General features: G+C 64.0%; 51 protein-coding genes (2 of these 51 running past the window's edge). 29 read left to right on the forward strand and 22 right to left on the reverse strand.

Annotation, left to right across the window (positions count from 1 at the left end; all coding sequences use genetic code 11):
* A protein-coding gene (locus XH80_RS37630) for a dihydrofolate reductase (protein ID WP_271602984.1) crosses the window boundary here: on the forward strand, positions 1–416 show its 3' portion. The gene continues 136 nt to the left of window position 1, outside the view; 416 of the gene's 552 nt are visible here — the last part of the coding sequence; the start codon falls outside the window, past its left edge; the stop codon is at positions 414–416.
* Positions 417–420: 4 nt separating this feature from the next.
* Here the strand turns inward: XH80_RS37630 and XH80_RS37635 are convergent, their stop codons facing one another.
* Both XH80_RS37635 and XH80_RS37640 read right to left on the reverse strand, forming a co-directional pair.
* Positions 421–873: a DoxX family protein gene (locus XH80_RS37635; protein WP_057757810.1), complete on the reverse strand. Its 453-nt coding sequence runs from the start codon at positions 871–873 to the stop codon at positions 421–423.
* A 287-nt stretch (positions 874–1,160) separates the two neighbouring features.
* Complete coding sequence (locus XH80_RS37640; RefSeq protein WP_057759009.1) at positions 1,161–3,473, reverse strand: NADP-dependent malic enzyme; 2,313 nt, start codon at positions 3,471–3,473, stop codon at positions 1,161–1,163.
* A 247-nt stretch (positions 3,474–3,720) separates the two neighbouring features.
* Between XH80_RS37640 and XH80_RS37645 the strand changes: the two genes are divergently transcribed.
* Entirely contained in the window at positions 3,721–5,694 is a 1,974-nt protein-coding gene (locus XH80_RS37645; RefSeq protein WP_271602985.1) for a hypothetical protein, read from the forward strand.
* Between the two features lie 159 nt (positions 5,695–5,853).
* Here the strand turns inward: XH80_RS37645 and aspS are convergent, their stop codons facing one another.
* A complete protein-coding gene (gene aspS / locus XH80_RS37650; RefSeq protein ID WP_057757812.1) occupies positions 5,854–7,626 on the reverse strand; it encodes an aspartate--tRNA ligase in 1,773 nt (590 codons plus the stop codon).
* A gap of 196 nt (positions 7,627–7,822) precedes the next feature.
* Between aspS and XH80_RS37655 the strand changes: the two genes are divergently transcribed.
* Entirely contained in the window at positions 7,823–9,295 is a 1,473-nt protein-coding gene (locus tag XH80_RS37655; protein WP_271602986.1) for a protein adenylyltransferase SelO, read from the forward strand.
* A gap of 257 nt (positions 9,296–9,552) precedes the next feature.
* Here the strand turns inward: XH80_RS37655 and XH80_RS37660 are convergent, their stop codons facing one another.
* Complete coding sequence (locus XH80_RS37660; protein WP_271602987.1) at positions 9,553–10,086, reverse strand: REP-associated tyrosine transposase; 534 nt, start codon at positions 10,084–10,086, stop codon at positions 9,553–9,555.
* A 283-nt stretch (positions 10,087–10,369) separates the two neighbouring features.
* On the opposite strand from XH80_RS37660, the gene XH80_RS37665 reads away from it, so the two are divergent.
* From XH80_RS37665 to rnd, 5 genes are all read left to right on the forward strand, one after another.
* Positions 10,370–11,221 carry a phosphodiesterase gene (locus tag XH80_RS37665; RefSeq protein ID WP_271602988.1) on the forward strand — a complete coding sequence of 284 codons (852 nt, stop codon included), beginning with the start codon at positions 10,370–10,372 and terminating at the stop codon, positions 11,219–11,221.
* A 1-nt stretch (position 11,222) separates the two neighbouring features.
* Positions 11,223–12,173, forward strand: a complete 951-nt coding sequence (locus XH80_RS37670; RefSeq protein WP_271602989.1) for a carbohydrate ABC transporter permease — start codon at positions 11,223–11,225, stop codon at positions 12,171–12,173.
* Positions 12,170–13,039 carry a carbohydrate ABC transporter permease gene (locus XH80_RS37675; protein ID WP_057757823.1) on the forward strand — a complete coding sequence of 290 codons (870 nt, stop codon included), beginning with the start codon at positions 12,170–12,172 and terminating at the stop codon, positions 13,037–13,039. Before XH80_RS37670 ends, XH80_RS37675 begins: the two co-directional genes overlap by 4 nt.
* Positions 13,040–13,050: 11 nt before the next feature.
* A complete protein-coding gene (locus XH80_RS37680; RefSeq protein WP_271602990.1) occupies positions 13,051–14,385 on the forward strand; it encodes an ABC transporter substrate-binding protein in 1,335 nt (444 codons plus the stop codon).
* A gap of 414 nt (positions 14,386–14,799) precedes the next feature.
* A complete protein-coding gene (gene rnd / locus XH80_RS37685; RefSeq protein WP_271602991.1) occupies positions 14,800–15,948 on the forward strand; it encodes a ribonuclease D in 1,149 nt (382 codons plus the stop codon).
* A gap of 202 nt (positions 15,949–16,150) precedes the next feature.
* Here the strand turns inward: rnd and XH80_RS37690 are convergent, their stop codons facing one another.
* A complete protein-coding gene (locus tag XH80_RS37690; protein WP_271602992.1) occupies positions 16,151–17,533 on the reverse strand; it encodes an aspartate aminotransferase family protein in 1,383 nt (460 codons plus the stop codon).
* Between the two features lie 201 nt (positions 17,534–17,734).
* Positions 17,735–19,066, reverse strand: a complete 1,332-nt coding sequence (locus tag XH80_RS37695) for an MFS transporter (protein WP_271602993.1) — start codon at positions 19,064–19,066, stop codon at positions 17,735–17,737.
* 153 nt (positions 19,067–19,219) lie between these two features.
* Between XH80_RS37695 and XH80_RS37700 the strand changes: the two genes are divergently transcribed.
* The gene (locus tag XH80_RS37700) at positions 19,220–19,975 is read left to right on the forward strand and encodes an IclR family transcriptional regulator (protein WP_271602994.1); all 756 of its coding nucleotides are present in this window, start codon (positions 19,220–19,222) and stop codon (positions 19,973–19,975) included.
* A 94-nt stretch (positions 19,976–20,069) separates the two neighbouring features.
* On the forward strand, positions 20,070–21,665 hold the full coding sequence (locus XH80_RS37705) for an FAD-dependent monooxygenase (RefSeq protein WP_271602995.1): 1,596 nt from the start codon (positions 20,070–20,072) through the stop codon (positions 21,663–21,665).
* Positions 21,666–21,696: 31 nt separating this feature from the next.
* Here the strand turns inward: XH80_RS37705 and XH80_RS37710 are convergent, their stop codons facing one another.
* The 4 genes from XH80_RS37710 to XH80_RS37725 all read right to left on the reverse strand — a co-directional run bounded on the left by XH80_RS37710 (position 21,697) and on the right by XH80_RS37725 (position 23,839).
* Entirely contained in the window at positions 21,697–21,864 is a 168-nt protein-coding gene (locus XH80_RS37710) for a hypothetical protein (protein ID WP_271602996.1), read from the reverse strand.
* A 155-nt stretch (positions 21,865–22,019) separates the two neighbouring features.
* Positions 22,020–22,589, reverse strand: a complete 570-nt coding sequence (locus tag XH80_RS37715) for an isochorismatase family protein (RefSeq protein WP_271602997.1) — start codon at positions 22,587–22,589, stop codon at positions 22,020–22,022.
* 25 nt (positions 22,590–22,614) lie between these two features.
* Positions 22,615–23,235, reverse strand: a complete 621-nt coding sequence (locus tag XH80_RS37720) for a GNAT family N-acetyltransferase (RefSeq protein ID WP_057757859.1) — start codon at positions 23,233–23,235, stop codon at positions 22,615–22,617.
* Positions 23,222–23,839 carry a hypothetical protein gene (locus XH80_RS37725; protein ID WP_271602998.1) on the reverse strand — a complete coding sequence of 206 codons (618 nt, stop codon included), beginning with the start codon at positions 23,837–23,839 and terminating at the stop codon, positions 23,222–23,224. The genes XH80_RS37720 and XH80_RS37725 overlap by 14 nt, the downstream gene beginning before the upstream one ends.
* Before the next feature lie 77 nt (positions 23,840–23,916).
* Between XH80_RS37725 and XH80_RS37730 the strand changes: the two genes are divergently transcribed.
* Positions 23,917–24,957 carry a LysR family transcriptional regulator gene (locus tag XH80_RS37730; RefSeq protein WP_271602999.1) on the forward strand — a complete coding sequence of 347 codons (1,041 nt, stop codon included), beginning with the start codon at positions 23,917–23,919 and terminating at the stop codon, positions 24,955–24,957.
* A 19-nt stretch (positions 24,958–24,976) separates the two neighbouring features.
* On the opposite strand, the gene XH80_RS37735 is transcribed toward XH80_RS37730, so the two are convergent.
* Entirely contained in the window at positions 24,977–26,155 is a 1,179-nt protein-coding gene (locus tag XH80_RS37735) for an autotransporter outer membrane beta-barrel domain-containing protein (protein WP_271603000.1), read from the reverse strand.
* A gap of 375 nt (positions 26,156–26,530) precedes the next feature.
* Here XH80_RS37735 and XH80_RS37740 point away from each other — a divergent pair, with 375 nt between their 5' ends.
* Positions 26,531–26,737, forward strand: coding sequence for a cold-shock protein (locus tag XH80_RS37740; protein WP_057757870.1), 207 nt, complete (start codon positions 26,531–26,533; stop codon positions 26,735–26,737).
* Positions 26,738–26,826: 89 nt separating this feature from the next.
* Here XH80_RS37740 and purN read toward each other — a convergent pair whose 3' ends face one another.
* The gene (gene purN / locus XH80_RS37745) at positions 26,827–27,480 is read right to left on the reverse strand and encodes a phosphoribosylglycinamide formyltransferase (protein ID WP_271603001.1); all 654 of its coding nucleotides are present in this window, start codon (positions 27,478–27,480) and stop codon (positions 26,827–26,829) included.
* A gap of 14 nt (positions 27,481–27,494) precedes the next feature.
* On the reverse strand, positions 27,495–28,568 hold the full coding sequence (purM, locus tag XH80_RS37750) for a phosphoribosylformylglycinamidine cyclo-ligase (protein WP_271603002.1): 1,074 nt from the start codon (positions 28,566–28,568) through the stop codon (positions 27,495–27,497).
* Between the two features lie 155 nt (positions 28,569–28,723).
* Here purM and XH80_RS37755 point away from each other — a divergent pair, with 155 nt between their 5' ends.
* The 4 genes from XH80_RS37755 (at position 28,724) to ppx (ending at position 33,880) form a co-directional block, all read left to right on the forward strand.
* On the forward strand, positions 28,724–29,266 hold the full coding sequence (locus XH80_RS37755) for a CDP-alcohol phosphatidyltransferase family protein (RefSeq protein ID WP_057757879.1): 543 nt from the start codon (positions 28,724–28,726) through the stop codon (positions 29,264–29,266).
* A 92-nt stretch (positions 29,267–29,358) separates the two neighbouring features.
* Positions 29,359–30,036, forward strand: coding sequence for a DnaA ATPase domain-containing protein (locus XH80_RS37760; RefSeq protein WP_057757882.1), 678 nt, complete (start codon positions 29,359–29,361; stop codon positions 30,034–30,036).
* 136 nt (positions 30,037–30,172) lie between these two features.
* Complete coding sequence (locus XH80_RS37765; protein ID WP_057757885.1) at positions 30,173–32,362, forward strand: RNA degradosome polyphosphate kinase; 2,190 nt, start codon at positions 30,173–30,175, stop codon at positions 32,360–32,362.
* A gap of 15 nt (positions 32,363–32,377) precedes the next feature.
* Complete coding sequence (ppx, locus tag XH80_RS37770; RefSeq protein WP_271603003.1) at positions 32,378–33,880, forward strand: exopolyphosphatase; 1,503 nt, start codon at positions 32,378–32,380, stop codon at positions 33,878–33,880.
* Positions 33,881–33,903: 23 nt separating this feature from the next.
* On the opposite strand, the gene XH80_RS37775 is transcribed toward ppx, so the two are convergent.
* Both XH80_RS37775 and ndk read right to left on the reverse strand, forming a co-directional pair.
* On the reverse strand, positions 33,904–34,761 hold the full coding sequence (locus XH80_RS37775; protein WP_271603004.1) for a TerC family protein: 858 nt from the start codon (positions 34,759–34,761) through the stop codon (positions 33,904–33,906).
* A 34-nt stretch (positions 34,762–34,795) separates the two neighbouring features.
* On the reverse strand, positions 34,796–35,218 hold the full coding sequence (ndk, locus tag XH80_RS37780; protein ID WP_271603005.1) for a nucleoside-diphosphate kinase: 423 nt from the start codon (positions 35,216–35,218) through the stop codon (positions 34,796–34,798).
* Positions 35,219–35,539: 321 nt separating this feature from the next.
* On the opposite strand from ndk, the gene XH80_RS37785 reads away from it, so the two are divergent.
* The 3 genes from XH80_RS37785 to XH80_RS37795 all read left to right on the forward strand — a co-directional run bounded on the left by XH80_RS37785 (position 35,540) and on the right by XH80_RS37795 (position 38,101).
* Positions 35,540–35,794 (forward strand): sulfur globule protein precursor, encoded by a 255-nt coding sequence (locus XH80_RS37785; RefSeq protein ID WP_220003506.1) that lies wholly within the window; start codon positions 35,540–35,542, stop codon positions 35,792–35,794.
* A gap of 220 nt (positions 35,795–36,014) precedes the next feature.
* A complete protein-coding gene (locus tag XH80_RS37790; protein ID WP_271603006.1) occupies positions 36,015–36,188 on the forward strand; it encodes a hypothetical protein in 174 nt (57 codons plus the stop codon).
* Positions 36,189–36,235: 47 nt separating this feature from the next.
* Complete coding sequence (locus XH80_RS37795; protein WP_271603007.1) at positions 36,236–38,101, forward strand: ABC-F family ATP-binding cassette domain-containing protein; 1,866 nt, start codon at positions 36,236–36,238, stop codon at positions 38,099–38,101.
* A gap of 101 nt (positions 38,102–38,202) precedes the next feature.
* On the opposite strand, the gene XH80_RS37800 is transcribed toward XH80_RS37795, so the two are convergent.
* The 4 genes from XH80_RS37800 to XH80_RS37815 all read right to left on the reverse strand — a co-directional run bounded on the left by XH80_RS37800 (position 38,203) and on the right by XH80_RS37815 (position 42,781).
* Positions 38,203–38,874, reverse strand: coding sequence for a 3'-5' exonuclease (locus tag XH80_RS37800; RefSeq protein ID WP_271603008.1), 672 nt, complete (start codon positions 38,872–38,874; stop codon positions 38,203–38,205).
* A 1-nt stretch (position 38,875) separates the two neighbouring features.
* Positions 38,876–40,678 carry a putative nucleotidyltransferase substrate binding domain-containing protein gene (locus tag XH80_RS37805; RefSeq protein WP_271603009.1) on the reverse strand — a complete coding sequence of 601 codons (1,803 nt, stop codon included), beginning with the start codon at positions 40,676–40,678 and terminating at the stop codon, positions 38,876–38,878.
* Between the two features lie 112 nt (positions 40,679–40,790).
* Entirely contained in the window at positions 40,791–42,440 is a 1,650-nt protein-coding gene (locus XH80_RS37810) for a cation acetate symporter (protein ID WP_442869205.1), read from the reverse strand.
* A gap of 38 nt (positions 42,441–42,478) precedes the next feature.
* Complete coding sequence (locus XH80_RS37815; protein ID WP_220003512.1) at positions 42,479–42,781, reverse strand: DUF485 domain-containing protein; 303 nt, start codon at positions 42,779–42,781, stop codon at positions 42,479–42,481.
* 471 nt (positions 42,782–43,252) lie between these two features.
* Here XH80_RS37815 and XH80_RS37820 point away from each other — a divergent pair, with 471 nt between their 5' ends.
* Together XH80_RS37820 and XH80_RS37825 are read left to right on the forward strand one after the other, a co-directional pair.
* A complete protein-coding gene (locus XH80_RS37820; RefSeq protein ID WP_271603011.1) occupies positions 43,253–44,941 on the forward strand; it encodes an AMP-binding protein in 1,689 nt (562 codons plus the stop codon).
* A 24-nt stretch (positions 44,942–44,965) separates the two neighbouring features.
* Entirely contained in the window at positions 44,966–45,754 is a 789-nt protein-coding gene (locus XH80_RS37825; RefSeq protein ID WP_271603012.1) for a class I SAM-dependent methyltransferase, read from the forward strand.
* 30 nt (positions 45,755–45,784) lie between these two features.
* Here the strand turns inward: XH80_RS37825 and XH80_RS37830 are convergent, their stop codons facing one another.
* From XH80_RS37830 to XH80_RS37840, 3 genes are all read right to left on the reverse strand, one after another.
* The gene (locus tag XH80_RS37830; RefSeq protein WP_271603322.1) at positions 45,785–46,282 is read right to left on the reverse strand and encodes a hypothetical protein; all 498 of its coding nucleotides are present in this window, start codon (positions 46,280–46,282) and stop codon (positions 45,785–45,787) included.
* 166 nt (positions 46,283–46,448) lie between these two features.
* The gene (locus XH80_RS37835; protein ID WP_057757924.1) at positions 46,449–46,901 is read right to left on the reverse strand and encodes a DNA polymerase III subunit chi; all 453 of its coding nucleotides are present in this window, start codon (positions 46,899–46,901) and stop codon (positions 46,449–46,451) included.
* The gene (locus XH80_RS37840) at positions 46,898–48,397 is read right to left on the reverse strand and encodes a leucyl aminopeptidase (RefSeq protein ID WP_271603013.1); all 1,500 of its coding nucleotides are present in this window, start codon (positions 48,395–48,397) and stop codon (positions 46,898–46,900) included. The genes XH80_RS37835 and XH80_RS37840 overlap by 4 nt, the downstream gene beginning before the upstream one ends.
* Before the next feature lie 342 nt (positions 48,398–48,739).
* On the opposite strand from XH80_RS37840, the gene lptF reads away from it, so the two are divergent.
* The 8 genes from lptF to XH80_RS37880 all read left to right on the forward strand — a co-directional run.
* Complete coding sequence (gene lptF, locus XH80_RS37845) at positions 48,740–49,909, forward strand: LPS export ABC transporter permease LptF (protein ID WP_271603014.1); 1,170 nt, start codon at positions 48,740–48,742, stop codon at positions 49,907–49,909.
* The gene (lptG, locus tag XH80_RS37850; RefSeq protein WP_271603015.1) at positions 49,906–51,003 is read left to right on the forward strand and encodes an LPS export ABC transporter permease LptG; all 1,098 of its coding nucleotides are present in this window, start codon (positions 49,906–49,908) and stop codon (positions 51,001–51,003) included. Before lptF ends, lptG begins: the two co-directional genes overlap by 4 nt.
* Before the next feature lie 50 nt (positions 51,004–51,053).
* Positions 51,054–53,489 carry an LPS-assembly protein LptD gene (locus XH80_RS37855; protein ID WP_442868565.1) on the forward strand — a complete coding sequence of 812 codons (2,436 nt, stop codon included), beginning with the start codon at positions 51,054–51,056 and terminating at the stop codon, positions 53,487–53,489.
* 67 nt (positions 53,490–53,556) lie between these two features.
* Positions 53,557–54,501, forward strand: coding sequence for a SurA N-terminal domain-containing protein (locus tag XH80_RS37860; RefSeq protein ID WP_271603017.1), 945 nt, complete (start codon positions 53,557–53,559; stop codon positions 54,499–54,501).
* Positions 54,501–55,511, forward strand: a complete 1,011-nt coding sequence (gene pdxA / locus XH80_RS37865; protein ID WP_271603018.1) for a 4-hydroxythreonine-4-phosphate dehydrogenase PdxA — start codon at positions 54,501–54,503, stop codon at positions 55,509–55,511. Before XH80_RS37860 ends, pdxA begins: the two co-directional genes overlap by 1 nt.
* Positions 55,511–56,365, forward strand: coding sequence for a 16S rRNA (adenine(1518)-N(6)/adenine(1519)-N(6))-dimethyltransferase RsmA (gene rsmA, locus XH80_RS37870; RefSeq protein ID WP_271603019.1), 855 nt, complete (start codon positions 55,511–55,513; stop codon positions 56,363–56,365). The genes pdxA and rsmA overlap by 1 nt, the downstream gene beginning before the upstream one ends.
* Before the next feature lie 25 nt (positions 56,366–56,390).
* Entirely contained in the window at positions 56,391–57,449 is a 1,059-nt protein-coding gene (locus XH80_RS37875) for an alcohol dehydrogenase (RefSeq protein WP_271603020.1), read from the forward strand.
* 51 nt (positions 57,450–57,500) lie between these two features.
* Positions 57,501–57,671, forward strand: partial view of a hypothetical protein gene (locus XH80_RS37880; protein WP_057757952.1) — the 5' portion only. 57 nt of this gene lie beyond the right edge of the window; 171 of the gene's 228 nt are visible here — the first part of the coding sequence; the start codon lies at positions 57,501–57,503; its stop codon lies off the right edge, out of view.

The raw sequence follows: 57,671 nt of genomic DNA on the forward strand, positions 1-57,671 counted from the left end.
TGATCGTGCACGGCCGCAACTCGCACGAGGGGCAGCCGAACTCGCCCAAGCGCAAGCGGCTGATCCTGACCCGCAAGATCAAGGCCCTTACCGTCGATCCCGAGATGCCGAACGCGACGCTGTGGAATCCGGAGCATGCGAGCTTCGCGGAGGCCTGCGCATTTGCCGATGTTACCTCGGGGCGGGTCGCGATCATTGGCGGCCCGGTCGTGTTCGACATGTTCATGGACCGTTACGACACCTTCTGGCTGTCGGAAGCCCCGCATGTGCGGCTGCCCGGCGGCGAAGGCTGCTTCGTCGACGTGCCCCGGCGAACGCCGCACGACGTGCTGACGTCACACGGGCTGACTGCGGGGACACCCTATATGCTCGACGCCGCGCATGACGTCACCGTAACGCCGTGGCGGCGGGGCTAGCGCTTTAGACGTCGCCGTAGGCGGTCTCGACCGAGCGCGTGGCGCGGCCGTAGCCCATGATCATGAACAGCGCGCCTATGATCGAAAGATTCTTCAGCGCGTCGATCACCACCGCGGCGTTCTCAGGCGCGCTCTGATTCCAGAAATCGGAGAACAGGACGGTCGACACAGCGATGTAGATCACCATCAGCATCGCGAAGAAGCGCGCACCGAAGTTCAGCGCGATCATCAATCCCGCCAGAATCTGGAGCCCTCCGAGCGCGATCGCGAGCAGCTGCGGAGTGGTCATCGCAGTCGCGGTCTCCACCTGCTTGGCATAAGGCGCGATCACATCGGGCACCACGATCTTGCCGGCGATGAAGTCGGCAGTCGCCTGGAGGGGGAAGAACTTGGTGGCGCCCGTGTAGATGAACAGCACGGCGAACAGGATTCGCCCGAAAGTCACGAACGCTGGCATGGTCGGCCTCTTGGCAAAACGCAAAGCACGGAATGCGCTGAGAGATTATGAAGAGTCCGATTGCGGTTTACAAACGGGGAAATGGAAAACGGAAAGTTATTCAAGTGTGGTGTGCGGAGCGCGTTGGCGCTCCATAGCGGAATTGAACCGACGGGGACGAATTCGACCACCACCCTCTCGGCGTCATGGCCGGGCTTGACCCGGCCATCCACGACTTGCCTTTGCCGCAAAAAGAACGTGGATGCCCGGGACAAACCCGGGCATGACGAGTTCGTGGAGCACGACCGCTAAGTAAACAGCGTCGGCTGCTGCCGCGCTGCACGCTCCTGCGCTTCCACCACGGCAACTGCCGTCATGTTGAGGATACCGCGCGCGGTGACCGAGGGCGTCAGGATGTGGGCTGTCCGCGCCGGGCCGATCAGGATCGGGCCGACGGGCAGCGCGTCCGCCAGCGACTTGATCATCTGGTAGGCGACGTTGGCGGTATCTAAGCTCGGCATGATCATGATGTTGGCCTCGCCCTCCAGCTTGGAGTGCGGCAGCACCATGCGGCGCGCCGCGGCGGACAACGCGGTGTCGCCCTGCATTTCGCCGTCGGCCTCGATCTCCGGGTGCTTCTCCTTCAAGAGCTGGGTCGCCCGGCGCATCTTGCGCGAGGAGTCGGTGTCGTAGCTGCCGAAATCGGAGTGCGAGACGAAGGCGATCTTCGGCTTGATGTTGAAGCGCTGGACGTGGACCGCGGCAAGCGAGGCGATCTCGGCAAGCTCTTCCGCACTCGGATTGGGCCGCACTTGCGTGTCGGCGATGAAGAACGCGCCCTTGCTGGTGATCAGCAACGCCAATGCCGCGTAGTCGCTGACGCCGGGCGAGAAGCCGACGATCTCGCGGACATGGCGCAGATGGCTCATGTAGCGGCCCTCGACGCCGCAAAGCATCGCATCGGCCTCCCCGCGCGTCACCGCGAGCGCGGCGATCACGGTGTTGTTGGTACGCACCACCGTGCGCGCAGCATCCGGCGTCACGCCGCGACGGCCGGCGACCTCGACATAGGACTGCACGTAAGAGCGATAGCGCGGATCGTCCTCAGGGTTGACGAGATCGAAATCCTTGCCCGCCTTGATCGACAGGCCGAAGCGCTTGATGCGCGCCTCGACCACGGAGGGGCGGCCGACCAGGATCGGCGTCGCCAGCTTCTCCTCCAGCACCACTTGCGTGGCGCGCAGCACGCGCTCGTCCTCGCCTTCGGCGTAGATCACGCGCACCGGTTGAGTCTTGGCCTTGGCGAACATCGGCTTCATGACGAGGCCGGAGCGGAAGGCGAAGCGCTCGAGCAGCGCGCGATATTCGTCGAAATTGGTGATGGGGCGCGTCGCGACGCCGGATTCCATCGCCGCCTTCGCCACCGCCGGCGCAATACGCAGGATCAGTCGTGGGTCGAAGGGGCTGGGGATCAGCGAGCCCGGACCGAAGCCGCCAGCCTCGCCGGTATCGAGGCTGCCCTGGGAGACGGCATCCGACGGCGCCTCGCGGGCGAGTTGCGCGATGGCCTCGACCGCGGCGTGCTTCATCTCTTCGTTGATCGCGCTGGCGCCGACATCGAGCGCGCCGCGGAAGATGAAGGGGAAGCAGAGGACGTTGTTGACCTGGTTCGGATAGTCGGAGCGACCGGTGCAGATCATGGCGTCGGGACGCACTTTTCGCGCCTCTTCCGGCATGATCTCGGGCGTCGGATTGGCCAGCGCCATGATCAGGGGCTTCTCGCCCATGGCCTTGGCCATCTCGGGCTTGAGTACGCCCGGTGCCGACAGGCCGATGAAGATGTCGGCGCCGCCGATGACGTCGCCCAGCGTGCGCTTGTCGGTCTTCTGCGCGTAGACCGCCTTCCAGCGGTCCATCGAGGTGTTGCGGCCCTCATGGACGAGGCCGTCGATGTCGCAGACCCAGATGTTCTTGCGCTGCGCGCCCATCGACACCAGCAGGTTGAGCGTCGCGATCGCCGCCGCCCCTGCCCCCGACGCGACGATCTTGACCTCCGACAGCTTCTTGCCGTTCAGCCTCAGACCGTTGGTGATGGCGGCGGCAACGATGATGGCGGTGCCGTGCTGGTCGTCATGGAAGACCGGGATCTTCATGCGCTCCTTCAGCCGCGCCTCGATCTCGAAGCATTCGGGACCACGGATGTCTTCCAGATTGATGCCGCCGAAGGTCGGTTCGAGCGCGGCCACCGTCTCGACCACGCGGTCGATGGTGTCGGCGGCGATCTCGATGTCGAACACGTCGATTCCGGCGAATTTCTTGAACAGGACCGCCTTGCCCTCCATCACCGGCTTGGAGGCCAGCGGGCCGATATTGCCGAGGCCGAGCACGGCCGTGCCGTTCGAGACCACCGCGACCAGATTGGCGCGGGTGGTCAGGGTCGCGGCTTCCGCCGGGTTCTTGGCGATCTCGGTACAGGCGGCGGCAACGCCCGGAGAATAGGCAAGCGCGAGGTCGCGCTGGTTGGCGAGCGGCTTGCTCGCCTGGATCTCGAGCTTTCCGGGGCGCGGCAGTCGGTGATAGGCCAGCGCCGCCTGGTGGAGATCATCGGAATAGGACGACATGCGGTCTCTTGCCTCGCGTTACCGGCCTCAAAATGCATCATCCGGAGCGATCGTCCAAGCGGACGCTATTTCCGGGTCGTGGAAACCCGGATGAAGCACGGCCGAAGGCCCGGTGGCAACATCCGATTGCGGTCCCATCAACAGGGCCATCAGTCAAATATCTGACAGCGCTAGCTTTCCCTGGACCTTGCGACATTTCCCGAATATGGCAGGTTGCGCAGCGCACAATGAGCAACTGGAGCTGGGAATGAAGCGGATCCTGATCGGCCTGATCGTAGCAGCCGTGCTCGTCGCGGGCGGATGGTTCGGCTTCAACCTCTACGTCCAGCACCGCGTCACCACCGAGATCGAGGCGGCCTTCGAGCAGATCCGCAGCGGTGGCGGCAAGGCGAGCCACGGCAGGATCGGCTTCGACCTGCCGAGCCGGACGCTGACGATCGAGGACATCAATGTCGAGCCGGGGCGCTCGCCCATTGCCGGCTTCAAGGCCGCCCGTATCAAGGCGGCAGGTGTCGGCCAGACCGACGATGCGCATGTCTCGGCCGGCACGATCGAGATCGCCGGCGTGGAGCTGGCGATCTCAGGCGAAGCGGGAGCTGCCGGCCTGAAAGGCAGCTACAAGATCCCGCAAGCCACGTTGACCAATTACTCCGGTCCCACGCGCGTGCACGGTGCGCCCGCGTCCGAGTCGGTTCTTGACGCCTATCGCTTCACGCTTGAGCAATTTGCGGACGTCACCGCCGCCTCGGTCACCGTTCCGAGCTTGAGCGTCGCGATGAATACCGGCACAGGTGTCACCGGGGACGTCGATATCACCTATTCCGGACTGGTGATCCGCAACATCAACCGCGGCAAGATCGACACGGCCAAGTTGGACCACGCCGTATTCGCCATCACCACGCGGCAACCGTCGCGGCCCGACAAGCTGACCGGCGAACTCTCCGACATGATCATCGACGGCTTCGATGCGAATGCGGTGATTGCCGCTCTGGATCCCGCCAAGGCCAATGACGAGACCTACCGCCGCGTCTATCGCCAAGTCACCACCGGAAGCTATGCGCTGACATCGACCCAAGGTGTGCGCGCCCAGGTCGGACGGATCATCGTCGAAGACATCGGCTATCAGCCGTCGAAATTCCGCCCCGGCGAGCTGCTCGCCCTGCTGCCGAAGGATAGCTCGGCGCCTCCGACGCCGGCGCAGAGCCGCGAGCTGATGGAGAAGATCGCTGGTGTTTACGAGGGCCTGCGTGTCGGCAAGGCCGAGATCAGCAATCTGTCGGCCACAACGCCGCAGGGCACTGCGAAGCTCGATGCGATCAAATATGCAGAGGGCGAGTTCGCGGTGGAAGGTCTCGATGCTCCCGCCGCCGCGGGACAATTCAAGATGGATCGCTTCGCGCTCAAATCATTCAGCCTCCCCAGCCTGCTTCGCTGGACGGCAAGCATCGCGACTCCCGGGCGGGCCCCCTCGCCAGATCAGATGCTCGGGCTGTTCGGCGTGCTCGCAGGCGCGGAGCTGAAGGGCGTCGTTGCGCCCTTCAAGAACACCAAGAAGCTGGTCACGGTCGACACCGTGAGCCTGGACTGGGGGCAGCTGATCGGCTCGATTCCGAGCAAAGCGCATGTGGTTGCGAAATTCGTCACGCCAACCGATGCATCCGATCCGAAGCAGCTTCCGTTGCTCGCCGCCGGCATCGACAAGCTCGCGATCGACCTCGAACTAGGCGCCGCCTGGACCCAGCAATCCAACAGCCTCGTGCTCGCGCCGGCGACCCTCGACATTGGAGGCATCGCCAGAGCGCAGGCGCGTCTTGCACTCGCCAACGTGTCCCGCGACATGTTCTCGCTCGATCCGTCGCAGGTGACGGGACAGGCAATGCAGATCGAGACCGGCACGATCGAGCTCTCCCTCCATGACAGCGGCGTCGTCGATCTGGTGGTGGCGCAGTTCGCCCGGATGCAGAACGTCAGTCGCGACGCCGCGCGCAGCGCCATCGTTGAAATGATCCGGGCGCAGGGCGAGAAAGTCGCGGCCTCCAATATCGATGCCAAGCCCGCGGTGGACGCGATCGCGAGCTTCGTCGAGACCTCGGGACAAACGCTCACAATCAAGCTGACACCGCTTGGCAAGGTGCCGGTGCTTCAGCTCATGGACGTCCTAAACAACGAGCCGATCGTCGCGCTGGCGCAGTTCAGGATGGAGGCGTCGACGGGGCTGTAGGAGAGACACAACTCTCTCCCCGTCATTGCGAGCGGAGCGAAGCAATCCAGACTTCCTCCGCAGAAAGATTCTGGATGGCTTCGCTCCGCTCGCAATGACGGTTTGGAGGCAGCTTTCCTCTGCATCCGCCTTGGCGAACGCGGAGGAAACGCAACAGTCTCACTTCTGCGGCAGGTTCACCCGGATGTGCAGCTCGCGGAGCTGCTTGGCCGTGGCTTCCGACGGCGCGCCCATCAGCAGGTCCATCGCCTGCTGGTTCATCGGGAACAGCGAGATCTCGCGCAAATTCGTGGTGCCACAGAGCAGCATGACGATGCGGTCGACGCCCGCGGCCATGCCGCCGTGCGGCGGCGCGCCGTACTGGAAGGCGCGGTACATGCCGCCGAAACGCTCGACCACTTCCTGCTCGCCGTAACCTGCGATCTCGAACGCCTTCACCATGGCTTCCGGCACGTGGTTGCGGATGCCGCCCGAGGCGATCTCGTAGCCGTTGCAGGTGATGTCGTACTGGAACGCCTTGATGGTCAGCGGATCCTGGCTCTTCAGCGCCTCGAGTCCGCCCTGCGGCATCGAGAACGGGTTGTGCGAGAAGTCGACCTTCTTGTCGTCCTCGTTGTACTCGTACATCGGGAAGTCGACGATCCAGGCGAGCTCGAATCGCTCCTTGTCGGTGAGATTCAATTCCTCGCCGACCTTGTTGCGGGCGAGCCCAGAGAACTTCCAGAACTTATCAGGGTCACCGGCGACGAAGAAGGCCGCATCGCCTTCCTTGGTGCCGAGCTGCGCGCGGATCGCGGCGGTGCGCTCCGGCCCGATGTTGTTCGCAAGGGGACCCGCGCCCTCGCCGCCCTCGCGCCACATGATGTAGCCGAGTCCGGGCTGGCCCTCGCCCTGCGCCCACGAGTTCATGCGGTCGCAGAAGGCGCGGCTGCCGCCGCCGGTCGCGGGAATCGCCCAGACCTGGTTCTTGGGGTCCTCGAGCATGCGCGCGAACACCTTGAAGCCTGACCCTCGGAAATGCTCGGAGACGTCCTGCATCTCGATCGGGTTGCGCAGGTCAGGCTTGTCGCTGCCGTATTTGCGCAACGCCTCGGCGAACGGAATGCGGCGCCAGTTCTTCGTCACCGGCTTGCCCTTGGCGAACTCCTCGAACACGCCCGTGATGACAGGCTCCATCGCCGCGAACACGTCTTCCTGCGTGACAAAGCTCATCTCGACGTCGAGCTGGTAGAACTCGCCCGGCAGACGATCGGCGCGCGGGTCTTCGTCGCGGAAGCAGGGCGCGATCTGGAAGTAGCGGTCGAAGCCCGACATCATCAGCAGCTGCTTGTACTGCTGCGGCGCCTGCGGCAGCGCATAGAACTTGCCCGGATGGATGCGCGAGGGCACCAGGAAGTCGCGCGCGCCTTCCGGCGAAGACGCGGTCAGGATCGGCGTGTTGAACTCGAAGAAGCCCTGCCCCTCCATGCGCCGGCGCATCGACTTGATGATCTCGACGCGCGTCATGATGTTCTGATGCAGCTTCTCGCGGCGCAGATCGAGGAAGCGGTACTTCAGGCGGATATCCTCAGGATATTCCTGGTCACCGAACACAGGCAGCGGCAGGTCGCCGGCCGGGCCCAGCACCTCGATCTCGCTGACATAAACCTCGACCTTGCCGGTCGGCAGATCGTCATTGTCGGTGCCTTCGGGGCGGCGGCGGACCTTGCCGTCCATCTTGACCACGAATTCCGAGCGCAGCTTTTCGGCCAGCGAGAACGCCGGCGAGTCCGGGTCGACCACGCACTGGGTCAGGCCGTAATGGTCGCGCAAATCGATGAACAGCACGCCGCCATGGTCGCGCACGCGATGGACCCAGCCCGAGAGCCGGATGGTCTCGCCGATGTTGCTCTCGCGGAGCGCGCCGCATGTATGTGACCGGTAGCGATGCATGGTCGTCCCAAAATCAATGTCGGAGGATACGAATCGGACCGCCTGAAACGACCGGTCCGAAGTTGCGGCAGGGTTTACCCGACGAGGCCCAAAGCAGCAACCAAAGGAACGGCCTGTTTTGGGCTCCGAAGGACCCTTTTTGGGCCATTTGGGCTCAAGCCTTTGCCATCAGGCGTTCCAGCCCTATCTTGAGCCCATGACGGTCCATTTCCCCTTCCAGAACTCCTATTCGGCGCTGCCGGACAGCTTCTTTGCCCGCGTCGCGCCGACCCCGGTATCCGCGCCCCGGCTGATCAAGCTGAACCGGCCGCTGGCGGTCCAGCTCGGGCTCGATCCTGATGTGCTGGAGACCCCCGAGGGAGCCGAGATCCTGGCCGGGAAAACGGTTCCCGCCGGCGCCGATCCCATCGCCATGGCCTATGCCGGACACCAATTCGGGCATTTCGTGCCACAGCTCGGCGACGGCCGCGCCATCCTGCTCGGCGAAGTCATCGACCGGGACGGCGTCCGCCGCGACATCCAGCTCAAGGGCTCTGGCCCCACCCCGTTCTCCCGCCGCGGCGACGGCCGCGCCGCGCTGGGCCCGGTGCTGCGTGAGTACGTCGTCAGCGAAGCCATGTATGCGCTGGGCATTCCGACCACGCGCTCGCTCGCCGCCGTCGTCACCGGCGAGCACGTCATCCGCGAGACCGCGCTGCCCGGCGCGGTGCTGACCCGCGTCGCCTCCAGCCATATCCGCGTCGGCACCTTCCAGTTCTTCGCCGTCCGCCGCGACACTGATGCGATCCGCCAGCTCGCCGATCACGTCATCGCCAGGCACTATCCTGACCTGCGTCACGCCGAGCGGCCCTATCACGCCCTGCTCGCTGGCGTCGTCGCACGCCAGGCTGAGCTCATTGCACGCTGGCTGCTGGTCGGCTTCATCCACGGCGTGATGAACACCGACAACTCTTCCATCTCCGGGGAGACCATCGATTACGGCCCCTGCGCCTTCATGGACGCCTACAACCCGGCGCAAGTATTCTCGTCGATCGACGAGATGGGCCGCTACGCCTACGCCAATCAGCCGCGCATCGGCCTGTGGAATCTGACGCGCCTCGCCGAATGCCTGCTGCCGCTGTTCTCCGACGACCAGGACAAGGCGGTCGCGGAAGCACAGGACATTCTCGGCGCGTTCTCCGATCAGTTCAGCGCGGCCTATCAGGCCGGCCTGCGCCGGAAGGTCGGCCTGTTCACGGAGCGCGACGGCGACGAGGCGCTGATCCAGGACCTGCTCGACGTCATGGCCAAGAACCAGGCCGACTTCACCCTCACCTTCCGCAAGCTCGGCGATGCTGCAGGCGACGACGGCACCGACGTGCGCGCGCAGTTCATGGAGCCCGCAGCCTTCGACGAATGGGCCGGCCGCTGGCGCGCCCGCATCGCGCTGGAGCCGCAGACCGCGGCGGAGCGGCAAGCCGCGATGCACGCCGTCAACCCGATTTTCATCCCGCGCAACCACCGCGTCGAGGCCGTGATCCAGGCTGCCGTCAACAACGACGACTATGCACCGTTCGAGGAACTGGTGAAGGTGCTGGCCAAGCCCTACGAGGACCAGCCGGAGTATGCCGCGTACGCCGATCCGCCGTTGCCGGATCAGCGGGTGCTGCAGACGTTCTGCGGGACGTAGCGACAATCTCGATGCGTAGGGTGGATTAGCCGAAGGCGTAATCCACCACTTCTCTCACCAAACGGAAAGCAAAGAGGTGGATTACGCTTCGCTGATCCACCCTACAGGTCAGCTGCAGACGTTCGCCGGGACGCAGCCCCAAACGCGGCGCGTAGGGTGGATTAGCCGAAGGCGTAATCCACCTCTTCTCGCAGCCAAACGGAAAGCAAAGAGGTGGATTACGCTTCGCTAATCCACCCTACAAGTTATCGTGACATTCACGCCCGTTCGCCAAACGCGCCTGCGATCTTGACATCTCCGCCCCAATCTTCGGGAAACAATCCCGCGCGGACATCTCGGTGAAACGACGAGTACGGCCAGTCGCTCACTTTCGAGACGTGCCCGTGCTTGACGGGGTTGTAATAGCAATACTCGACATGGCGCGCGTAGTCGGCCTCGTCACGGATCAGATGCTCCCAAAATCGGCGTTGCCAGATACCGCGTTCATTCCGTGTGGCACGGACGGCACTCAATCGTTCGGTCGCCGGGAGCGCTTTCGCAAAGCGGGTCTTGATCAACCGCCAGCGCACCGAGAAATCGGAGTCATCCTGCGGCAGCTTCCAGATGGCGTGCAGATGATCCGGCAGGACAACGAACGCGTCGATGACGAACGGATGGTTCTGGCGCGTTGCGGCGACGGCCTCTCGCAAGATTTCGATCTGGTCGGTCAGCAGAGCCTTTCGCCGGTCAAGCAGGTTCACCGTGAAGAACCAACATCCCCCAGGAATGAATGCACGCCGATAACTGGACATCTTCTACAAGATAGCACAACTTTTGGTTGGCTCACAGTGTTCTACGGGACGTGAGGTAAGCCCCTTCTGCGTAGGGTGGATTAGCCGAAGGCGTAATCCACCACTTCTCGCAGCCAAACGGAAAGCAAAGAGGTGGATTACGCTTCGCTAATCCACCCTACGAGGTCGGCGCCTGTGGACGCGGAAACCACTGTCATCAAACTGAAACACACGCGCACTAACGCCCTGCCAGGGCGGTCCTGCCGGAGGCGCCCATCCTCTAGTAGCCCCGACAAAGCGCGCCATGCCCTTCAAATTCATCCACATCACCGACACCCATCTCGCAAACCCCGGCTTGAAGCTCTATGGCCTCGACCCCCGCGCGAGGCTGGATGCGGCTGTCGCCGACATCAACAAGCACCAGGCCGATGCCGCCTTCGCGGTGGTGACCGGCGACCTCACCCATTGGGGCGAGCCTGAATCCTACGCCAATTTCGCCGAGGCGATGTCGGCGCTGAAGATTCCTTACATTGCGATGGTCGGCAATCACGACAAGCGCGTCGCCTGCCTCGACGGGCTGAAGGCCGCGCCGCGCGACCCCAACGGCTTCGTGCAGGGTGCCCGCACCACCGAGCATGGCCTTTTCGTCTTCCTCGACACGCTGGACGAGACCAGCCATGCCGGCGAGATGTGCGCCAGGCGCTTCGAGTGGCTGGCGAAGACGCTTTCCGCCGCACCCGCCGACCAACAGTTCGTCGTGTTCATGCATCACCCGCCCTTCCCGGTCGGCGTCCATGCGATGGACGAGATCGCGCTGAAGCAGAGCGCCGAGTTTGCCGAGGTGATCGCGCCCTATCGCGCGCGTATCCGCCATCTCTTCTTCGGCCATGTGCACCGGCCGATCTTCGGCAGCTATGGCAAGATCCCGTTCTCGACGCTGCGCGGCACCAACCACCAGGTCTGGTTCGAGCTTGATGCCAACGCCGCCGACCATCTCGCCAGCCACGAGCCGCCGGCCTATGGCGTGGTGCTGATCGACGCCGACAATCTCGTCGTGCACAGCCACGACTTCCTCGACACCAGTCTGCGCTTCCCCTTCGACCCACCTGCGGGCGTGGACGGCCGCGACTATGCGCTCAATTTCCCGGCGCGATGACATGAGCCTCGCAGAACCCGCGGCTCTTCCGGTCGTGGCATCAGTGCCGACGCGGCTGCATATCGTGACGCGGTTCATTGCCCGCCTCAAAGCTTCGCTGCCGGCCTATCTGCTGCTGCTGCCCTCGCTGATCTTCCTTGCGCTGTTCACCTATGGCGCAATGGGCCGCGTGGTCATCGATGCGCTCTATCAGCGCGCCACGCCAAAGGCGCCGCTTCGCTTCGTCGGCCTGGACAATATCGCTGCGGTGCTGGCGGACCCCGCCTTCACCGGCGCTGTCGTCAACAATGTGATCTACGCCGTCGGCACAGCGATCCCCAGCATCGGCCTAGCGCTCTTGTTCGCCCTGGCGCTGGCGCGGACCAATGTGGTGACCAGCGCGCTGCGCGCCGCGCTGTTCCTGCCGGTGCTGATCCCGATGGTCGCGGCATCCGCGCTGTTCCTGTTCATCTTCCTCCCCAATGTCGGCCTGCTCGATTACTACATCGGCCGGCTGCTGCCGGTGCTGCCGAACTGGCTCGGCGACCCCGATATCGCGCTCTACGCGATCATGATCATCACGATCTGGAAGAACGCCGGCTATTACATGCTGTTCTTCCTGGCCGGCCTCCAGGCCGTGCCTGAGGATGTCATGGAAGCGGCACATCTCGATGGTGCAGGTCCCTTCATGCGGCTGCGCTACATCATCCTGCCGGAGCTCAAGCCCACCTTCCTGTTCGTCACCGTCATCGCCACGCTCAATGCGGTGACGCAGGTCGACCATGTCTTTGTCATGACCAAGGGCGGCCCGTCGAACGCGACCAATCTCGTGCTGTTCTACATCTACCAACAAGCCGTCGAGCACTACGACATCGGCATGGCGTCGGCGGCAACGCTGCTGACCCTCGCCGCCCTGATGGCGCTCACTGCTCTGTCGTTCCGCACCATGGCCAACCGCGAGGGCGGGCCATGAAGCTGATCGATCGTCTCTACAAGGACGCCCCGCTCGCCACCCGCAACGAGATCACGCCCAAACTCGGCTTCCTGTTGACGGTCCTGCTCGCGTTCGCCTGGCTGATCCCGTTCCTGTGGATGGGCGTGGCGACGCTGCGCCCGTCCTCCGATGGCATCAATCTGATGGCCGAGCTGATCCCGAGCCTGAAGCCGACGCTCGACAATATCAGGGATGCCTGGGAGATCGGCGACTTCCCGCGCTATTTCCTCAACACCACCATCATCTGCACCGGCATCCTGCTGGTGCAGTTCGTCACGATCACACTGGCAGGTTTTGCGTTCGCGCGGCTCGACTTCGCCGGCAAGACGCTGATCTTCTATCTGTTCCTGATGCAGCTGATGCTGGTGCCGGTGCTGCTGATCGTGCCGAACCTGCGCATCATCGCGCAGTTCGGCCTCTACGACACGCTCGCCGGCGTGATGATGCCGTTCTTCGCCTCCGCCTTCGGCACCTTCCTGATGCGGCAGGCGTTCGAAGCGATCCCGACCGAGCTGGAAGACGCCGCGCTGATCGACGGCGCCAGCCTATTCCAGCGCATCCGCCATATCTATGTGCCGCTGTCGATCCCGAGCTTCTCGGCCTTTGCCATCATCTCGGTGACCAGCCACTGGAACGACTTCCTGTGGCCGCTGATGGTGATCAACTCGCCGGACAAACGGCCGCTCACGGTTGGCCTGTCGGTCTTCACCGCGACCGCGGAAGGCACGCAGGCCTGGGGCACGATTGCCGCCGGCACGCTGATGGTGATCGCACCGCTGCTCATCACCTTCCTGATCTTCCAGAAGCGCTTCATCAGCTCTTTCGTCACCTCAGGCATCAAATAGGAGATTTTCCGATGCTGCTTTCCCGCCGGCTCACGCTCGGCCTCGCAATGGCAGGCACTTTGGCAAGCGCCCTCGCCTTCCCGGCTCTCGCCGGCGAAGGTCCGACCGAGATCGACCTGTTCTTCCCCGTGCCCGTCGACGGCAAGCTCGCCCGCGACATGGGCACGCTGATCAAGGATTTCAACGAGACCCATCCCGACATCAAGGCAACCGCCGTCTACACCGGCTCCTATGACGACACGCTGATCAAGACGCGCGCCTCGATCAAGGCCGGCAAGCCGCCGGCCGCCGTGATCATGTCGGCGAACTTCCTGCTCGACATGCAGATCGAGAACGAGCTCACCAATCTCGATTCCCTGATCGCCGCAGACGGCAGCACCAAAGAGAAATTCTTGGGCCAGTTCTTCCCGGCACTGCAGGGCAATGCCGTGATCAACCGCTCCGTCTATGGCGTGCCCTTCCACAATTCGACACCGCTGCTCTACATCAACGCCGACAAGGCCAAGGAAGCCGGCCTCGATCCGAGCAAGCCGCCGCAAACCTGGGTCGAGCTGACCGACTGGGCCAAGAAGCTGACCAAGCGCGAGGGCGACAAGGTCACGCAATGGGGCATCACGATCCCCTGCGCCTATGATTATTGCGGCTGGATGATGGAAACGCTCACCATGAGCAATGGCGGGCGCTACTACAACGAGGAGTTCGGCGGCGAGGTCTATTACGATACGCCCTCGATGCTGGGTGCATTGAGCTGGTGGAACGACCTCGTGAGCAAGCACAAGGTCCACCCGCCCGGCGCCACGCCTGGTCCGGCCGTCAGCACCTCCTTCATTGCAGGCAACGCCGCGATGATGATGCTGTCGACGGGCTCGCTGACCTATGTGCGCGAGAATGCCAAGTTCAACTACAAGGTCGCCTTCATTCCGCGCAACGTCCGCAACGCCGTGCCGATCGGCGGCGCCTCGCTGATCATTCCGGCTGGCGTGGAAGCCGACAAGCAGAAGGCCGCCTGGACGCTGATCAAGTGGATGACCTCGCCCGAGAAGAGCGCCTGGTGGAGCCGCGCCACCGTCTATTTCGCGCCCAACATGGCCGCCTACAAGACGCCTGACATGGTCGACTTCCTGGGCAAGAACCCGGACGCCAAGACCGCGGTCGAGCAGCTCGACGTCGCCAAGCCCTGGTTCGCGACCTACAAGACCGTACCGGTCCGCAAGAATCTCGAGGACGAGGTCATGCTGGTCCTGAACGGCAAGAAGCAGCCGAAGGAAGCCCTCGCCGCCGCGCAGAAGGCCGCCGACGAGACGCTGAAGCCGTACAACGCGGAGACGTCGCTGAAGCTGCCGTGAGATTCGTTTTCCCGGCAAACGAATAACGGCGCTCCGTCCCTCGGGGCGCCGAATACGTCTGGGGTAAGTCCCCCCGTTAACCCCCCGTCCACCATCCGGCCCAGCCCGCCGCCGGTAACCATTGCAATTAACAGACCCTCAACGCACCCCAGACAAGTCTAGCAATGTTTCCTGAGGGGTTTTGCCGTGGATTTGTTGGTTTTCGAGTTCCTGGGACTGGCTCTGGTCGCCATGTGCGTGCTGGTCGTGGCATTGCCCTGTGCCCGCAAATCCTCGCAGCGGGTCCGCTACGAATAGGAATTTCGTCGGAAAGGAACGATTCTGGCCCCAATGCAAGGCTCGAATTCGCTTAGAGCCCCTTGACATCACAGCGCTTTCGGCAGAACGGCTGATACCAAGTGTCATGGGCCGTTCATGGATTTGATTACCACCACCGCTGACCTTGCGGCTGCCTGCAGCCGGCTGGCCAAGCACCCCGTCATTACTGTCGATACCGAGTTCCTGCGCGAGACCACCTATTACCCGCTGTTGTGCGTGGTGCAGATGGCCAGCCCCGAGGAAGCGATCGTCATCGACACCCTGGCCGAGGGCCTCGACCTCAAGCCGTTCTTCGAGCTGATGGGCAACGAGGCTGTGCTGAAGGTGTTTCACGCCGCGCGCCAGGACATCGAGATCATCTGGCACCAGGCCAATATCATCCCGCACCCGGTGTTCGACACCCAGGTGGCGGCCATGGTGCTCGGCTATGGCGACAGCATCGCCTATGACGCCCTGGTCGAGAAGGTCACCGGCCACCGCCCGGACAAGACCCACCGCTTCACCGACTGGTCGCGCCGGCCGCTGACCAAGGAGCAGATGCACTACGCGGTCTCCGACGTCACGCATTTGCGCGACGTGTTCGCCGCGCTCGACGCCGATCTGAAGAAGCGCCGCCGCAGCGAATGGGTCTCCATCGAGATGGAGATCCTGACCTCGCCCAAGACCTACGACTTCCACCCCGAGCGCGCCTGGGAACGGCTGAAGACGCGGGTCCGCAAGCCGAAGGATCTTGCCGTGCTGATGGAAGTCGCCGCCTGGCGCGAGCAGGAGGCGCAGAGCCGTGACGTGCCGCGCGGCCGCGTGCTGCGCGACGAGGCCATCACCGACATCGCCACCCATGCGCCGAACACGCTGGAGAAGCTCGCGCATCTCCGCTCGGTGCCGAAGGGATTTGAGAAATCCAAATGGGGCGCTGACATCGTCGCCGCCGTCGAGCGCGGGCTGGCGCGGGATTTCTCGACGCTGCCGAAGCTGGAGAAGCCGCGCAACAATTCCAATGGCGCGGCCACCGTCGAGCTGTTGAAGGTGCTGCTGCGCATGACCGCCGAGCGCCATGCGGTGGCGAGCAAGGTGATCGCCACCGTCGACGATCTTGAGGAGATCGCAGCCGATGACAACGCCGACGTACCGGCCCTGCGCGGCTGGCGCCGCGAGCTGTTCGGCGAGGCCGCGCTGAAGCTCAAGCGCGGCGAGCTCGCGCTCGCGATCGAAAAGGGCCGCGTGATCGGGGTTCAGCGGGCGTAGCGTTCTGCCACGCGGACCAAGTGTTAGCTCGTGAGGCGCGAGGCGTGCGGTGCAGAGCACCGTACGCGGAGCCTCGAAGGATGAGCGCCGCGCTGCCACAGCCGGGCCGTGGCCCTTCGAGGGCCGCTGAAGAAGCGCCCACCTCCAGCGACAATGGCTTCGCCATTGCGCGGGGGTGACGGCGATAAGATAAGCTGCGCAGTTACGCCGGCGTCAACTTCGCCACTTCGCCCTTCATGTCATCAAGCACACCAGTAATCGCCGCCACGAGCTCATCGATCTGGGCCTTGGTGGTGATCAGCGGCGGGCAGATGGCGATGGCGTCGAGCATGTTGCGCGCGATCACGCCGCGTTCCTGCAGCATGCGGCTCGCGATGCCGCCGACGGCCCCCGGCGTCGCCGCTGCCGTCTTGCGGCCCTTGTCGAGCACGAGCTCGAGCGCCGCGATCATGCCGACGCCGCGGACCTCGCCAACCAGCGGATGGCTGGTGAGCTCGCGAAGCTTGCCCTGCATGTAACCGCCAAGCTCGGCGGCATGTGCGACCAGACCACGCTCCTCGATGATCTTGAGATTTTCGAGCGCAACCGCCGAGCCGACCGGATGGCCGCCCGCGGTGAAGCCGTGGCCGAGCACGCCGATCTTGTTGCTCTCGTCGGCGATCGGCTCGAACATGCGGTCGTTCATGATGATCGCCGACAGCGGGAAATAACTGGAGGTGATCTGCTTGGAGACCACGATGACATCGGGCTTGATGCCGTAGGTCTCGCAGCCGAACATCCTGCCGGTGCGGCCGAAGCCGCAGATCACCTCGTCGGCGATCAGCAGGATGTCGTATTTCTTCAGGACGGCTTGGATCTTGTCCCAATAGGTCGCCGGCGGCACGATAACGCCGCCTGCGCCCATCACCGGCTCGCCGAAGAAGGCGGCGATCGTGTCAGGACCTTCCTTTTGGATCAGCGCGTCGAGCTCCTCGGCCCGGCGCGTCGCGAACGCCTCCTCGCTTTCGCCGGGCGCGCCGTCCTTGTAGAAATGCGGCGAGCCCGTGTGCAGGATATTTGGCAGCGGCAGGTCGAACGAGCGGTGGTTGTTGGGCAGGCCGGTAAGGCTCGCCGACGCGATGGTGACGCCGTGATAGGCGCGCATCCGGCTGATGATCTTCTTTTTCTGCGGCTGGCCGAGAGAGTTCGAGCGATAGGCGATCAGCTTGAGGACAGTGTCGTTTGCCTCCGAGCCTGAATTGGTGAAGAACACCTTGCTCATCGGCACAGGCGCGAGCGCGACCAGCTTCTCGGCGAGGTCGATCGAGGGCCCGTGCGATTTGGCCGAGAAGGTGTGATAAAATGGCAGCGCCTGCATCTGCTTGTGCGCGGCTTCCACCAGCCGCTTCTCGTTAAAGCCGAGCCCGACGCTCCACAGGCCTGCCATCGCCTCGAAATAGCGCTTGCCCGACGCGTCGAACACGTAGGGCCCCTCGCCGCGCTCGATCACCAGCGGACCCGCCTGCTGATGGGCGCGCGCGTTGGTATACGCGTGGAGCTGGTAGGCCACATCGCGGGCTTCTTGCGAATTGGGCAGCATCGTCATCGCGGGGATTCCCTAACTGGTGCGTCATCGGACATCGTGACGCAGCCTCCATCCGAAGACGAGGCTTGTCCAAACAAAACGTCAATACCTTGGCTATTGCGCTGCGCCGCAACTTGCAACGCCATTTCGTTGACAGCAGGCGCACATGAGCGTTGCAGGAAAGCAGCGCTGGCGTTGCCGCATATGGCCGGCCCGCCGCGGCTAATTCCGTCGGGCCAACATAAAGGCCGCCCCCGCGGCCACCAGCGCCGGGACCGCCGCCGCGGCAAACAGCGGCTGCGCCCCCATTTCGCGGGCCAGCATTGCCCCGCCGACCAGCGGCCCCACGATCGAGCCGATGCGGCCGATGCCGAGCGCCCATCCGACGCCTGTCGATCTGATCGCCGTCGGATAGAAGGTCGCCGTCAAGGCGTTCGAGGCGATCTGCCCTCCGACGATGCAGAATCCGGATGCAAAGATCGCAATCGTGACCAGGACGATCGAATGGCTGACCAGCCCGATCGCTGTGACCGCACCTGCGGCGACGAAATAGGTCAACGAAAGCGCGCGGAACGAGAAGCGGTCGATGAAATGGCCGAGCGTGAAGGTGCCGACGACGCCGCCAACCTGCAACATGGCGCCGATCGCGGCGGCGGCCGACACCGAGACGCCGAGATCGTTCAGCACGGTGGGAAGCCAGTTCGACAGCAGATAGAGGTCGAGCAGACTCATGAAGAACACGATCCAGAGCAGCAGAGTTACCCGGCCGCGACCCTCCGCAAACAGATGTGCGACAGGCAGGCCCGCCAGTTTCGGCTCCTGCACCACGAATTTCACCTCGCCGGCGAAGGACGTATTCGGGGCGATCCTTTTCAGGATATTGCCCACCTCGTGGTCGCGGCCGCCGACCATCGCCAGGAACCGGATCGATTCCGGCAGCGCCTTGAAGAGGAACGGCAGCAGCAGCAGCGGCACGAGGCCGCCGACCAGAAACACCGAGCGCCAGCCGAAGGCGGGAATCAGCGCGGCGGCGAGCAGCCCGCCCAGGGCCGCACCAATCGAAAAGCCCGCAAACATGATCATCACAAGGGTGGCGCGACGGCGATGGGGGCTGAATTCGGAGGTGAGCGCGACGGCGTTCGGCATCGCACCGCCCAGCCCGAGCCCGGTCAGCAGACGTAGAGCGATCAGCCAATTTGCATCCGGCGCGAACACGGTGAGCAAGGTGCCAATGCCGAACACCAGCGTGCTCGCGAGGATGATGCGGCGACGGCCGATCCTGTCGGCCATCGGACCGAAAATCAGCGCGCCGATCATGAGACCGAGAAGCCCGGCGCTGAACACCGGCCCGAGGCTGGCGCGCGCAAGCTTCCATTCCTGCGCCACCGCAGGGGCGACATAGCCGATCGCCTGCGTGTCAAAGCCGTCGATGAACAGCACCGCGGCACACACCAGCAGCACCCGCAGCTGAAAGGCACCGACCGGCTGCCGGTCGACAAAGGCGGGAACGTCGACCGCATCGGATACGACCTCGCCCGTTGCTGTGACGGCCATGTGGGCGCCCTCCCGGTCATCCCTGCACTATTTTTCTTTCATTAATCTCTTATAGTGAGATTATTGTTAGCGCAAGCGGCGATGATTTCGCCGTTTTGCGGCCTCCCCAAACGCCGATAACACGGCCAAACGCGAAGCTGGATCGCACCGAAATTGGTCAAGGCAAACAGTCAGGATCGGGTCCTTGCCCTGCTCGATCTCTTCACCGAGACACGTCCGCAATGGTCGCCCGAGGAACTCATGACGGAGCTCGGCTACACCAGGCCGACGCTGTATCGCTACCTGAAGAGCCTGAAAGACAGCGGCTTCGTGATGCCGACGCGCAACGGGCGGTTCGCGCTCGGCCCGCGCGTGGTCGAGATGGATTATCTCAGCCGCCGCTCCGATCCGCTGATCGCAACCGCCACGCCACACCTGGAGCGCCTTTCGGCGACGTATCCCGGCACAGCGCTCATCGTGCGCTGGTATGGCGACAAAATGCTGTGTGTAGCCTCGATCGCATCCGCCGCTGCGCCGGCGAGCAGCTATCCGCGCGGCAGACCGATGGCGATGGGACGTGGCGCGATCGCGCGATCGATCATGGCCTTCCTGCCCAAGCAACGCCTCATGCCGCTGGTCACGCGCTACGCCGATGATCTGCGCAGCGTCGGCTTCGGCGACACGCCCGACGACATCCTGGCTGCGCTGAAGCGCGTGCGTCGCGCGGGCGTTGCGGTTGCCTTCGGCGAAGTGACGGCCGGCGCTGTCGGGATTGCCGCGCCGATTCTCGATGCAAGCTACCCGATCGCGAGTCTCTGCATCACGATCGGCGGACAGCATGCCAATGGCGAATTGATCGACCGCATCAGTTCGGAGGTCCGTGAAGCCGCCCGGCAGATCTCAGCCGCGGCTGAAGACGATGCTACGTAATCTCATTATTTGAGATTTAACTTGACGAAATGTCGTTCACGCCGCATCTGAACAAACAGTCGCGCCGGGCGCGACGACAGTACGGGGAAGCGACGTGACACAGGCTCAGGCGAACAACGAGGCGCCCGTCGTGATCGTCGGCGGCGGACCGGTCGGGATGGGCTTGGCGATAGGACTTGGCCAGCGCGGCATCAAGACCATCGTGGTCGAGCGCTATGAGCAGCCGCAGCCGATCCCGAAGGGGCAGAACCTCACGCAGCGGACGATGGAGCATTTCCATTTCTGGGGCGCGGAGGCGGCGCTGCGGGCGGCTCGCACCATTCCACCCGATTATGGCATCGGCGGAATGACCAGCCACGGCACGCTGCTCAGCGGATACAACTACAACTGGCTCCAGCGCGAACTGGTTCGGCCGTTTTACTTCACCGACAATGAGCGCCTGCCGCAATACGCAACCGAAACCGTGCTGCGGCAACGGGCAGCGCAGCTTCCCGCCATCGACCTGCGCTATGGATGGACCTGTCAGGAGGTGCGGTCTGAAGCCGATGGCGTCGTCATCGAAATCGTCAACCGCGAGGGGACGAAGCAGAGCTTGCGTGCCGATTACGTCGTCGGCTGCGACGGCAGCCGGTCAATCGTGCGCGAGCAGGCGGGTATCACCCAGACCCGCGCCGACCACGATCGCCTGATGGTCCTCCTGGTGTTTCGTTCCACCGAATTGCACCGCTTGCTCGGCAGATATCCGGGCAAGTCATTCTACAACGTGCTGCATCCGGACCTCGAAGGTTACTGGAAATTCTTCGGCCGGGTCGATCTTGGCACCACCTGGTTCTTCCACGCCCCCGTCCCCACTGGTACCACCCGCGACAATTTCGATTTCCGGCGCCTGCTTCACGAGGCGGCAGGCGCGGAATTCGACGTCGAATTCGAGCACATCGGATTCTGGGATTTGCGTTTCACGCTCGCCGACAGCTACCGCGCAGGCCGAGTCTTCGTCGCCGGAGACGCCGCGCACAGCCATCCGCCCTATGGCGGCTATGGCATCAACAGCGGCTTCGAGGATGCGGTCAATCTGGCGTGGAAGTTCGCTGCAACCGTGCAAGGCTGGGCCCCTGCCGGTCTGCTCGACAGCTACGACGCCGAGCGCCGCCCGGTCTTCGCGTCCACCGCACGCGACTTCATCGAGGCATCGATCTTCCGCGACCGGGATTTTTTGCGGCAGCATGATCCGGCGCGGGATCGGGCGGATTTCGAGGCTGCCTGGCGCGCACGACATTCCGGCGCGCGCGCGGAGGTCAACGCCTTCGAGCCGAACTACGAGGGATCGCCGATCGTATTCGGCCCACCCGGCGGCGTCAGCAGCGCGATCGGCTCGCACACCCATGCCGCGCGCGCCGGCCATCACCTGGCGCCGCAATCTCTGTCGTCGGGCAAGAACGTCTTCGAGGAACTCGGCAGCGGCTTCACATTGATCGATCTGACTGAAAGCACCACCGGAGCGGCATTCGAGCGAGCCGCCGCAGGGCTTGGCATCCCGCTGAAGGTGATCAGGGATACCGCCGCAGACGGCCGCGAAACATACGAAGCGCAGCTGATCCTGGTGCGGCCTGATCAGTTTGTTGCTTACGCGGGCAATAACGACGGCGCCGAGGCATCAGGGATCCTGATGCGCGCTGTCGGTCGATCCTGACGAGATCGCTTCGGCCGCTGGCACGCCAACGTCAGGCCGCACCGTCGTCGTCATCGCCGGCAGCATCGATGGCTTCCCTCACCTCGACCAGGGCCATCGATAACAAATAGACGGTCGTGGGCAGACCGATCCGGCGCGCCGCCTCGAGGGCACGCGACAGATCGCTCGCCAGCTCCTTGAGATCGTTTCCCCGTGACAATGTCCCGCCTGTCCATCCGCCGATCGCGTCCGCCTAAACCATGATCCGGAAAAGTGCGAAGCGGTTTTCCCTCGCGACATCAGCGGAACGCGTTTGCGCGGAGATCATGCTCAAACAATAACCTAAAGCGCTATCACGATTCGTCCTAACTAATCTCATCGCGCGTTAGACGCGACGGCGCCGCTGGTTCTGATCAATTCGGCGCTGGACTGGACAGTAGCAAAATTGCCGATGACACTCACCACCGACTGCTTGTAGACGGCCGCCTCGCCTGTGACCGGCTGCCAGCAAGCCACGGCATCGTCGAGCACCCGATAGCGGTGGCTCCGATGAAACCCTTCGACCACGGTGGCCAGGATGGTCTCGTCGAGGGAAAAGCCCGTCATCACGCAGCGCACGTGACGTAAGCTGGACATGTGGTCGGCGAAACGCGACGAGCTGTAAGCCGATGGCAACGCGTGCTCGAACGTCATCTCGCCCGGCCGGGGCTTGGCCTCCGCAATCCAATCGGTCAGCCTGGATGACGGATCGAACCAGGCCGCCTCCGCAACCCGTTTCAGATGCATCACCGGCCATAGGTTGCTCCGCCACAGCGCCAGCAATTGAAGGCAGTGCATGATTGCGGTGTCGCCATCGAGAATGACGTGGCGACGCCCCGGGATCAGATATTCCGCCTGGAGGTCCGCACAGACCAGGACCAGCGGATCGTCGTGGGAGACCGGCATTGTCTTGCGCAGAGCTGCACCAGTTTCAGCGGTCAGCGAGCGCGAGGTCGCGCAGCGGCGAGGTCACCGCCCGCCCCGCCGAGGCGTCCAGCACGCCCGGACGATCCCAGTCGCCCTCGGGACGGATGATCACGTAGGGATCGCTGTCCAGCGTGATTGCGTCCGGTCCTGGCTCGATCTCAAGCAGCATCTCCGTGTAGGAGAAGTCCGAGAAGGTGATCTTCCTGTTATGGCCGAGTGGCTTGGCGCCGAAATGAGCCCAGAAGTCCACCAGCCGGTCCTGCGCCTGGCCGTAGATCTTACGGAACCCCTTGCGCTTCACGAAGTCGATGCTGGCCTGCACCAGCTTGAACGAGAGGCGCGAGCGCCGATACTGGTGACGCACCGCAAGCCGTTCCACCTTGGCGAAGTCGCCGAAGAAGCGCACCCGCAAACAGCCCGCCGGCTCGTTGCCGATATAGCCGATGAAATGCGCGGCAACCATGTCATTGCCGTCGAACTCCTCCTCGAACGGGCAATCCTGCTCGGCAAGATAGACCGCTGAGCGAATGGCCGTGACCAGCATGAGGTCGCTCGGATCGCGCGCGAGGCGGATGGTGATGGCACGGGAGTCAGGCTTGGCGAGAGGAATCCTAGTGCCGTGCATCTGAAAAACTCCTTGCTTGGATGATCGCGCCAGGCATGCGCATCGGCTGCCGATGCCACGGTCGCTCGTAACACCAGAGGTCCGGCTGAAAGCTCGAGATCGGTTCGAAGCCCGTCGCCTTCATGATTTCGCGTCCGGCCACGGTTGACGGCTGCGCATAGCAGTCCGCGCCGCGAAACCTTATCTGGCGAAGATGAGCCGCAGCCTTGCCAAGACCGGCGATGCCGCGGCCGGTCGCGGCGATCGCCCAGATGTAGATCGCAGAGACCTCCTCATTCGCCGCGGCCAGATGCCGCGTGTCGGGCGCGGTCAGGCAGATATCGTCGAGCAGCAATGCGTCATGCCCGCGATCGCTAAGGAACAGAAAGGCCATACCGCCGAGCAGAGTGCCGTTCCGGGTGAAGGTCAGGATGCTCTGCGGATCGAAGGTGAAATATCTTGCAAGCTCCACCGCCCCGATCTGCACGCCCGGCACCAGCCGGTGCGCCATATCCGAAAGCGCGCCGATTTCGGAAAAATGCGCGCAGCGGACATCCACCTCGGGGCTGAGCGGCAAGGCATCGAAATCATGCCTCGCGGCAAACGAGCCCCTTTCCATACTCATGTCGTCCCTCTATCGTTATCGTTCAGGGGTTTTGTACGCCGCGACGAGCGGAAGCTTAGCGGTTGGAGATCAGGTGTATGCACCAAGTATTGCACCGGGGTGCTGCAATGATGCAGCACCATGAAGAAGCGCTAAATGCGTCCTGGGACGATTTGAAGCTGTTTTTAGCTTGCGCGAAGTTTAAAAGTTTCCGCAACGCTGCCGAAGAGCTCGGGCTCACCTCCACCACATTGATGCGAAGGATCGACCGGCTCGAAGAGAGCATCGGTTGCAAGCTTTTCCTGCGTGACCAGAGCGGGCTCACGCTCAGCGACGAAGGCACCGCGATGATTGCCGACGTCGCGCACATGGAGCGTCACGCCTTCAACGTCTTCCGCCGCGCCTCACGCGCATCGAACGATACGTCGGGCACCGTGCGCGTCGCGGTGACGGAAGGTCCCGGCAATTTCTGGATTCTGCCGCGGCTGATCGATTTCCAGAAGACCTATCGCAAGATCACCGTCGATTTGCGTTGTGCGATGGAGCAGGCCGACGTCGCACGACTGGAGTCGGACATCGCGATCCAGCTCGAGCCACCGACCAATCCCGATCTCATCGTCGCCAAGCTCGGCCGGTTGCACATCTACCCCTTCGTCTCCAGGGAATATGCGAATCTCTACGGCCTGCCTGCGACGCTGGCCGAATTGCCGAACCATCGCATCATCAAGCAGAGCTCGCCACAGGTCGATGACAGCGCCTATGCGCGCGTGCTCGGGCTCAAATCGCTCGAAGGCATTGTCGGGATCAAGACCAACTCGTCCGTCGGCGTGCTCTACGCGGTCGAGCGCGGCGCCGGCATCGGCTTCCTGCCGACGGTGTCGATCGCGCTCGGCGCGCCGCTCGTCGCTGTCGACCTCGACGTCAGCCACCACGCCGACCTCTGGCTCACCTATCACAAGGAGTTCCGCACCTCCGAGCGGCACAAGATCGTGGTCGACTGGCTGAAAAAGATCTTCGATCCCAAAACCCATCCCTGCTTCCGCAACGATTTCATCCATCCGAACGCGTTGGTACCGATGATGACGGCGGCGCGAGAGGGCTTTGGATTGTCCGGATACGTTGCGGCGACGCCGACATGAGTGGGACGGAGCGGTCCCTTCACCACCGATATTCGAAGCCGACCGTGCCCTGGTGCGATGTCAGCTCGTTGCGGAACTTGCCGTCGTAATTGACATACAGCCGCGCGGTATTGGTCAGGCTGAGCGAGGCCGAGGCGCCAGCGTCCATGCCGTAACGGCTCTCGCCGATGCCGGGGACGATGATGTTCTGGGTCCCGAGGCTGACCTGCACCGAGCCGAGGTCCTGATAAAAATTGTCGACGAACTTGCCGTAGGCCGAGAGGTCCAGGATTTTCCGATCGAAAATGAAGTAACGCCCGACCTCGGCGCCGATCATGACGCGCGCACGCGAGATAGCGCTCGAGCCGACGTTGAGTGGGTCAAGTCCCCCGGCTTCCTGGAATGCCGCGCCAGTGGCGCGCACATATTCGAGCGCGCCCTTGGGCACGATGCGCATCTGATCCTTGGTCCAGTAATAGTTGATCTCGGTGAGCGCACCGTCGACTGTGGCGTGATACCCCGCGACGGCAAGGCCGAAGCCGGTATCACGGCTGGAATGGACCTTGCCGAAACCGTGCACCAGCGCGAAGGCCCAGGTCCATGGTCCCTTGTCGACGGAACCGTTGAAACCGATCTGCGTCAGGTCGAGTGTCGCCGACTGAAGCGCGAGCGGCACGTCGATGTCGGTGTGGCTCTGGTCGACGGAGAAGCCGAGGTTGACGCCTGGCGCGACCCGCGCCCCGAAGCCGGCGACACCGCCGAACGTGGTGCGCTTGTCACCGACGAAATCACCTTGCGGATCGGTGCGGACTGATATGCCGTAACCCTCGAACCAGGTGCGGTAGCGCGGATCCTCCGCGTTCTCCGACGCACCGCCGCCGCCGGGATTGGTGCGGGAGGCCCGGTTGACGCCGTTCGAGGCCTGACCGCCCAGCCGCTCCAGAAAATTCGAACCCAGATTGAGCGTGCTGTTGCCGGCTGACTGGTTGGCATTGGTCGACGTCGTGCCCGGGGACGGCGAAGGGGACGGTGTCGGGGTCGGCGTCGGCGTTGGCGTTGGCGTCGGAGACGAAGTCGGCGTCGGGGTCTGCGCGAAGGCCGCGGTCGCCGGCAGCATCGCAACAACCGCGAGCGTCATGGCGATCGCCGTCACGATCCGGCGGACACGGTCCAGCCCGATCGTCTGCCGTATCCCTTGTGGCTGCTGAGTGCAGCACATGACGACTATTCCCGAAGCAAAATGGCGGCCCGCAAAAATACAACACGGAGGGCGAGCAGGTGCGACGATTTGTGCTGAACTGCCACGAGGGGTCAACCGGTCCGCGTGCTTTCGCCGGGGTGATTCCTCCAATTGTGGTTCCGCTGCCACAGGTCACAAATTGCGGGCGGCCATTTCCTGCGCAGTCTTGAAGTTTGCACGCAGCTTGCGAGCGCACGGTTTTCGTGTTGGAATATCGTACACAATCGGAATTGGCCGCTCGGCTGTGCGTTTCGCGACAGGCTCAAGACTCGAACAGACTTCCGGAAGCCCGTTTGTGACGTGGCACGCGAAAAGCGGCCGCGTCTTTTTAGTATCTAGCGGAGGAGACTGAGGATGCCACAAAAGGGCACCGTCAAATGGTTCAACCCAACCAAGGGCTACGGATTCATCAAGCCGAACGGCGGCGACAAGGACGTGTTCGTCCACATCTCGGCGGTCGAGCGTGCCGGACTTTCTACCCTTAACGAAAACCAGGTCGTTGAATACGACCTCGTGGAGAACCGCGGCAAGACATCCGCGGAGAACCTCAAGGTTTCCTGATTTCTCTCGAAGATATCAGCGAGAGATCATGACGATGCCCCCGGCTCTGCCGGGGGCATTTGTTTGGGGCGACGAAACGCGAGTGCGCGTCAGGTCGCCACCGGCGCAATCAAGAAATTCTCTGACGCCCCACTCCCCGCGGTCTTGCAAACGTCGCCCTCGATCCTGACCTTGCCGGTCGCAAGCAGGCTCAGCGCCGCGGGATAGATGCGGTGCTCGACTTCGAGGATGCGCTCGGACAGGGTGTCGGCCGTGTCGTGATCGCTGACGGGCACCGCGCCTTGCATCACGATCGGGCCGGCGTCGGTCTCGGGGACCACGAAATGGACTGTCGCGCCAGACAGTTTGACGCCGGCGCGCAAGGCTTGGCCGTGCGGGTCGAGGCCGGGGAATGACGGCAATAGCGACGGATGGATGTTGAGCATCCGCCCGTACCACGCCCTGGCGAACTCGGCCGTGAACAGGCGCATGAAGCCACCGAGGCAGATCAGCTCGATGCCGTGCTGATCGAGCGCGGCCTGCAGCGCTTTCTCGAACCCGGCGCGATCCTTGCCGAACGGCTTGCTTTCGATCACCAACGTTGTCACGCCGGCCGCCTTGGCCCGTTCGAGCCCGAGCGCGTCAGCCTTGTTCGAGACGACGAGTGAGATCTCCGCCGGGAAATCCGCGGCGCTGGCTGCCTTGATCAGCGCCGACATGTTGGAGCCGCGGCCTGAGATCAGGATGGCGACGCGCCGTTTCATCGCAGCGGCAGTCATCACAGTGCCAAGTCGAGGTGGCCGTTATAGACGACGCGGTGCTCGCCCTCGGCCGGGATCACGGTGCCGAGCTGAGCTACGGTCTCGCCGGCATCAGTGAAGACCCGCACCACCTCATCGACCCTCTCGGGCTCGACAATCGCGACCATGCCGATGCCGCAGTTGAAGGTCCGGAGCATTTCGAGCTCCGCGATGCCGGCTTGGGCGGCCAGCCATTTGAACACCGGCAGCACCGGCAGGCGTGCCAGATCAATGCCGACGCCAAGATTTGCAGGCAGCACGCGCGGAATGTTGTCGGTGAAACCGCCGCCGGTGATATGGGCAAGGCCCTTCACTGCACCGGTCTCGCGGATCGCCCTCAGGCAGGATTTGACGTAGAGCCTCGTCGGCGTCAGCAGCGCGCCGCCGAGCGTCATAACAGGGGCAAATGGCGCCTGCGCCTCGAAGCCGAGGCCGGACTGTTCCACGATCTTGCGCACCAGCGAGAAGCCGTTGGAATGCACGCCCGACGAGGCAAGACCGATCACGGCATCGCCCGCGGCGATGTCCTTGCGCGGCAATAGCGTGCCGCGCTCGGCCGCGCCGACGGCAAATCCGCCGAGGTCGTAGTCGCCGTCCTTGTAGAGGCCGGGCATCTCCGCGGTCTCGCCGCCGATCAGGGCGCAGCCGGACTCGCGGCAGCCCTCGGCGACGCCTGCCACGATGGCGGCGGTGGCCTCCGGGTCGAGCTTGCCACAAGCGAAATAGTCGAGGAAGAACAGCGGCTCGGCGCCCTGCACCACGAGGTCGTTGACGCTCATGGCGACGAGGTCGATGCCGATCCCGCCATGCAGGCCGGTCTCGATCGCGATCTTGACCTTGGTGCCGACACCGTCAGTGGCCGCAACCAGGACGGGGTCCTTGAAGCCGGCCGCCTTGAGGTCGAACAGGCCGCCGAATCCGCCGATCTCGGCATCCGCGCCCGGCCGGGCGGTGGCGCGCACCATCGGCTTGATCAGGTCGACCAGGCGGTTGCCCGCGTCGATATCGACGCCTGAATCGGCGTAAGTGAGGCCGTTTTTGCGGTCGGTCATGCCCGATTTCCAGTGGGTTTGCGGCTGGTTACGTCGAATTCCGGGGATGCGCAATGGCAAGCGTGGCGCCCCGCCCTATACTATGTAGAGATATCAACCGGTTCAGCCTCTTAGAGGTCGGATTCAAGGTCAGGTCGGGTGCCGGGAAGCGCCGTGTGAGTATTCCAAACATTATTACCCTGGGCCGCATCATGCTGGTCCCGATTATCGTTTGGGCCATCGTGTCGAGCCAAATGGAGGTGGCGTTCGCCGTCTTCCTGATCGCAGGCATCAGCGACGCCGTCGACGGCTTTTTGGCCAAGCGCTTCAACATGACCAGCGAGCTCGGCGCCCTGCTCGATCCGCTGGCCGACAAGGCGCTGCTGGTGTCGATCTACCTGTCGCTCGGCATCTGGGGCGACATCCCGCGCTGGATCGTGATCCTGGTGGTATCCCGCGACATCATGATCGTCACTGCGGTGATCGTGTCCTGGCTATTCGACAAGCCGGTGGAGATGAGGCCGTCGAAAGTATCCAAGCTAAACACAGCGGCACAGGTCGCGTATGCGGCGCTGGTGCTGGCCGCCCTCGCCTTCGGCTTCAGGTCGTCGCCGTATGATATAATCCTGATGGGGCTCGTCACGGTGTTCACCCTGTCCTCGGTGTCGCTCTATCTCGTGGAGTGGCTGCGGCACATGAGCACGATCGAAGCCAAATGAGAGGGGTGCGGCCCAGCAAAAGGCCAACTCCCGATCGAATAAGTCCATTCTCGTCAGACAATGCCGGCGCGCCGGTAAGGAGCAAAGCAAGCGTGGCAGGCCGCGTTCATCCCCGACAATTGGCGTTTTCGCTTCCACATGCGGAGAGCCTCAGCCGGGACAATTTCCTCGAGGGCCCTGCCAATGCCGCCGGTCTTGCCCTGATCGACAGCTGGCCGGAATGGCCCAACCGGATCATGTGGCTCGCCGGCCCGGAAGGCTCGGGCAAAAGCCATCTCGCCGCGATCTGGGCCGAGGAATCAGGCGCCCGCTCGACCACAGCCGGCGCCCTGAGTGCCGCCGCCGTCCCCGGCGCGCTTGCGACCGGCGCGCTGGTCGTTGAGGATCTCAAGGCTGGTGATTTTGACGAGCGTGCTCTCTTCCATCTGATGAACCTGGCCCGCGAGGACGGCGCCTATGTGCTGTTCACCGGTCGCGAGGCGCCCGCGGCGGTGGAGGTCGAGCTCCGCGACCTGCGCTCCCGGCTGCGGACGATCCCCGTGATTTCGCTCGCGCCACCGGATGACCAGCTGTTCCGCGGCCTGATCGTCAAGTTCTGTGCCGATCGCCAGCTCACCGTGGACGAGGCTGTCGTGAGCTACCTTGCGACCCGGCTGGAGCGCTCCTCGGCCGCCGCACGGCGCGCGGTGGAACAGCTCGACAGCGAGGCGCTGCGGCTCGGCCGTCCCGTCACAAGGGCGCTGGCCGCCGAGCTGCTTCGGGACGCCTGAGCGCCGGGCCCGCTTGACGCGGCGCGGCGCGGCGGCGGAACATCAATGTCATCGAAACGTCATCGCATTAACACATGCTCCGGCCGGTTTTGCGCATAAGTCGCAAATTGGGGCGAAATGGATGGACCGACTTCTCATGGATTCCGCGCAAGCTGTTGAAACAAAGGAGAAAGCCACGGAAACCGGGGGCTTGCCGGCGATCGCCTCAAGCCCCGAGCGATTCATCAATCGCGAGTTGTCCTGGCTGCATTTCAACCGTCGCGTCCTGGAGGAATCGGTCAACCCCAGCCACCCCATGCTGGAGCGGGTGCGATTCCTGTCGATCTCAGCCAATAACCTCGACGAGTTCTTCATGGTCCGCGTCGCCGGCATCAAGGCGCAGGTCCGCGAGGGCATTGCCGAGCGTGCCCCTGACGGGCTGACCCCGTCCGAGCAGCTGGCGCTGATCAACCGCACGGTTTCGCAACTTGCCAGTGATCAGCAGGCGATCTGGCGTGAGTTGCGCGGCACGCTGGCCGACGTCGGCATCGCGCTGGTCGACGGTAAGGACGTCACCAAGGCGGAGCGAACCTGGCTCGAGGAGTATTTCCTCAACAACGTGTTCCCGCTGCTGACGCCGCTGGCGATCGATCCGGCCCACCCCTTCCCGTTCATCCCGAGCCTCGGCTTCACCATCGCACTCCAGCTGACGCGCGAGGCTGATGGCAAGCCGATGAACGCGCTGATCCGCATGCCCGGCAAGATCGACCGCTTCATCCGCCTGCCGGCCGAGAGCAAGGTCCGCCTGATCTCGCTGGAGCAGGCCACCAGCCTGTTCATCAACCGCCTGTTCCCCGGCTACAGTCTCCACGGCCAGGGCGCCTTCCGCATCATCCGCGACTCCGAGCTCGAAATCGAGGAAGAAGCCGAAGACCTCGTCCGCCTGTTCGAGACCGCGCTGAAGCGGCGTCGCCGCGGATCGGTGATCCGGCTTGAGATCGACGCCAAGATGCCGGAAGAACTGCGCAACTTCGTGCAGCACGCGCTGTCGGCGGCCGACGACGAGGTATTCCTGGTCGACGGCGTGCTTGCCATGAACGAGCTGTCGCAACTCACCCGGCTCGACCGGCCTGATCTCGAATTCACCCCTTACGTGCCGCGCCATCCCGAGCGCGTGCGCGAGCATGGCGGCGATATCTTCGCGGCTATCAGACAAAAGGACCTGATCGTCCATCATCCTTACGAATCCTTCGACGTGGTGGTGCAATTTCTCCAACAGGCCGCGCGCGATCCCGACGTCGTCGCGATCAAGCAGACGCTCTACCGCACCTCCAACAACTCGCCGATCGTGCGCGCGCTCGCCGAAGCTGCCGAAGCCGGCAAGTCCGTCACCGCGCTGATCGAGTTGAAGGCGCGCTTCGACGAAGAAGCCAACATCCGCTGGGCGCGCGACCTCGAACGCGCCGGCGTGCAAGTCGTCTACGGCTTCCTCGAATTGAAGACGCACGCCAAGCTCTCGATGGTGGTGCGCCGCGAGGGCGGCAGCCTCACCACTTACGTCCATACCGGCACCGGCAACTATCATCCGGTCACCGCGCGTATTTATACCGACCTGTCCTACTTCACCTCGGAACCAACCATCGGCCGCGACGCCGCGCGCGTGTTCAACTTCATCACCGGCTACGCCGCGCCGAGTGATCTGGAAAAGATGGCGGTGTCGCCGCTGACCTTGCGCAAGCGCATCATCGAGCACATCCAGGGCGAGACCGAGCACGCCCGTCACGGCAAGCCCGGCGCGGTCTGGATGAAGATGAATGCGCTCGTCGATCCTGATATCATCGATGCGCTTTATGAAGCCTCACAGGCCGGCGTGCAGGTCGAGCTCGTGGTCCGCGGTATCTGCTGCCTGCGCCCCGGCATTCCCGGCCTGTCGGAGAATATCCGCGTCAAGTCCATCATCGGACGATTCCTGGAACACGGCCGAATCTATTGCTTCGGCATGGGCCAGGGCCTGCCGAGCGCGAAAGCGGCTGTGTATATCTCGTCGGCGGATATGATGCCGCGCAACCTCGACCGCCGTGTCGAGGTGCTGTGTCCGCTGCAAAATCCGACGGTGCATCAGCAGGTTCTCGAACAGATCATGGTCGCGAATCTCAAGGACAACGAGCAAAGCTGGCAATTGTTGCCGGACGGGTCCTCAACGCGTATGAAGGCCGCGAAGGGCGAAGAGCCTTTCAACGTGCACAATTACTTCATGACAAATCCGAGTCTGTCTGGCCGTGGAAAGTCGCTCAAGGAATCCTCGCCGCGCCGTCTCACGCGCCGGAACGAACGCCATCAGTCCTGACCGGAGATCCTCGCCTTGAAACGGCCGCGCAAGCGTGGCGCTAGCGTCGCGGTCATCGACATCGGCTCCAACTCGGTTCGTCTCGTCGTCTACGAGGCGCTGGCGCGGAGCCTGATTCCGATCTTCAATGAAAAGACGCTGTGCGGCCTCGGGCGCGAGGTGCAGAGCACGGGCCTGCTCGCGCCTGACGCCGTCGACAAGGCGCTGACTTCGCTGAAGCGCTTTCGCGCGCTGTGCCGCGTGATGCAGGTCGGCCGCGTGTTCGCGATCGCGACCGCCGCCTGCCGCGATGCTTCCAACGGCCCCGACTTCATTGCAAAAGCCGAGCGCATCTGCGCCGTGAAGATCGAGATCCTCTCGGGACCGCGCGAAGCAAAGCTGTCGGCGCTCGGTGTGATCTCCGGTATTCACCGTCCCGACGGCATCGTGGGCGATCTCGGCGGCGGCTCGCTCGAACTGATCGACGTACGCGGCAACAGCTTGCGCAGCGGCGTGACGCTGCCGCTCGGCGGCCTCGCGCTCCAGGACCTCGCGCACAAATCGCTGAAGCGCGCCGATCGCATCGTGCGCGAGGCGATTGACGAGGTCGACCAGCTCGCCACCGGTCGCGGCCGCACCTTCTACGCCGTCGGCGGCACCTGGCGCGCGCTTGCGCGCATCCACATCATCCAGAGCGGCTATCCGCTGCAGGTGATGCACGGCTATTCCATACAAGCGGCCGAGGCGCTCGATTTTGCCCGCCGACTGCGGCGCCTCGCCGCCGCCAACATGCTCGCCGACATCGAGGTCGTCGCGGATGCGCGGCGCCCGCTCCTCACCTACGCAGCACTCGTGCTCGAGCACATCATCCGCGTTGCTAAGCCGAAGACCATCGTGTTCTCGACCTTCGGCGTGCGCGAAGGCCTGCTGCACGAGAAGCTGCCGGAGTCCGAGCGCAACAAGGACGGGCTGATCTGCGCGGCGGAGGAGCTCAACCAGCTGCTGTCGCGCTCGGCCAAGCACGCCCGTGAGCTGATCGCCTGGACCGATCGCCTCGCGCGCGTGGTGAAGCTGCGCGAGACCGAGGAAGACCGTCGCCTGCGCCATACTGCCTGCCTTCTGTCCGACATCGGCTGGCGCGTCCATCCCGATCATCGCGGCGAGCAGACGCTGAGCCTCGTGGTCAACGCCAATTTCGGAGCGATCGACCATCGCGAGCGCGCCTTCATCGGCCTGTCGGTATTCTATCGCTATGCCGGCCTCAGCGAAGAGAACCAGCCGCCGCTGACCGTGCAGGAATTGCTGACGCCGGCCCAGCTCGAGCGCGCCCGCCTGCTTGGCGCGGCCTTCCGCGTCGCGCATCTGATCTCGGCGGCGCGCCCGGGCGTACTGCCCGCCACGCATTTCCGCAGCCATGGGCGCAAGCTGATGCTGGTGTTCGAGCATAGGTTAGGTGATCTCGTCGCCGACCGCGTCGGCAGCCGCTTCAAGCAGCTCGCCCGCCTGATCGGACGATCGGGGTCGATCGTGCGGCGGTAGATTTCACTCGGCAGACGCCTTTTTTACTCGGCAGACGCCTTGGCATGCGCCTCGGAGGCTTCGAGCGCAGCGGCATGCAGGCTGCGCCGGCGCCAGATCGCGCCGACCAGCAGCACGACGACGACGCCGAGGGCGGCGCAGAGATATTCAGCGCCATCTCCGCCGTGGGCGAATTGCGGCGGGATATGCAGAGTGCCGAGCATCCGGTCCAGCGAGGCGCCGAACGGACCTTCGGAGAGCGAATGCAGCTTCGGCTCTACCCCGGGATCGGTCGCGATCACCTCGCCGGCGATCCAGCCGAGCAGCGCCGCGCCGGCCCACACCAGGATCGGCAGTTTTGCGAGCAGTGCCATGATCAGCGCAGCGCCCGCGACAATCAGCGGCACCGAGATGGCGAGACCGAGCACCAGCAGCGGCACGCTGCCATTGGCGGCGGCGGCGACCGCGATGACATTGTCCAGACTCATGATGATGTCGGCGACGACGACGATCTGCACCGCCTGCCACAGATGCGAGGCGGATTCGACGTCCTCCTCCTCGTTCTCAGGCACCACCAGCTTGGCCGCGATCACGATCAGTGCGAGGCCGCCGACCAGCTTCAGATACGGCAGCGCCATCAGGCTGGCGACGATGCCGGTGAAGATGATCCGCAGCAGCACCGCGGCGCCGGCCCCGAGCACCATGCCCCACAGCCGGTGCCGCGGCTTGAGGCCGCGGCAGGCAAGCGCGATCACCAGCGCGTTGTCGCCGGAGAGCAGGACGTTGATCCAGATGATCTTGCCGACCGCGATCCAGAAGGTCGGCTCGGCCATCTCATTGCGGAACTGGGTGAAGAATGCCCCGATCGTGGCGGGATCGAAGATCTGCCCGAGCCAGTTCACAATGAGTCCCCTGTCGACCTAACCTGCCGGCTGGTTAGCCGACGATCTCGTTGCCCGAGAAGAACTGCGCGATCTCGATCGCGGCGGTCTCCGGAGCATCCGAGCCGTGAGCCGAGTTCTCGCCGATCGACTTGGCGTAGAGCTTGCGGATGGTGCCGTCGGCCGCCTTGGACGGATCGGTCGCGCCCATGACGTCGCGGTACTTGGCGACGGCGCTCTCGCCTTCCAGCACCTGAACGACGACCGGGCCCGAGGTCATGAACTCGACGAGCTCGCCGAAGAACGGGCGGGACTTGTGGACGGCGTAGAAGGTCTCGGCCTGTTCCTTGGTCATGCGGATGCGCTTCTGCGCGACGATGCGCAGGCCCGCCTTCTCGATCACGGCGTTCACGGCGCCGGTCAGGTTACGCGCGGTGGCGTCGGGCTTGATGATCGAGAAAGTGCGTTCGATGGCCATGATCTTGTCCTTGAAGAGAAAAAGCGTGGTTCGGAGTTGCGGGGCTTATATCGGCGCCTTCGCGATCCGGCAAGCGAGTGGCGGATCCGCCTCACGGGCGCTTCGCCGCAGACGGAAGCCCTGAACCGGGCCGGATTCCAGCATGGATTACAACGATTTCACCCAGATGAACCCAATCTGAAGGCGCTGTCAGGGTTTGGTTCAGCCTCGCTGGCGTATCGTCGGCGCCATCGAAACCAAGCCTCCTTGCCGAGGCGGATCGTTTCGGCGGCCTTTCCATCGACGCGATAGCCCCGCGCCGGCAGTTTTGAGGAGATCATCATGTTGAGGAAACTTTCGCTCGCTGCAGTCGCCGCGGTCGCCCTGGGTGCCGCGCTCGCTCCCACCTCCGCCTCCGCTCACTGGCATGGCGGCTGGGGCTGGCATGGCGGCGGCTGGCATCACGGCTGGGGCTGGGGCGGACCGCGCTTTTATGCCTATGCCCCTGTCTCCTACGGCTATGGCGGCTGCTATGTGCGCCGGCTGGTCCCGACCCCCTGGGGACCCCGCTGGCGGCTGATCAACCGCTGCTACTGAGCCCGACAGCACATTTCTGAATACGTGAGGTACTGTTCCCCCTGCGGTACCTTCCAAGGAGAGGCCCCGGTGTCCCCCCGCCGGGGCCTTATCTTTGGGCAGATTCAGCGAATTCATACAATTTTTACTAGAAGGCCAGTCATCCCAAGGCTTGGCGAAACCATTTTGGGGGCCAATGACTTGGTAGGGCGTCGTTACTTTAAATACTGGGAACCCTGAGATGGCTGGCCTCCTTGCCAATGACAGCGAACAGATCGACCGGCGCACCAGCCGCTCGATCTGCGATGCCGTGGGCGAGCGGCTTCAGCAGAGCCTCCGACCCGAGTCGCGGCTCCCGACCCATCTCGAGCAGCTTTTGAACGAGCTGAGGAAGCGCGACCTCGATACGCATTGACGAAAAAATCGGGTTGCGTTTGATCCCGCCTGCGGTGACAAGGCCGCATGCTCACCATCACCGACCTCTCCGTCCGTCTCGCCGGACGCCTTCTGATTGACAGCACCTCCGTGCAGATCACGCCCGGCGCGCGGGTCGGCATGGTCGGGCGCAACGGCACCGGCAAATCGACGCTGTTCAAGGTGATCCGCGGCGAGCTTTCGGCGGAGCACGGCTCGGTGAGCCTGCCGCCGCGCTGGCGCGTCGGCAGCCTGGCGCAGGAAGCCCCGAACGGACCGGAAAGCCTGATCTCGGTCGTGCTTAAGGCCGACATCGAGCGCGAAGCGCTGCTCGCAGAGGCCGACACCGCCACCGATCCGCACCGGATTGCCGAGATCCAGACCCGGCTCGTCGACATCGACGCCCATTCGGCGCCGAGTCGCGCCGCCGCGATTCTCTCGGGCCTCGGCTTTTCCGCCGCGGACCAGCTGCGTCCCTGCGCCGAATTCTCCGGCGGCTGGCGCATGCGCGTCGCGCTCGCCGCGACGCTGTTCGCGGTTCCCGACCTGTTGCTGCTCGACGAGCCCACCAACTATCTCGACCTCGAAGGCACGCTGTGGCTGGAGGACCACCTCGCGCATTATCCGCGCACGGTGATCGTGATCAGCCATGACCGCGACCTCCTGGAAAGTTCGGTCGACCAGATCCTGCATCTGGAGCGCGGCAAGCTCACGCTCTACAAGGGCGGCTACTCCTCTTTCGAGGAGCAGCGCGCCGCGCGCGAGCTGCTCGATGCCAAGGCCGTCAAGCGGCAGGAGGCCGAACGCGCCCGCCTGCAGGCCTTCGTCGACCGTTTCAAGGCCAAGGCGTCGAAGGCGCGTCAAGCGCAGTCTCGCGTGAAAATGCTGGAGCGGCTGAAGCCGATCACGGCGCTGGTGACCGAGGACGTGCGCGAGATCACCTTTCCGGCTCCTGAGAAATTGCTGTCGCCGCCGATCATCGCCGTCGACAACGTGTCCGTCGGTTACGATCCCGCCATGCCGGTGCTCTCCCGCGTGACGCTGCGCATCGACAATGACGATCGCATCGCGCTTCTCGGCGCCAACGGCAACGGCAAGTCGACGCTGGTCAAGCTGCTCGCCGCGCGGCTTGCCCCCTTCTCCGGCAAGGTGACGCGCGCCGACAAGCTGTCGATCGCCTATTTCGCGCAGCATCAGCTCGACGAGCTGAACGAGGACGCCTCGACTTACGATCACGTCCGCAAGCTGATGGGGAACGATGCACCCGAGGCCAAGGTGCGCGCCCGCGCCGGCGCGATCGGCTTTTCCGGCAAGGCCGCCGACACCAAGGCGGGAAAGCTCTCGGGCGGCGAGAAGGCGCGGCTGCTGCTGGGGCTCGCCACCTTCTTCGGCCCAAACATGATCATCCTGGACGAGCCGACCAACCATCTCGACATCGACAGCCGCGCTGCTCTTGCCGAAGCCATCAACGAGTTTCCCGGCGCGATCATCATGGTTTCGCACGACCGCTATCTGATCGAGGCCTGCGCCGACCAGCTCTGGATCGTCGCCGACCGCACCGTGACCACTTACGACGGCGACCTCGACGAATATCGCCGCCTTGTGCTGTCCGCGCGCAATGCGGAACCGGCTCCGCGCGAACGCAGCTCTCAAATCGAAAAGCCGCAGCGCCCGAAGTCGGACAATCGCGGCTCGCTGAAGAAACGCATCGCGGAGGCCGAGGCCGAGATCGCCCGCGTCACCGAGATCATCGCCAAGATCGACACTGCGCTCGCCCTCCCCGACATTTTCACGCGGGATCCCAAGCAGGCCGCGCAATTGTCGAAGGCCCGCGCCAACGCCGCCGACGCGCTGGCGCGCGCGGAAGAGCAATGGCTCGAAGCGAGTGCGCAGTTCGACGAGGCGGCGAGCTAGACCAAAACTGTAAAACAACCCCATGCACAGTACAGGTGTCACGATACCTCAGCGATCCCATCGGTAATTGTTGGGCAATCTGCTCCCGTACCGAGCCTCGATCACGCCCCGGTCGGATTGAAGACCGGGCTGTTACGTTGGCGCGGGATGCGCACGCCGCGCCGGGCCAGGTCGCGCAACTGCACGAACATCATCGCCGTCATCAATGCGTCGTTGAACGCATCATGCTGTCCGAGCGGCGGAATGCTGAGGTCGCCCAGCATCGCGGCGAATGACAGATCGACCGAGGTGTTGGGCGGCGCGTCGCCGTATTTGCGGTCGTAATAAAGCCGCGACACTTCGATGCGTTCGTTGGGCAGCTCAATTCCCACCAGCGGCAGGATGTACTTGTCCAGCATGGCGATATCGAAGTCGACATAGTAGCCGATCAGCGGGCGCGGCCCGATGAAATGCAGAAGGCTCGGCAGCACCTTCCAAACGATCGGCGCGGCCTCGACGTCGGACCGGCGCAGATGGTGAATCCTGATCGCCTCTGCTCCGAGCTCCCTGTCGGGATGGATGATGGCTTCGAAACGCGCGCTGGTCAAAATCCGATTGCCACGGATCTTGATCGCGGCGATCGCGACAACGTCGTCCGTTCGTACGTTGAGACCCGTGGTCTCGCAATCGATGACGACGAACTCGTCGTCAGGGGCACGGCCGAACATGAAGCGGTAGGATTGGTCGCTCAGGGTGGCCTGGTGCAACAGTCGCTTGATCGCGCGAGGCAGCATTCTAGAACATGCCGAGCTTGAAGTGATGACCGACGATCTCGCGAAACTTCTTCACCACCTGGAGTGCGTCGCGCAGGAGGTGGCGTTCCATGCTGGACAGGTGCGACGGTCGCACCAGCGTCCCCGATGCGCCGGCGGAGGCGGCCAGTTGGCCGTCGAGCCGAAGCATCAGCAGGAACCGGAAGGCCTGCTTCAGGTCGCGTCCAAAGTCCGCTTGCAGCACCCCGAGGTCGCAGAGCCGGGAGATGCGCTTGTCGGTGGAGGTCTCGCGCAGCCCCTGTCCGAGCGCCAGGCTGCGAATGCCGTGCACGATCGGAAAGATGCCACCTTTCTTGAGGTCGAGCGCGTCTCCCGTGCCCTCGGACGTGATCAAATTGTTGAAGAGGCCGATCGGCGTCTCGAACGCGTCGACCGCGCGCGCAAAGTGGGCCATGAACGCCTGCTCGCCCCGGGTCATATCGATCAGCGCCGTCTTGGCGTCGTCCAGGAGTTGTTCATCGCCCGCGATCGCCTGCGCATCGTAGATGATGGCCACATTCATGTGCCCGGCCTGGTCGGGAAGCACGATCCAGCGGCGCAGATCTGCGAGATAGTCGGCGAGCGGCCTGGACCAGGCCGGATTGCGCACCATGATGTCGCCAGGACACGGTGGAAAGCCGAAGCTCTGAAGAGCGTCGAAGAAGTCGTGACGGAACGCGTCCAGGATTTCACCCTGCACGGGGCCAGCCAGGATGAGGCCGTTGTCCTGATCGGTCCGTACGGTCTGCTCCCCCCGCCCCTCGCTTCCCATCACGATCAGACAGCTGCCGGTGCGCAGCTTCGCCGGCGCGACCATGTCAAACACCCGCGACAGCAGGCGTCGGTTGAGATCGGAGACGATCTCCGCAATGACCTCCACCTTGACCCCTTGCCGCCGCAGCACGCGCGTTTGCGTCTCGATCTCGCGCGCCGCGGTGGCAAGGTCCTGCCGGCTTGAGGCACGATCGATGCGGCCCGCCGTGACCTGGGCGCTTCCCGCCAGAAATCCCAGCAGGTCGATCTCCTCCAGAATCCCGACGAACTCCTCATCCTCGCGCACGGCAAGCCGCCGCTTGTTGTGCTTGGTCATCAGCAAGAGAGCCGAGGATACGAAATCGTCGCGTCGCAGGGACACGATGTCGTAATTCGCGAGCGTGCCCACCGCCGTCTGGATGGACTGGCGCCCAAGCACCACCGCCTTGGACAGATTCATGCCGGTGATGATGCCGACCCGCTCGCCGTCCCGGACGAACAGCGCATTGCTGTTGATCTCGCGCATCAGGTGTCCGGCGGTTTCGATCGTGTCGCCGGCCGCCAGAAACACCGGCGGATGCAAGAACAAGTCGCCGACCTTGGCGTGCATCAACGAGCCGTAACGTCGCGCCTCCTCGTCGTTGGCGAGTTCGTCCAGCTTCCGGGATATCTCGCGGTAGAAGAACGCGGCAAAGCGTGGATTGGCCCTGATCAGATCGAGAGCGACCTTCCGCGGGATGACATAACAGAGCGTCTCGTCGCGGGCGAAAAACTGGTGGCCGTTATGATCGTGAACGAGCGCGCGACTGTCGAACGTGTCCTTGGGGCCGAGCAATGCGAGCAGGTCGACCTCGCTCCTCTCCTCGACGATGCCCTTGATCACGACATAGAGTGCCTCCGCCGGAGCGTCGCGCCTGATGATCGCTTCTCCCGGGCTGAAGTAGGCGATGTCGAGCGCGGACCGCAACGTCTCGGCCTCGTTCGGCGTCAGACGATCGAACGGCGGGTTGCCGATATCGAATGCCTTGGGCATTTCGACCTTTCGAAGATGCGGACGACCTGAGGACCCGGCGATTGACCATCCAGTCGCACCGGCAGGGGCAACTGACCCGGCCGGTGTCGAAGCAATGTCCTTGAACCCTCGTTCAGTGAGCCGTCGCTGAAGCCGCTCCGATACCGGTCTGGGACCTGACATATTGCGCATCGAAGCCATCGCGGTCGACCGCGGCACGCTTGCTGCGATCCAGCATCGAGACCAGCCAGATCCCCGCGAAGGCGATGGCCATCGAGAACAGTGCCGGATTGTCCAGCCTGATCGGAGCCGAGCCCTTGGCGAAGCCAAGCGTCACCTCCCAGACCGCCGGCGAGAGCACCACGCCGACGACCGCGCTGACCAGACCGAGGAAGCCGCCGATCACCGCTCCCCGCGTCGTCAGTCCCTTCCAGAAGATCGACATCACCAGCACAGGGAAATTGCAGGAGGCTGCGATGGCGAAGGCAAGGCCGACCATGAAGGCGACGTTCTGGTTCTCGAACACGATGCCGAGGAAGATCGCAAGCACGCCGAGCACCAGTGTCGCGATCTTCGACACGCGGATCTCGTCCTGCTCATTCGCGTTCCCGCCCTTGATCACCATGCCGTAGAGATCGTGGCTGATGGACGATGCCCCCGCCAGCGCCAGCCCCGATACGACGGCAAGGATGGTGGCGAAGGCAACTGCCGAGATGAAGCCAAGGAACAGGTTGCCGCCCACGGCGTTCGCGAGGTGGATCGCCGCCATGTTGGAGCCGCCCTTGATCGCCGCGATTCCGCTCTTGGTCTTCTCGAGGATGCTGCCGTCCAGGAACATCGCGTCGGTCGAAACCAGCGTGATCGCGCCAAAGCCGATGATGAAGGTCAGGATATAGAAGTAGCCGATGAAACCGGTGGCGTAGAACACCGACTTGCGGGCAGCCTGGGCGTCCTTCACGGTGAAGAAGCGCATCAGGATGTGAGGCAGGCCCGCCGTTCCGAACATCAGCGCCAGGCCGAGCGAGATAGCCGAGAGCGGGTTGGAGATGAGGGTGCCCGGCTCCATGATCGCGAGCTTCTTGGGATGCACCTCGGTTGCCTTGGTGAACAGGGCTTCCGGACTGAACCCGAACTTGTAGAGGACGGCCCCGGCCATGAACGTCGCCCCCGAGAGCAACAGCACCGCCTTGATGATCTGCACCCACGTCGTCGCTTTCATTCCACCGAACGTCACGTAGATCATCATCAGACCGCCGACCAGGACGACCGCGATCCAATAGTCGAGACCGAACAACAGCTGGATCAGCTTGCCGGCCCCGACCATCTGCGCGATGAGGTAGAATGCAACGGTCACCAGCGAGCCGCACGCCGCCAGGATCCGGATCTCGGTCTGCCCGAGCCGAAACGACGTGACGTCGGCAAAGGTGAACTTTCCGAGATTGCGCAACTGCTCGGCGATCAGAAAGGTGACGATCGGCCATCCCACCAGCCAGCCGACCGAGTAGATCAGGCCGTCGTAGCCCGAGGTGTAGACGAGACCCGATAAGCCGAGGAACGAGGCCGCCGACATGTAGTCGCCCGCGATCGCAAGTCCGTTCTGGAATCCCGTGATGCCGCCGCCGGCCGAGTAGAAATCTGCAGCCGAGGCGGTCCGTTTGGCGGCCCAATAAGTGATGGCGAGCGTCAGGCCGACGAATCCGACGAACATGCCGATGGCCGACCAGTTGGTCGCCTGCTTCGAGCCGCCCTCGATGGCGCCGGCCGCGAGCGCGATGGTGGGCATGCTTGCGAGCAAAATGACCGATAGAAAGGCGAATCTCTTCACGAGCGGTTCTCCTCGACGATCTTGCGGATGAGTACGTCGTAGCTGGAATTGGCCTGACGGACGTAGATTCCCGTCAGCACGAAGGCGAGCACGATGACGGACAGTCCGATCGGAATACCGATCGTCGTCACGCCGCTGCCCAGCGGTATTCCCAGAAACTTCGGAGCGTAGGCCACCAGCAGGATGAAGCCGAAATAGATGACAAGCATGACCGCCGACAGCAGCCAGCCCAGCGACGAGCGCCGGCGTACGAGCTCCTGGTAATTCGGATCGCGTTCAATCTTTGCGAGGTTGCTCACGTCAATGACCCCTGGATGATCCTCTGAAATGTCTTGCCATGATGGCAGCCCCTTCTCTCGGGGTAGCCGTCCCAGCCTGCACTGGCGGCCGCACGAGCTCCATGATCCAGATCAAGCGCGGTCTATCCCGTGCGATGTGTCTGCAAGGGGGTGTCAGCGCATCGCGAATGATCCGGCCCCACGGCGGAGAGGCGCGCGCGGAAGAGCAATGGTTAGAGGCGATGCGCAGTTCGACGAGGCGGCGAGCTAAGGCGCTGTATTCAACCACCGATCGGGCCGTGCCAGTGCGACAAGCCTCCAGCCGAGATTTCATTGCAAACTTTTTCTACACCTGTTCACTACTTGCTTGCGCGTTGGCCCGGCGCCTCATAGGCTTGCGCCAATTTTTAGTTTTGCTGTTTTGTGGCCCGGCGATCGCAAGCCGTCGGCCGAATTGATTTCGATTTGGATGCAATTGGCGAAGGAGGTGTCATGCCGATCACCGAGAGCCACGTCCGCGGATCAACCGATACGCCCCTCATCGAGGACACGATTGGAGCTTTCTTCGACCAGGCCTGCGAGCGGCTGTCGGAACGCGAAGCTCTGGTCGTCCGGCATCAAGGCATCCGCTGGAGCTTCAAGCAGCTGCGCCAACAGGTCGATGACCTGGCCGCCGGCTTCCTGGCGCTCGGTTTGAAACGCGGCGAACGCGTCGGGATCTGGTCGCCCAACAATGCGGAATGGATCCTCACGCAGTTCGCCACCGCCAAAGCCGGCCTGATCCTGGTGAACATCAACCCGGCCTATCGCGTCGGTGAGCTGGAATACGCGCTCAACAAGGTCGGATGCGCCGCGCTGGTCACCGCGGCGTCTTTCAAGACCAGTGACTACATCAGCATGTTGAACACGCTTGCACCGGAGATTGCGACCTCATCGCCCGGTCACTTGAATGCGGCGAAACTGCCGTCCCTGAAACTTCTGATCTGCATCGGCACGGATGCCCCAGGGTTCATCCGCTTCGATGCGGTTCAGAAGATGGCGACGGATCGCTCTCGCGCGCAGCTGAGAGAATTGAGCACGGAGCTGAAGAACACCGACGCGGTGAACATCCAGTTCACCAGCGGCACCACGGGCTCGCCCAAGGGCGCCACGCTGAGCCATCGCAACATCCTCAACAACGCCTTCTTCGTCGGCCGGACCATGGGCCTGACCGGCAACGACAGATATTGCATCCAGGTGCCGCTCTATCACTGTGGCGGCATGGTGGTGGGTACGCTGATGTGCATCGCCCACGGCGCCACGATGGTGTTGCCGTCCGAATGGTTCGATCCGCTCGCTTCGCTCGCAACGATGGCGGCCGAACGCTGCACCGGCGTCGGCGGTGTCCCGACGATGTTCTTGGCAATGTTGAACCACCCCGAGTTCTCGCGCTTCGACTTGGGCTCGCTGCGCACCGGCTGGGCCGGCGGCGCCCCCTGCCCGATCGAGATGATGAAGCGCTGCCTGTCCGACATGCACTTGCGCGATCTCACCATCATCTTCGGCATGACCGAGACCAGCCCGGTCTGCCTGCAGACCTCGACCGATGATCCGATCGAACGCAAGGTCGGCAGCGTCGGCCGCATCCATCCGCATGTCGAGGTCAAGATCGTCGACACAGATGGCAACACCGTCCGTGTCGGCGCGCCGGGCGAGTTCTGCACGCGCGGTTATTCCGTGATGCTGGGCTACTGGAACGATCCGGAGAAGACCCGCGAGGCGATCGATGCCGACGGCTGGATGCACACCGGTGATCTCGGCACCTTCGACGCGGAGGGCTACGGCAATGTCGTCGGCCGCAGCAAGGACATGGCGATCCGCGGCGGCGAGAACGTCTACCCCGTCGAGATCGAGAACGTGCTCTACCAGCATCCGGCGGTTGCCGACGCGCAAGTGTTCGGTATCCCCGACGAACGCTTCGGCGAAGAGCTTTGCGCCTGGATCAGGCTCAAGCAGGGCGGCACCATGACAGAGCTGGACGTCAGGTCGTTCTGCAAGGACCGCATCGCCCACTTCAAGATCCCGCGCTACATCCGCTTCGTCGATGAATTCCCGACGACGGTGACCGGCAAGATCCAGAAATTCGTGATGCGCCAGCGAATGATCGATGAATTGCAATTGAACGCGCAAAAGACTGCATAAAATGCGCGCGCAGGGAGATGCCAGGTGTCTGCACCCGAACCGATCAAATTCACCGACGGCGTGGCTTACGAGCGCTTCATGTCACCCTGGAGCCGATCGGCCGGAACGCTCTTCCTCGACTGGCTGGCGCTCCGCCCCGGATTGAGCTGGGTGGACGTGGGCGCCGGCAACGGTGCATTCACCGAGCTTCTTCTGGCGAAATCCGCCCCGTCATCCGTTTCCGCGATCGATCCCTCGGACGCACAGATTGCAACGGCGCGCCAGAAGTTCTCGGCAAAGGCGGTCGAGCTCTCGATCGGCGATGCGATGGCCCTGCCCTATGACGCCAACCGCTTCGATGCCGCTGTGATGGCCTTGGTGCTGTTCTTCGTCCCCGACCCGCACAAGGGCGCCTCGGAAATGGTCCGCGTCGCCAAGCCCGGCGGCATGGTCGCATCCTATACCTGGGACATCGTGCGGGGCGGCACACCGACCCAGCCGCTGTGGGAAGAGCTGGATGCCCTCGGCATCCCCGCAGCCCGTCCGCCGAGCGCCGACATCTCGCGCTTCGAAGCGCTGAAGGCGCTGTGGGCGGAACTCGGTCTGCATGAGATCGAAACCCGCGAGCTGGTCGTCGAGCGGACCTTCGCCGACTTCGAGGATTATTGGCTGTCGATGGTCGTCAGCAGCCCGAGCGGCATCGTGGGCAAGCTGTCGGACGCGGAGAGCGCGGAGCTCAGGCGCCGGTTAGAGGCGCGACTGCCGGCGAGTGCGTCCGGGAAGATCACGGTTCATGCTTCCGCGACTGCGATCAAGGGACGCAAAGCGGCTTGATGATCTCGGCGGCGGAGGCCCGACGATGCGTCAGGTCGCCGCCTTCTTCTTCGCCTTCGGCTTCGCCGGCTTGGCGACGACCGGCGGCTCCGGCGTGCCTTCGATCGCGGAGAGGCGCCCCGAGGTGAAGGTGTAGATGCCCGCACGCGGACCCGTCGTCCAGGTGACCACCGCGACGCGACGGCCGGCGGCATCGCTGGAGAGATTGACGGTCGACGGCGCGCCGATGCCGCGCACCACGTCGCATTCGGTGTGACCGAGCGCGACCGTCCCGCCCGTGGGCGCCGGCGGCGTGGTCGATGCATTGGCGTCGGCGGGACCGGACGGCGCCATGCCGGGACAGGCACCGTCGGCGCTGACGAGATCCTCAGCTCCAACAGGCTTGTCGGGGGTCAGCGGCGGCGACTCGATCGAGATGTTCTTGATGAACAGACGGCTCGGCTTGTTGAACCACTCAGCGTCCTTGGCGGACGTCAGCATATCGGATGCGCCCGCGCAGCCCGCCATCAGCGGCGCGACGGCGACCAACACGACGATGGGCGACTTTGGAAGCTTTTGATGTCGCACGATAACCTGAATTCCCCGCATGAAGGAGCAGCCCTAAGCGATTGTCCCAACATCACTTTGCGGCACGAAGGTGGCCGAAACCAATCTGCCCTTGAAAGTCCAAATTATCATTAATTGCAAGTGGCAGCTAATTCCGACGCTGCCACCGGCCCCGTTCGTCAGCCTGCCAATAGGTGACCTCAAATCCGCGCGCCTTGCAATCCGTCCAGGTGCTGCGGGCCATCGCAAGCGCGTCCGGATCGTCGCCGTTGAATAGCAGCACCATGCGCTCATAGCCTCCCGCATCCTCGGGCAGCGCGGCGCTGTCGACCAGGAAGCGGACATTGGCGCCGTTCGGATTGTCGGCCTCGATCGCCAGCACGATCGGCTGCTCGGCAACATCGTTCACCCGCCATGTCGCATGCGGCAGGAAGGAATCGTCGCGATAGGTCCATAGATGCGCATCGAGCGCATCGGCGCGCTCGGGCGAGGTCGACTGCACCACGACGCGCCAGCCGCGCTCGAGCGATTTCTCGAGAAGCGGCGGCAAGACGTTCTCAACCGTCATGTTTTGCAGATGGTAGAACAGAACTTCCGTCATTTGCGCTCGTAATGATCGGCCACCAGGCGATCGAGCAGGCGGACGCCATAGCCGCTTCCCCAGCTCTGGTTGATGTCGGTCTTGGGCGCGCCCATCGCGGTTCCGGCGATGTCGAGATGCGCCCAGGGCACACCGTCGACGAAACGTTGCAGGAACTGCGCCGCGGTGATCGAGCCGCCGTGACGGCCGCCGGTGTTCTTCATGTCGGCGAACTGGGAGTCGATCAGCTTGTCGTATTCGGGGCCGAGCGGCAGGCGCCAGACCTTCTCGCCGCTCTCGATGCCGGCCGCGAGCAGGCGCTCGGCGAGCTCGTCATTGTTGGAGAACATGCCGGCATGATCGGTGCCGAGCGCAACCACGATCGCGCCGGTCAGCGTCGCCAGGTCCACCATGAATTTCGGCTTGGTCTTCTTGGCGACGTACCAGAGCACGTCGGCCAGCACGAGGCGGCCTTCGGCGTCGGTGTTGATGATCTCGATGGTCTGGCCCGACATCGAGGTGACGATGTCGCCGGGCCGCTGCGCATTGCCGTCGGGCATGTTCTCGACAAGGCCGATGGCGCCGACCACATTGACCCTGGCTTTGCGCGCGGCGAGCGCATGCATCAGGCCGACGACGCAGGCCGCCCCGCCCATGTCGCCCTTCATGTCCTCCATGCTGCCGGCCGGCTTGATCGAGATGCCGCCGGTGTCGAAGCAGACGCCCTTGCCGACGAAGGCGACCGGCGCCTCGCCCTTCTTGCCGCCGTCCCAGCGCATGATCACGGTGCGGCTCGGCCGGGCCGAACCCTGGCCAACGCCGAGCAGCGCGCCCATGCCGAGCTTCTGCATCGCCTTGACGTCGAGCACCTCGATCCTGACGCCGAGCTTCCTGAGCTGGCCGGCGCGGCGCGCGAACTCTTCGGGATACAGCACGTTCGGCGGCTCGTTGACGAGATCGCGCGCGATGATGACGCCGTCGACGACCGCGCCGGCCGAGGCAAAGGCCTTCTTCGCCGCGGTCGCATCGCCGACCGCCAGCGAGACGTCGGCGCGCAAGGCGCCCTCCTCGCCGTCCTTCTTCTTGGTCTTGTAGCGGTCGAACTTGTAGGCGCGTAAGCGCAGGCCCGAGGCGATCGCAACCGCCTGCTCGGTGGTCATGGCGCCATCAGGCAGTTCCGCCATGATTGTCATGGACGCGGAACCCGCCTTGAGCTTGCTGGCCGCCATGCCGCCGAATTTGAGGAAGTCGTTGCCCTTCAGGGCGGAGGCCTTCCCGGTCCCGATCACGATCAGCCGTTCGGCCTTGAGGCCTTCGGGGGCGAGGATGTCCAGGGCGGCGCCGCTTTTGCCCTTGAACGAGCCGGCCGCCGCCGCCCGCTTCACAACTTCGCTGGCGCCGCCGAGCGCCTTGGCGCTTGCCGGCCCGACCTTCAGGGCGTCGTCACAGAACACGACCAGAATGCCACGGGCGGCGGAAGCGAGCGGGACGAAGCCGACCTTGATGGCATCGGACATAGGTAACTCCTCGAAAACATGGGGCTTTTGCCGATCGATCGATACGGCCGAGAGCCGGACCTGAACGGCGATTCACTCTGCGTTCGACACTATGGGCGAGATCAGCGGTCGATGCCAACCACCGCCCGTGGCGTGGAGGTCACATCGAGGGAAATATTAACCATATATTGACGGTGCCACGGGTCAGCCATTTTGTTGACGGATCAAAGGGATGGTAGTGAGAAAGTAAGCTGCCGGAAGAGGTGGTTGGGCGACCTGGGGGATCCCTGTCAGGGGATTGGTCGAACGACTGGAATTTTCGGTGCGCGCGTTGGGGCTTTGGTGGGATTCGTGCGGTAGCGCATGGGGTCGATCGATAGGTATATTTTCCGCACGACGCTGGCGTCGTTTGCGCTGGTCCTGGTCAGCCTCACCGGCGTGATCTGGATTACGCAGGCGTTGCGCGGCATCGACCTGATGACGAGCCAGGGTCAGACCATCATGACCTTCCTCGGCATCACCAGCCTCGTCATCCCGGCGCTGGTGCTGATCATCTCGCCGATCGCGCTGATGATCGCGATCTCGCACACGCTGAACAAGCTCGCGACCGATTCGGAAATCATCGTGATGAATGCCGCCGGCTTCTCGCCGTTCCGGCTGTTCTATCCGTTCTTCTACGCCACCTGCGTGGTGGCGCTGCTGGTCGCCTTCATCGCGGCCTACCTCGCCCCCGACGGCATGCGGCGGATCAAGCAATGGGACGCCGAGATCACCGCCGACGTGCTCACCAACATCCTGCAGCCCGGCCGCTTCGCCCAGCTCGACAAGAACCTGACGATCCGCATCCGCGAGCGCAAGCCCGGTGGCATTCTCGAGGGCATCTTCATCGACGACCGCCGCGATCCGAACGAGCGCGTCTCGATCGTCGCCGAAGAGGGCGAGGTCGTGAAGAACGAGAACGGCTCGTTTCTGGTGCTGAAGACCGGCAATCTCCAGCGCTTCGAGGCCGGCAAGCGCGACCCCGCGCTGGTGGCCTTCGGCCGCTACGGCTTCGACATGTCAAAGTTCGGCAACCAGGGTCACGACGTCACCCTCGGCATTCGCGAGCGCTATCTCTGGGAGCTGTTCGCCCCGTCCGAGGACGATCCCGTTTACAAGCAGATCCCTGGGCAGTTCCGTTCGGCCCTGCATGACAGCCTGTTGGCGCCGATCTATCCGTTCGCCTTTGCGGTGCTGACCTTCGCCTTCCTTGGCGCGCCCCGCACCACGCGCCAGAGCCGCAATTTTTCGATCGGCACCTCGATCCTCGCCGTGTTCGGACTGCGCATGGCGGGCTTCGCCTGCTCCGTAATGGCGGTGAAATCAGAAGGTCCGGTGCTGGTCCAATACGCGATGGTTCTCGGGGCCATCGGCGTCGGGCTGTGGATGATCATCGGCGGCATCGTGGTCGAGCCGCCGCCCGGCCTGCTGGAGGCCATCAACAGGTCGAACGCGCGGATCGCGCGGCTGTTCGGACGGCCGGCCGCCGCATGAGCATGCTCACCAACACGCTCGGGCGCTATTTCGCCGGCCGCTTCGTGGTCAACGCGCTTGGCGTGTTCGCGGGCATTTTCCTGCTGCTGGTGCTGGTCGACTACATCGAGATGGTGCGCAAGACCTCAGGGCTGGCGTCCGCCTCCGCTGTCATGGTGGCCGAGACCTCGTTGTTCCGGGTGCCGCAACTGCTGGAGAAGCTGACGCCATTCTGCATGCTGATCGGCGCGATGACCTGCTATCTTGCCCTCTCCCGCCGGCTCGAGCTCGTGGTGGCGCGCGCCGCCGGCATCTCGGCCTGGCAGTTCATCTCGCCGGCGCTCGGCAGCGCACTCGTGATCGGCGTGCTCGCCACGGTCGCCTACAATCCGATGTCGGCCAATTTGCGCGAGCTGTCCAAGCGCATGGAAGCCGAGCTGTTCGGCTCGGCGCCCGGCGGCGGCATCCAGGACGCCTCGGGCTTCTGGCTCAACCAGGTGACCAGCGACGGCCAGACCATCATCAACGCCGCGCGCAGCGAGCAGCAGGGCATCCGGCTCACGGGCCTCACGCTGTTCCGGTTTGACACAGATCAGCACTTCAAGGAGCGGATCGAGGCGCGCGAGGCGACGCTCGAATCCGGCCATTGGCTGTTCAGGGGCGTGCGCCGTTTCACGCTCGACTCCCCGCCGGTCGACCAGGCCAGCCTCGAGATTCCGACGACGCTGACCGAGGCGCAGGTTCGCAACAGCTTTTCCACACCCGAGACTGTGTCCTTTTGGCAACTACCGAGCTACATCAGTTCGTCCGAGAGCTCGGGCTTCGCGACAGCCGGCTATCGACTCCAGTATCACAAGCTTCTGGCACAGCCGTTTTTGCTCGCAGCCATGGTGATGCTCGCGGCCTCCGTGTCGTTGCGCTTCTTCCGGATGGGCGGCGTACAGAAGATGGTTTTGAGTGGCGTGGGCGCAGGCTTTCTGCTCTACGTTCTGTCGAAAGTGACTGAAGACTTGAGCAAGGCTGAGTTGATGCATCCGATCGCTGCGGCGTGGTTGCCCGTAGTGGTGGGCGGCCTCACCGGCTTTTTGGCCTTGCTGTACCAGGAGGACGGTTAGTGACTGCCGTCCAACGAGGACCTGTGTCTGGATCGACGTCGCGCACCCGGATGCGCGCGAACGGATACGGCTTGTCTGTCCGTCGGATCCTGCTCGCGCTGGTCGCGACCGTGTCGCTCGCCGGGATGATGGATTTCGTCGTCGTGGCGCCTGCCGCCGCGCAGGGCTTCACCTACAATCCGCGGCCGCCGCGTCCGAGACCGCCGAAGGCCGCCAATGACGGCCAGATGCTCGTGCAGGCGACCGAGGTCGACTACGACTACAACAATTCGCGCGTCTCGGCGGTCGGCAACGTTCAGCTGTTCTACAACGGCACCAGCGTCGAGGCCGACAGGGTCATCTACGACCAGAAGACCAAGCGGCTGCATGCCGAGGGCAACATCCGCATGACGGATGCCGACGGCAAGATCACCTATGCCGAGATGCTGGACCTGTCCGACGACTACCGCGACGGTTTCGTCGATTCGCTGCGCGTGGACACCGAGGACCAGACCCGCATGGCCGCGACCCGCGCGGACCGCTCCTCGGGCAACTACACCGTGTTCGAGAACGGCGTCTACACGGCCTGCGCGCCGTGCCGGGACGATCCGAAGAAGCCGCCGCTCTGGCAGGTCAAGGGTGCCCGCATCATCCACGACCAGCAGGAGAAGATGCTGTATTTCGAGACGGCGCAGCTCGAATTCTTCGGCGTGCCGCTCGCCTACATGCCCTATTTCTCGACGCCCGATCCGACCGTGAAGCGCAAGACCGGCTTCCTGATGCCGGGCTTCACCTCGAACACGCCGTTCGGCTACGGCGTCGAAGTCCCGTTCTATTGGGCGATCGCGCCCGATATGGACGCGACCTTCAATCCGCGCATCACCTCCAGGCAGGGCGTGCTGTTCCAGGCCGAATTCCGCCAGCGCCTGCTGGACGGCGCCTACCAGGTGCGCGTCTACGGCATCGACCAGCTCGACCGCAACGCGCTCGCCGGTCAGCCCGGTGATCGTCAGTTCCGCGGCGCCGTCGAGACCAAGGGCCAGTTCGCACTGAACGACAAGTGGGTCTGGGGTTGGGACGGCGTCCTGATGTCCGACTACTATTTCTTCTCGGACTACCGCCTGTCGGCCTATCGCGACCCACAAGCCTCGTTCCTCTATCTGCCGACTGAAGCGATCTCGCAGCTCTATCTGACCGGCGTCGGCAATCGCAGCTTCTTCGATGCCCGCACGATGTACTTCCTGAGCTTCTCGGGCAACCAGCAGCAGGTCCCGGTCGTCTATCCCGTGATCGACTACTCGAACGTGCTCAACTATCCGATCTTCGGCGGCGAGGTCTCCTACAAGACCAATTTCGTCAATCTGACGCGTAACGATGCGGCGTTCGATCCGATCACGACGACGGCCAATACCAACGGCCTGTGCACGATGACCTCGGCCGATCCGCTCGCGCGCACGCCGACGCAGTGCCTGCTGCGCGGCTTCCCCGGCACCTACACCCGCCTGTCGGCGGAAGCGCGATGGCGCAAGTCCTACACCGATCCGTTCGGCGAGATCTGGACGCCGTTCGCGATCCTGCGCGCCGACGCGATCAACTCCGACGTCTCGAACCAGCCGGGCGTGTCGAACTACCTGCCCGTCGGCGACACCCAGGCGTTCCGCCTGATGCCCACCGTCGGCCTCGAATACCGTTATCCCTTCATCAACGTTCAGCCTTGGGGCTCGACCACCATCGAGCCGATCGCGCAGGTCATCATCCGTCCGAACGAGACCTATGCCGGCAGGCTTCCGAACGAGGATGCGCAGAGCATGGTGTTCGACGCCTCGAACCTGTTCAATGTCGACAAGTTCTCCGGCTATGACCGCGTCGAGGGCGGCGGCCGCGCCAATGTCGGCGTGCAGTCGACCACGCAGTTCGACCGGGGCGGCGCGGTCAAGGTCCTGTTCGGCCAGTCCTACCAGCTGTTCGGCATGAACTCCTTCGCGGTCCAGGACTCCATCAATACCGGCATCAATTCCGGCCTCGACAAGCCGCGCTCGGATTACGTCGCCAGTGCCAGCTATTCGCCGAACAGCACCTACACGTTCAGCGTCCGCTCCCGCATGGACGAGCAGACCTGGAACGTGGAGCGCTTCGAGGCCGAAGGCCGGGCCAACTTCAATCGCTGGTCGGTCAGCATGATGTACGGCAATTACGCGCCGCAGCCGGAGCTCGGCTATCTGACGCGCCGCGAGGGCATCCTGACCTCGGGCTCGCTCAAGGTCGCCGCCAACTGGGTGGTGACAGGTTCGGCGCGCTGGGACCTCGAAGCCAACAAGATCAACCAATATGTGCTCGGCGCCGGCTATGTCGACGATTGCTTCGTGCTGGCGGCGAACTATGTAACTTCGTATAGCTACTCCGCGGGCACCGCGCCGCCCGTGCTGAGCCACGCGTTCATGTTCCAGATCGGCTTGCGCACTCTGGCCACCTCCACGGGGTCCAGCAGTTCCGCCGGCATTCAGTGAACCCGCCAAATGCCGGCCGCGCGATCCCTATCGCAGGATCATTTCGGCTGACATGCGAGCGACAACCATGACGACCTCCTTGCCTGTGTTCCGCCTTCTCCCTCCTGTACTCGGCGCCGTGTTGATCGCCGTGCTCGTGCTCGCCGGTGCGCCGGCACGGGCGCAGAACATCGTGGTGATGGTCAACGGCGATCCCATCACCGATTTCGACATCGAGCAGCGCTCCAAGCTCGACGCGCTGACGACGCAGAAGACGCCGAGCCGGCAGGACGTCATCAACACGCTGATCGACGACAAGCTCAAGCTCAAGGAAGGCAAGAAATACGGCGTCGATCCCACCGCCGCCGACGTCAACCAGTCCTTCGAGGGCATGGCGCAGCGCATGCGCATCACGCCCGACCAGCTCACCAAGTCGCTCGAGGTCAAGGGCGTGCGTCCTGAGGTTCTCAAGAACCGCATGAAGTCCGAGATGGTCTGGACCAGCCTCGTGCGCGGCCGGTTCAAGGAGAAGCTGATCGTCGGCGAAAAGGATGTCGCCGACAAGGTGCGCGAAGGCGGCACCGAGAAGCTCCAGATCGAGGGCACCGAATACAAGATGCAGCCGATCGTGCTGATCGTGCCGCGCGGTTCGTCTGCGGGCTTGCAGGAGTCGCGGATGAAGGAAGCCGAGACCTATCGCGCCCGCATCGGGAGCTGCGAGGAAGCCAATTCGCTGTTCCGCTCGACGCCGAACGCCACTATCCGCGAGAGCGTCACCAAGACCACCGCCGACCTGCCGGAGGCGCTGCGCAAGGTGCTCGACGATACTCCAATCGGTCATTTGACCGCGCCCGAGGTGACCAAGGCAGGTATCGAGATGGTGGTGCTGTGCGACCGCAAGCCGACCACCATCGATACGCCGAAGAAGCGCGAGATCCGCGACAAGATGTACGTGGAGAAATACGAGAAGACCCAGAAGGCCTATCTCGACGAACTCCGCAAGGCGGCGATGATCGAATATCGCAACCGCTGATGGCCGCTCCCGCAAAGCCTCTCGCGGTCACGCTCGGAGAGCCCGCCGGCATCGGCCCCGACATCACCATCGCCGCCTGGCTGAGGCGCCGCGAGCTCGACCTGCCCGCCTTCTACCTGCGCGGCGACGAGGCTCTCATCGCCCGGCGCGCCAAAGCGCTCGGCGCCGATATCGAGATCGCCTCGGTGAGCCCGGGCGAGACCGAGACTGCCTTTGCCGACGCCCTGCCCGTAGTTGCGACCGGCAAGCACGCGACCGCAGAGCCGGGCAAACCCGACGCATCGAGCGCACCGGCCGCCCTTGCCTCGATCCGGGAGGCGGTCGCCGACGTGCGGGCGGGCCAGGCCAGCGCCCTCGTCACCAATCCCATTGCCAAGAGCGTGCTCTACCGCGCCGGCTTCCGCCATCCCGGCCACACCGAATTCCTTGCTGAACTCGCGGAAGCGGACGGCCGCGTGCCGCAGCCGGTGATGATGCTGTGGTCGCCGCGGCTCGCCGTGGTGCCGGTGACGATCCACGTGTCGTTACGCGATGCCCTCACCCAGCTCACGAGCGATCTCATCGTCTCGACCGTACGCATCGTTGCGACCGAGCTGAGATCCCGTTTCGGCATTGCGCAACCGCGCATCGCGGTATCAGGACTGAATCCGCATGCCGGCGAGGACGGCTCGCTCGGCCATGAGGAGCAGACCGTGATCGCGCCGGCGCTCAAGGTTCTGCGCAACGACGGTATCGACGCCAGGGGACCGCTGCCCGCCGACACCATGTTCCATGAAGCCGCGCGCAGCCTCTATGACTGCGCCGTCTGCATGTATCACGACCAGGCGCTGATCCCGATCAAGACCGTTGCGTTCGACGACGCCGTCAACGTCACGCTCGGCCTGCCCTTCATCCGCACCTCGCCGGATCACGGCACCGCGTTCGACATCGCCGGCACCGGCAAGGCGAACCCCGCGAGCCTGATCGCCGCGCTGAAGCTTGCCAGCCGCATGGCGGCTGCGAACAGCTGATGAGCGCGATCGACGACCTCCCGCCGCTGCGCGAGGTCATTCGCCGGCACGCTCTGTCGGCGCGCAAATCGCTCGGTCAGAACTTTCTGCTCGATCTCAACCTTACCGCGCGCATCGCCCGCGCGGCCGCGCCGCTCGAACAGAGCGTCATCGTCGAGATCGGCCCCGGCCCCGGCGGACTGACCCGGGCGCTGCTCGCGCTCGGCGCCAGGCGCGTCATCGCCATCGAGCATGACGAGCGGGCCATTCCCGCCTTGCAGGATATCTCCGCCCGCTACCCTGACAGGCTCGAGATCGTGCATGGCGATGCCATGACTTTCGACCCGCGCCCGCTGCTCAATGGCGAGCGCGCCAAGATCGTCGCCAACCTGCCCTACAACATCGCGACCCCGCTTCTGATCAATTGGCTCACCACCGAGCCCTGGCCGCCCTGGTACGACATGATGGTGCTGATGTTTCAGCGCGAGGTCGGCGAGCGCATCGTCGCGCGAGAGGATGAGGAGGCCTATGGCCGGCTCGGCGTGCTCGCCAACTGGCGCTGCGAGACGAAGATCCTGTTCGACATTGCGCCGTCCGCCTTTGTGCCGCCGCCGAAAGTCACCTCCTCCGTCGTGCGCCTGGTGCCGCGCCACGAGCCTCTGCCGTGCGATCGCAAACTGCTCGAGCAGGTCGCAGCCGCGGCCTTCGGCCAGCGCCGGAAAATGCTGCGGCAGAGCCTGAAATCGCTTCAAGCTGATCCGGCGCGGCTTGCTGCGGCCGCCGGCGTCGATGCGACGCGGCGCGCCGAGACGATTCCGATCTCCGGTTTTGTTGCCATGGCGCGTGAATTGGCGGATATACGCAGCGAAACCTGACAATGAGAATTCCGGAGGAAGAAAAATGGCGTCGATGCGTCGGCAGTCGCTGGTCAAGTTCGATGCGCCTCTGTGCGAGACCATCGTCGATACGCCCAAGCCCAGGGCTGCCGAGGTGCTGGTGCGCATCGAGCGCTGCGGCCTCTGCCATTCCGACCTGCACATCCAGGATGGCTATGCCGATCTCGGCGGCGGCAAGAAGCTCGACACCACACGCGGCATGACGCTGCCCTTCACGCTCGGCCATGAGATCGCCGGCGTCGTCGACGAAGTCGGCCCTGACGTACCGGCAGGCCTCGTCGGCTCGAAGAAAGCGGTGTTTCCCTGGATCGGCTGCGGCCAGTGCCGCGACTGCAAGAACGGCGACGAGAATCTCTGCGCCAAGCAGCGCTTCCTCGGCGTCTCCATCGACGGCGGCTTCGCCAGCCACGTGCTGGTGCCCGACGCCAAATATCTGCTCGACTATGATCCCCTGCCCGTCAACCAGGCCGCGACCTTGATGTGCTCGGGCGTTACCGCCTACGGCGCGCTCAAGCGCCTGGTCGATCGTCCGCGCCAGCGCAATCTGCTGCTGATCGGTCTTGGCGGCGTCGGCATGATGGGCCTGTCGTTCGCGCAGGCGATGTTCAAGCAGCCGATCACGGTTGCCGATCTGTCGCCGGCCGCGCGCGAGACCGCGCTGAAGAATGGCGCAGCCGTCGCCTATGATCCGTCCGAGCCCGAAATCATCAAGCGTATCCTGAAGGAGACCGATGGCGGCTTCGACGAGGTGGTCGATTTCGCCGGCAACGAAAAGTCGATGGCGTTTGCGGTCGCGGTCGCAGCGCGCGGCGGCAAGGTCGTGGTGTCGGGCCTGATGGGCGGCCAGTTCACGCTGCCGATGGTGCAATGGGTCTACAAACGCCTCACTGTCGAGGGTTTCATGGTCGGCACGCTTGCCGAGGCGCATGAGCTGATGGCGCTCGCGCGGGCCGGCAAGATCAAGCCGACGCCGATGCGCGAAGAGCCGATGGGCGACGTCCAGAAGTGGATCGACGAATTGCGCGCCGGCAAGGTGGTCGGCCGCATCGTGCTGACGAACTAACGTCTCGCCGCCGCGCGCGGAACGGCTTCGGCCGCACCGCGTTGGCAGCGCATGTCCATTCGCTGTACGGTCGAGAGCGCATTCTTCATCGCCTGGAGCTTCCTCGAGAAGACCGGCGAGCTCGGGCCGCCCGATGCGTCTGCGGACATCATTCTCGACGCGATCGAAGCGCAGCTCAGAACCGGCGAGCGCCGACCGCTGATGCTCGCCAACCGAGCGATC

The organism is Bradyrhizobium sp. CCBAU 45384 (assembly GCF_028128665.1).
GTDB classification, from domain to species: domain Bacteria; phylum Pseudomonadota; class Alphaproteobacteria; order Rhizobiales; family Xanthobacteraceae; genus Bradyrhizobium; species Bradyrhizobium manausense.

Bases quoted from the DNA above. Each gene is read 5' to 3' on its own strand.
- XH80_RS37635 (WP_057757810.1), bottom strand. From the start codon at position 873: ATGCCAGCGTTCGTGACTTTCGGGCGAATCCTGTTCGCCGTGCTGTTC.
- XH80_RS37640 (WP_057759009.1), bottom strand. From the start codon at position 3,473: ATGTCGTCCTATTCCGATGATCTCCACCAGGCGGCGCTGGCCTATCAC.
- XH80_RS37645 (WP_271602985.1), top strand. From the start codon at position 3,721: ATGAAGCGGATCCTGATCGGCCTGATCGTAGCAGCCGTGCTCGTCGCG.
- aspS (WP_057757812.1), bottom strand. From the start codon at position 7,626: ATGCATCGCTACCGGTCACATACATGCGGCGCGCTCCGCGAGAGCAAC.
- XH80_RS37655 (WP_271602986.1), top strand. From the start codon at position 7,823: ATGACGGTCCATTTCCCCTTCCAGAACTCCTATTCGGCGCTGCCGGAC.
- XH80_RS37660 (WP_271602987.1), bottom strand. From the start codon at position 10,086: ATGTCCAGTTATCGGCGTGCATTCATTCCTGGGGGATGTTGGTTCTTC.
- XH80_RS37665 (WP_271602988.1), top strand. From the start codon at position 10,370: ATGCCCTTCAAATTCATCCACATCACCGACACCCATCTCGCAAACCCC.
- XH80_RS37670 (WP_271602989.1), top strand. From the start codon at position 11,223: ATGAGCCTCGCAGAACCCGCGGCTCTTCCGGTCGTGGCATCAGTGCCG.
- XH80_RS37675 (WP_057757823.1), top strand. From the start codon at position 12,170: ATGAAGCTGATCGATCGTCTCTACAAGGACGCCCCGCTCGCCACCCGC.
- XH80_RS37680 (WP_271602990.1), top strand. From the start codon at position 13,051: ATGCTGCTTTCCCGCCGGCTCACGCTCGGCCTCGCAATGGCAGGCACT.
- rnd (WP_271602991.1), top strand. From the start codon at position 14,800: ATGGATTTGATTACCACCACCGCTGACCTTGCGGCTGCCTGCAGCCGG.
- XH80_RS37690 (WP_271602992.1), bottom strand. From the start codon at position 17,533: ATGACGATGCTGCCCAATTCGCAAGAAGCCCGCGATGTGGCCTACCAG.
- XH80_RS37695 (WP_271602993.1), bottom strand. From the start codon at position 19,066: ATGGCCGTCACAGCAACGGGCGAGGTCGTATCCGATGCGGTCGACGTT.
- XH80_RS37715 (WP_271602997.1), bottom strand. From the start codon at position 22,589: ATGCCGGTCTCCCACGACGATCCGCTGGTCCTGGTCTGTGCGGACCTC.
- XH80_RS37720 (WP_057757859.1), bottom strand. From the start codon at position 23,235: ATGCACGGCACTAGGATTCCTCTCGCCAAGCCTGACTCCCGTGCCATC.
- XH80_RS37725 (WP_271602998.1), bottom strand. From the start codon at position 23,839: ATGAGTATGGAAAGGGGCTCGTTTGCCGCGAGGCATGATTTCGATGCC.
- XH80_RS37730 (WP_271602999.1), top strand. From the start codon at position 23,917: ATGCACCAAGTATTGCACCGGGGTGCTGCAATGATGCAGCACCATGAA.
- XH80_RS37735 (WP_271603000.1), bottom strand. From the start codon at position 26,155: ATGTGCTGCACTCAGCAGCCACAAGGGATACGGCAGACGATCGGGCTG.
- XH80_RS37740 (WP_057757870.1), top strand. From the start codon at position 26,531: ATGCCACAAAAGGGCACCGTCAAATGGTTCAACCCAACCAAGGGCTAC.
- purN (WP_271603001.1), bottom strand. From the start codon at position 27,480: ATGAAACGGCGCGTCGCCATCCTGATCTCAGGCCGCGGCTCCAACATG.
- purM (WP_271603002.1), bottom strand. From the start codon at position 28,568: ATGACCGACCGCAAAAACGGCCTCACTTACGCCGATTCAGGCGTCGAT.
- XH80_RS37765 (WP_057757885.1), top strand. From the start codon at position 30,173: ATGGATTCCGCGCAAGCTGTTGAAACAAAGGAGAAAGCCACGGAAACC.
- ndk (WP_271603005.1), bottom strand. From the start codon at position 35,218: ATGGCCATCGAACGCACTTTCTCGATCATCAAGCCCGACGCCACCGCG.
- XH80_RS37785 (WP_220003506.1), top strand. From the start codon at position 35,540: ATGTTGAGGAAACTTTCGCTCGCTGCAGTCGCCGCGGTCGCCCTGGGT.
- XH80_RS37790 (WP_271603006.1), top strand. From the start codon at position 36,015: ATGGCTGGCCTCCTTGCCAATGACAGCGAACAGATCGACCGGCGCACC.
- XH80_RS37795 (WP_271603007.1), top strand. From the start codon at position 36,236: ATGCTCACCATCACCGACCTCTCCGTCCGTCTCGCCGGACGCCTTCTG.
- XH80_RS37800 (WP_271603008.1), bottom strand. From the start codon at position 38,874: ATGCTGCCTCGCGCGATCAAGCGACTGTTGCACCAGGCCACCCTGAGC.
- XH80_RS37805 (WP_271603009.1), bottom strand. From the start codon at position 40,678: ATGCCCAAGGCATTCGATATCGGCAACCCGCCGTTCGATCGTCTGACG.
- XH80_RS37810 (WP_442869205.1), bottom strand. From the start codon at position 42,440: ATGCCCACCATCGCGCTCGCGGCCGGCGCCATCGAGGGCGGCTCGAAG.
- XH80_RS37820 (WP_271603011.1), top strand. From the start codon at position 43,253: ATGCCGATCACCGAGAGCCACGTCCGCGGATCAACCGATACGCCCCTC.
- XH80_RS37835 (WP_057757924.1), bottom strand. From the start codon at position 46,901: ATGACGGAAGTTCTGTTCTACCATCTGCAAAACATGACGGTTGAGAAC.
- XH80_RS37840 (WP_271603013.1), bottom strand. From the start codon at position 48,397: ATGTCCGATGCCATCAAGGTCGGCTTCGTCCCGCTCGCTTCCGCCGCC.
- lptF (WP_271603014.1), top strand. From the start codon at position 48,740: ATGGGGTCGATCGATAGGTATATTTTCCGCACGACGCTGGCGTCGTTT.
- lptG (WP_271603015.1), top strand. From the start codon at position 49,906: ATGAGCATGCTCACCAACACGCTCGGGCGCTATTTCGCCGGCCGCTTC.
- XH80_RS37855 (WP_442868565.1), top strand. From the start codon at position 51,054: ATGCGCGCGAACGGATACGGCTTGTCTGTCCGTCGGATCCTGCTCGCG.
- XH80_RS37860 (WP_271603017.1), top strand. From the start codon at position 53,557: ATGACGACCTCCTTGCCTGTGTTCCGCCTTCTCCCTCCTGTACTCGGC.
- pdxA (WP_271603018.1), top strand. From the start codon at position 54,501: ATGGCCGCTCCCGCAAAGCCTCTCGCGGTCACGCTCGGAGAGCCCGCC.
- rsmA (WP_271603019.1), top strand. From the start codon at position 55,511: ATGAGCGCGATCGACGACCTCCCGCCGCTGCGCGAGGTCATTCGCCGG.
- XH80_RS37875 (WP_271603020.1), top strand. From the start codon at position 56,391: ATGGCGTCGATGCGTCGGCAGTCGCTGGTCAAGTTCGATGCGCCTCTG.